Source organism: Bartonella sp. CL71SXKL, assembly GCF_042194935.1.
Lineage (GTDB): Bacteria > Pseudomonadota > Alphaproteobacteria > Rhizobiales > Rhizobiaceae > Bartonella.
In genome coordinates this window covers 115,343-173,013 of the sequence record NZ_JBHINI010000003.1, presented here as the reverse complement: position 1 = coordinate 173,013, position 57,671 = coordinate 115,343, and the positions used below count along the sequence as shown (strand labels likewise).

Annotated in this window: 48 protein-coding genes and 4 tRNA genes (2 of these 52 running past the window's edge); 28 read left to right on the top strand and 24 right to left on the bottom strand. The window is 36.4% G+C overall.

Annotated elements, in window-relative coordinates; translation table 11 throughout:
- Positions 1-185, bottom strand: partial view of a phosphate acyltransferase PlsX gene (gene plsX, locus ACFILA_RS02860; protein ID WP_375660612.1) — the 5' portion only. 886 nt of this gene lie to the left of the window's left edge; 185 of the gene's 1,071 nt are visible here — the first part of the coding sequence; the start codon lies at positions 183-185; its stop codon lies beyond the left edge, outside the window.
- A 145-nt stretch (positions 186-330) separates the two neighbouring features.
- Positions 331-888: a DUF177 domain-containing protein gene (locus tag ACFILA_RS02855; RefSeq protein ID WP_273791380.1), complete on the bottom strand. Its 558-nt coding sequence runs from the start codon at positions 886-888 to the stop codon at positions 331-333.
- A gap of 221 nt (positions 889-1,109) precedes the next feature.
- Here ACFILA_RS02855 and ACFILA_RS02850 point away from each other — a divergent pair, with 221 nt between their 5' ends.
- A complete protein-coding gene (locus tag ACFILA_RS02850; RefSeq protein ID WP_273791401.1) occupies positions 1,110-1,589 on the top strand; it encodes an outer membrane protein assembly factor BamE in 480 nt (159 codons plus the stop codon).
- 76 nt (positions 1,590-1,665) lie between these two features.
- Here ACFILA_RS02850 and nusB read toward each other — a convergent pair whose 3' ends face one another.
- The 6 genes from nusB to glyA all read right to left on the bottom strand — a co-directional run bounded on the left by nusB (position 1,666) and on the right by glyA (position 6,202).
- A complete protein-coding gene (gene nusB, locus ACFILA_RS02845; RefSeq protein ID WP_273791381.1) occupies positions 1,666-2,136 on the bottom strand; it encodes a transcription antitermination factor NusB in 471 nt (156 codons plus the stop codon).
- 2 nt (positions 2,137-2,138) lie between these two features.
- A complete protein-coding gene (locus ACFILA_RS02840; protein WP_273791382.1) occupies positions 2,139-2,594 on the bottom strand; it encodes a 6,7-dimethyl-8-ribityllumazine synthase in 456 nt (151 codons plus the stop codon).
- A gap of 81 nt (positions 2,595-2,675) precedes the next feature.
- The gene (locus ACFILA_RS02835) at positions 2,676-3,293 is read right to left on the bottom strand and encodes a riboflavin synthase (RefSeq protein ID WP_375660611.1); all 618 of its coding nucleotides are present in this window, start codon (positions 3,291-3,293) and stop codon (positions 2,676-2,678) included.
- Positions 3,275-4,402, bottom strand: a complete 1,128-nt coding sequence (gene ribD / locus ACFILA_RS02830) for a bifunctional diaminohydroxyphosphoribosylaminopyrimidine deaminase/5-amino-6-(5-phosphoribosylamino)uracil reductase RibD (RefSeq protein WP_273791384.1) — start codon at positions 4,400-4,402, stop codon at positions 3,275-3,277. The genes ACFILA_RS02835 and ribD overlap by 19 nt, the downstream gene beginning before the upstream one ends.
- Positions 4,395-4,877 carry a transcriptional regulator NrdR gene (nrdR, locus tag ACFILA_RS02825; RefSeq protein ID WP_273791385.1) on the bottom strand — a complete coding sequence of 161 codons (483 nt, stop codon included), beginning with the start codon at positions 4,875-4,877 and terminating at the stop codon, positions 4,395-4,397. The genes ribD and nrdR overlap by 8 nt, the downstream gene beginning before the upstream one ends.
- A gap of 11 nt (positions 4,878-4,888) precedes the next feature.
- Positions 4,889-6,202, bottom strand: coding sequence for a serine hydroxymethyltransferase (glyA, locus tag ACFILA_RS02820; protein WP_375660610.1), 1,314 nt, complete (start codon positions 6,200-6,202; stop codon positions 4,889-4,891).
- Between the two features lie 324 nt (positions 6,203-6,526).
- Between glyA and argC the strand changes: the two genes are divergently transcribed.
- The gene (gene argC / locus ACFILA_RS02815) at positions 6,527-7,459 is read left to right on the top strand and encodes an N-acetyl-gamma-glutamyl-phosphate reductase (RefSeq protein ID WP_273791387.1); all 933 of its coding nucleotides are present in this window, start codon (positions 6,527-6,529) and stop codon (positions 7,457-7,459) included.
- A 28-nt stretch (positions 7,460-7,487) separates the two neighbouring features.
- Here the strand turns inward: argC and ACFILA_RS02810 are convergent, their stop codons facing one another.
- From ACFILA_RS02810 to hfq, 4 genes are all read right to left on the bottom strand, one after another.
- A complete protein-coding gene (locus ACFILA_RS02810; RefSeq protein ID WP_375660609.1) occupies positions 7,488-8,564 on the bottom strand; it encodes a COX15/CtaA family protein in 1,077 nt (358 codons plus the stop codon).
- Between the two features lie 147 nt (positions 8,565-8,711).
- Entirely contained in the window at positions 8,712-10,538 is a 1,827-nt protein-coding gene (locus ACFILA_RS02805; protein ID WP_375660608.1) for a hypothetical protein, read from the bottom strand.
- 144 nt (positions 10,539-10,682) lie between these two features.
- Positions 10,683-12,026 carry a GTPase HflX gene (hflX, locus tag ACFILA_RS02800; protein ID WP_273791390.1) on the bottom strand — a complete coding sequence of 448 codons (1,344 nt, stop codon included), beginning with the start codon at positions 12,024-12,026 and terminating at the stop codon, positions 10,683-10,685.
- A gap of 54 nt (positions 12,027-12,080) precedes the next feature.
- The gene (hfq, locus tag ACFILA_RS02795; RefSeq protein WP_005773461.1) at positions 12,081-12,320 is read right to left on the bottom strand and encodes an RNA chaperone Hfq; all 240 of its coding nucleotides are present in this window, start codon (positions 12,318-12,320) and stop codon (positions 12,081-12,083) included.
- 654 nt (positions 12,321-12,974) lie between these two features.
- Between hfq and ACFILA_RS02790 the strand changes: the two genes are divergently transcribed.
- The 8 genes from ACFILA_RS02790 to mazG all read left to right on the top strand — a co-directional run bounded on the left by ACFILA_RS02790 (position 12,975) and on the right by mazG (position 26,798).
- Positions 12,975-17,534, top strand: coding sequence for a hypothetical protein (locus ACFILA_RS02790; RefSeq protein WP_273791391.1), 4,560 nt, complete (start codon positions 12,975-12,977; stop codon positions 17,532-17,534).
- A 1,123-nt stretch (positions 17,535-18,657) separates the two neighbouring features.
- Positions 18,658-20,976 carry an NADP-dependent malic enzyme gene (locus ACFILA_RS02785; RefSeq protein WP_273791392.1) on the top strand — a complete coding sequence of 773 codons (2,319 nt, stop codon included), beginning with the start codon at positions 18,658-18,660 and terminating at the stop codon, positions 20,974-20,976.
- Positions 20,977-21,165: 189 nt separating this feature from the next.
- Positions 21,166-21,450, top strand: coding sequence for an acyl carrier protein (locus ACFILA_RS02780; protein ID WP_005773457.1), 285 nt, complete (start codon positions 21,166-21,168; stop codon positions 21,448-21,450).
- A gap of 10 nt (positions 21,451-21,460) precedes the next feature.
- A complete protein-coding gene (locus ACFILA_RS02775; RefSeq protein WP_375660607.1) occupies positions 21,461-22,636 on the top strand; it encodes a beta-ketoacyl-ACP synthase in 1,176 nt (391 codons plus the stop codon).
- Between the two features lie 15 nt (positions 22,637-22,651).
- Positions 22,652-23,926 carry a beta-ketoacyl-ACP synthase gene (locus tag ACFILA_RS02770; RefSeq protein WP_375637476.1) on the top strand — a complete coding sequence of 425 codons (1,275 nt, stop codon included), beginning with the start codon at positions 22,652-22,654 and terminating at the stop codon, positions 23,924-23,926.
- Positions 23,927-23,984: 58 nt separating this feature from the next.
- Complete coding sequence (locus ACFILA_RS02765; RefSeq protein ID WP_375654570.1) at positions 23,985-25,013, top strand: zinc-binding dehydrogenase; 1,029 nt, start codon at positions 23,985-23,987, stop codon at positions 25,011-25,013.
- A gap of 6 nt (positions 25,014-25,019) precedes the next feature.
- On the top strand, positions 25,020-25,949 hold the full coding sequence (locus tag ACFILA_RS02760; protein ID WP_375660617.1) for a lipid A biosynthesis lauroyl acyltransferase: 930 nt from the start codon (positions 25,020-25,022) through the stop codon (positions 25,947-25,949).
- Positions 25,950-25,982: 33 nt separating this feature from the next.
- Complete coding sequence (gene mazG, locus ACFILA_RS02755) at positions 25,983-26,798, top strand: nucleoside triphosphate pyrophosphohydrolase (protein WP_375660606.1); 816 nt, start codon at positions 25,983-25,985, stop codon at positions 26,796-26,798.
- Between the two features lie 70 nt (positions 26,799-26,868).
- On the opposite strand, the gene ACFILA_RS02750 is transcribed toward mazG, so the two are convergent.
- Positions 26,869-27,234: an iron-sulfur cluster assembly accessory protein gene (locus ACFILA_RS02750; protein ID WP_273791397.1), complete on the bottom strand. Its 366-nt coding sequence runs from the start codon at positions 27,232-27,234 to the stop codon at positions 26,869-26,871.
- Positions 27,235-27,837: 603 nt separating this feature from the next.
- Here ACFILA_RS02750 and ACFILA_RS02745 point away from each other — a divergent pair.
- Positions 27,838-27,914 (top strand) — tRNA-Pro (locus tag ACFILA_RS02745).
- Between the two features lie 252 nt (positions 27,915-28,166).
- Here ACFILA_RS02745 and ACFILA_RS02740 read toward each other — a convergent pair.
- Positions 28,167-28,634 carry an Hsp20 family protein gene (locus ACFILA_RS02740; RefSeq protein ID WP_375660605.1) on the bottom strand — a complete coding sequence of 156 codons (468 nt, stop codon included), beginning with the start codon at positions 28,632-28,634 and terminating at the stop codon, positions 28,167-28,169.
- Positions 28,635-28,892: 258 nt separating this feature from the next.
- Between ACFILA_RS02740 and ACFILA_RS02735 the strand changes: the two genes are divergently transcribed.
- From ACFILA_RS02735 to ACFILA_RS02725, 3 genes are all read left to right on the top strand, one after another.
- Positions 28,893-29,810: an alpha/beta hydrolase gene (locus ACFILA_RS02735; protein WP_375660604.1), complete on the top strand. Its 918-nt coding sequence runs from the start codon at positions 28,893-28,895 to the stop codon at positions 29,808-29,810.
- Between the two features lie 843 nt (positions 29,811-30,653).
- Entirely contained in the window at positions 30,654-31,016 is a 363-nt protein-coding gene (gene cpdR / locus ACFILA_RS02730) for a cell cycle two-component system response regulator CpdR (RefSeq protein WP_005773448.1), read from the top strand.
- 96 nt (positions 31,017-31,112) lie between these two features.
- Positions 31,113-31,187 (top strand) — tRNA-Val (locus tag ACFILA_RS02725).
- Positions 31,188-33,026: 1,839 nt separating this feature from the next.
- Here ACFILA_RS02725 and ACFILA_RS02720 read toward each other — a convergent pair.
- From ACFILA_RS02720 to ACFILA_RS02700, 5 genes are all read right to left on the bottom strand, one after another.
- Positions 33,027-33,103: transfer RNA gene (locus ACFILA_RS02720), tRNA-Arg, on the bottom strand.
- A gap of 39 nt (positions 33,104-33,142) precedes the next feature.
- Positions 33,143-33,448 carry an ETC complex I subunit gene (locus ACFILA_RS02715; protein WP_273791168.1) on the bottom strand — a complete coding sequence of 102 codons (306 nt, stop codon included), beginning with the start codon at positions 33,446-33,448 and terminating at the stop codon, positions 33,143-33,145.
- Between the two features lie 89 nt (positions 33,449-33,537).
- Positions 33,538-33,614: transfer RNA gene (locus tag ACFILA_RS02710), tRNA-Pro, on the bottom strand.
- Positions 33,615-34,323: 709 nt separating this feature from the next.
- Entirely contained in the window at positions 34,324-35,013 is a 690-nt protein-coding gene (gene hdaA, locus ACFILA_RS02705) for a DnaA regulatory inactivator HdaA (protein ID WP_375660603.1), read from the bottom strand.
- Positions 35,010-36,221: an AI-2E family transporter gene (locus tag ACFILA_RS02700; protein ID WP_273791170.1), complete on the bottom strand. Its 1,212-nt coding sequence runs from the start codon at positions 36,219-36,221 to the stop codon at positions 35,010-35,012. The genes hdaA and ACFILA_RS02700 overlap by 4 nt, the downstream gene beginning before the upstream one ends.
- A gap of 158 nt (positions 36,222-36,379) precedes the next feature.
- On the opposite strand from ACFILA_RS02700, the gene purM reads away from it, so the two are divergent.
- Positions 36,380-37,489: a phosphoribosylformylglycinamidine cyclo-ligase gene (gene purM / locus ACFILA_RS02695; protein ID WP_375660602.1), complete on the top strand. Its 1,110-nt coding sequence runs from the start codon at positions 36,380-36,382 to the stop codon at positions 37,487-37,489.
- Positions 37,486-38,097, top strand: a complete 612-nt coding sequence (gene purN, locus ACFILA_RS02690) for a phosphoribosylglycinamide formyltransferase (protein ID WP_375613082.1) — start codon at positions 37,486-37,488, stop codon at positions 38,095-38,097. Before purM ends, purN begins: the two co-directional genes overlap by 4 nt.
- Positions 38,098-38,378: 281 nt before the next feature.
- Here the strand turns inward: purN and ACFILA_RS02685 are convergent, their stop codons facing one another.
- Positions 38,379-40,913: a response regulator gene (locus ACFILA_RS02685; protein ID WP_375660601.1), complete on the bottom strand. Its 2,535-nt coding sequence runs from the start codon at positions 40,911-40,913 to the stop codon at positions 38,379-38,381.
- A 212-nt stretch (positions 40,914-41,125) separates the two neighbouring features.
- On the opposite strand from ACFILA_RS02685, the gene ACFILA_RS02680 reads away from it, so the two are divergent.
- On the top strand, positions 41,126-41,602 hold the full coding sequence (locus ACFILA_RS02680; RefSeq protein ID WP_273791174.1) for a flagellar biosynthetic protein FliO: 477 nt from the start codon (positions 41,126-41,128) through the stop codon (positions 41,600-41,602).
- 51 nt (positions 41,603-41,653) lie between these two features.
- Here ACFILA_RS02680 and dksA read toward each other — a convergent pair whose 3' ends face one another.
- Positions 41,654-42,070, bottom strand: a complete 417-nt coding sequence (gene dksA, locus ACFILA_RS02675) for an RNA polymerase-binding protein DksA (protein ID WP_015856486.1) — start codon at positions 42,068-42,070, stop codon at positions 41,654-41,656.
- Positions 42,071-42,387: 317 nt separating this feature from the next.
- Positions 42,388-42,927 (bottom strand): flavin reductase, encoded by a 540-nt coding sequence (locus tag ACFILA_RS02670; RefSeq protein WP_273791175.1) that lies wholly within the window; start codon positions 42,925-42,927, stop codon positions 42,388-42,390.
- A gap of 145 nt (positions 42,928-43,072) precedes the next feature.
- Between ACFILA_RS02670 and rpe the strand changes: the two genes are divergently transcribed.
- From rpe to ACFILA_RS02620, 10 genes are all read left to right on the top strand, one after another.
- Positions 43,073-43,759, top strand: a complete 687-nt coding sequence (rpe, locus tag ACFILA_RS02665) for a ribulose-phosphate 3-epimerase (protein WP_375637471.1) — start codon at positions 43,073-43,075, stop codon at positions 43,757-43,759.
- On the top strand, positions 43,759-45,066 hold the full coding sequence (purB, locus tag ACFILA_RS02660) for an adenylosuccinate lyase (protein WP_375660600.1): 1,308 nt from the start codon (positions 43,759-43,761) through the stop codon (positions 45,064-45,066). The genes rpe and purB overlap by 1 nt, the downstream gene beginning before the upstream one ends.
- Before the next feature lie 68 nt (positions 45,067-45,134).
- Positions 45,135-45,683, top strand: coding sequence for an alpha/beta hydrolase (locus ACFILA_RS02655; protein ID WP_273791178.1), 549 nt, complete (start codon positions 45,135-45,137; stop codon positions 45,681-45,683).
- Positions 45,684-45,856: 173 nt separating this feature from the next.
- A complete protein-coding gene (gene purC, locus ACFILA_RS02650) occupies positions 45,857-46,621 on the top strand; it encodes a phosphoribosylaminoimidazolesuccinocarboxamide synthase (RefSeq protein ID WP_273791179.1) in 765 nt (254 codons plus the stop codon).
- Positions 46,622-46,701: 80 nt separating this feature from the next.
- The gene (gene purS, locus ACFILA_RS02645) at positions 46,702-46,941 is read left to right on the top strand and encodes a phosphoribosylformylglycinamidine synthase subunit PurS (RefSeq protein WP_273791180.1); all 240 of its coding nucleotides are present in this window, start codon (positions 46,702-46,704) and stop codon (positions 46,939-46,941) included.
- 11 nt (positions 46,942-46,952) lie between these two features.
- On the top strand, positions 46,953-47,624 hold the full coding sequence (gene purQ, locus ACFILA_RS02640; protein ID WP_273791181.1) for a phosphoribosylformylglycinamidine synthase subunit PurQ: 672 nt from the start codon (positions 46,953-46,955) through the stop codon (positions 47,622-47,624).
- Positions 47,625-47,916: 292 nt separating this feature from the next.
- A complete protein-coding gene (gene purL / locus ACFILA_RS02635) occupies positions 47,917-50,127 on the top strand; it encodes a phosphoribosylformylglycinamidine synthase subunit PurL (RefSeq protein WP_375660599.1) in 2,211 nt (736 codons plus the stop codon).
- A gap of 59 nt (positions 50,128-50,186) precedes the next feature.
- Positions 50,187-50,420, top strand: coding sequence for a BolA/IbaG family iron-sulfur metabolism protein (locus tag ACFILA_RS02630; RefSeq protein ID WP_375643225.1), 234 nt, complete (start codon positions 50,187-50,189; stop codon positions 50,418-50,420).
- Between the two features lie 98 nt (positions 50,421-50,518).
- Positions 50,519-50,851, top strand: coding sequence for a Grx4 family monothiol glutaredoxin (gene grxD / locus ACFILA_RS02625; protein WP_273791184.1), 333 nt, complete (start codon positions 50,519-50,521; stop codon positions 50,849-50,851).
- Between the two features lie 71 nt (positions 50,852-50,922).
- Positions 50,923-52,179, top strand: a complete 1,257-nt coding sequence (locus tag ACFILA_RS02620) for a multidrug effflux MFS transporter (RefSeq protein WP_375660598.1) — start codon at positions 50,923-50,925, stop codon at positions 52,177-52,179.
- A 466-nt stretch (positions 52,180-52,645) separates the two neighbouring features.
- Here ACFILA_RS02620 and parC read toward each other — a convergent pair whose 3' ends face one another.
- Both parC and aspS read right to left on the bottom strand, forming a co-directional pair.
- The gene (parC, locus tag ACFILA_RS02615; protein WP_273791186.1) at positions 52,646-54,895 is read right to left on the bottom strand and encodes a DNA topoisomerase IV subunit A; all 2,250 of its coding nucleotides are present in this window, start codon (positions 54,893-54,895) and stop codon (positions 52,646-52,648) included.
- Between the two features lie 773 nt (positions 54,896-55,668).
- Positions 55,669-57,462, bottom strand: a complete 1,794-nt coding sequence (aspS, locus tag ACFILA_RS02610) for an aspartate--tRNA ligase (protein ID WP_273791187.1) — start codon at positions 57,460-57,462, stop codon at positions 55,669-55,671.
- A gap of 132 nt (positions 57,463-57,594) precedes the next feature.
- On the opposite strand from aspS, the gene rnd reads away from it, so the two are divergent.
- A protein-coding gene (rnd, locus tag ACFILA_RS02605) for a ribonuclease D (RefSeq protein ID WP_375660597.1) crosses the window boundary here: on the top strand, positions 57,595-57,671 show its 5' portion. The gene runs 1,078 nt beyond the window's last position; 77 of the gene's 1,155 nt are visible here — the first part of the coding sequence; the start codon lies at positions 57,595-57,597; its stop codon lies off the right edge, out of view.

Genomic DNA, 57,671 nt, shown 5'->3' with positions numbered 1-57,671 from the left:
GTAGGGCAAAAGCGCGATACAGAATCCAAACAGGGATATTTTTTTAAAACCGGACGAACAGCCTCCTCTACTCCATAAAACAGAAAATAAATATTTGATAAATATTTTTGTACAATTGCTGCTCCTGCAATAGCTGCTTCTGGACCGTAATCACCGCCCATGACATCCACAGAAATTCTAATCACGCTTGCATATCCCACATCTTTTCATTTTTAAATACATATTATGATTTTTGGCTCCTGAACACTCACACAGCACATCTTGCGAAAATATCGCTCCGCAGAAATGCCGTTTAGCATACAAATAGATATTTTTTGTATGTTTTTACAATCACTTCCAATTTTTCAAAACAGAAAATGGAGAGAATTTTTGCTCTGCTTCTTCTAAATTTTCAACCATATTCATCTGTATCCCCTCTTTACGTGGATAATGATTAATAGACAACTCAAAAAACTCTTCCATGATTGCACCAATATCAATTTTATCATCATAAAACACTTCAGGAGTATCAAGCCCCTCCACATCTAAAAACAATTCTCCTGTATCCTCTGATATTTTAGGCTTCATCAAATTTGAATCTTCAGGAACAAAAACAACCTCAATATTTTCACAAAGGATATTTTCTAATGGTTCTAATGTAACAACACATAACTGCAGTATACGCGCTTGCAATAGACCTTTTATACGCACTCCGCGTTTTTTCCACGGGAAAATATGGAATTTTCCCTCACAAGATTTTACTTCAATTAAATTATGGTTCTGGGCTAAATGTGTACATTCTTTTTTATTTGCACAAAGATGAACCCTTATACCTTTAGCAGGTAGAGAACGTACGGATATTGGATAAGCCAAAGCAAATGTCATTTGAGGAACATTTTGAACATTCATTGACAACTCCCAAACATAAAAACGCATAAAGCACTGTGTTTTTATTTATCTCAAGTATTTATGCATTTTTTTCTTTTCTAAAGAAATTCTATATGGCATAATTTGCTTTATAACAGGGAAACTCAGTGTAAGCTACGGTAGATTAAGTTAAAATTAGAAAAAACTTGAGGTTGCCTTCTTGTCCTACATCTCAGTATAAAAAGGAGATATCATTGTTTCAAATGCCTCACATAATAGCCTTAATCAAACGTAAATTATTAATTGGTCTATCAATAGCAAGCATAGGAATGCTTGCTGGGTGTAGTCTTCTTGATTCTTCAGGTTCGAGCCAAATTTATAGAGAGGGCTATGTTCTTGATAAAAATGCTTTAAGTTCTATCTCTATTGGCTCAAGTCAAGAGCAAGTTCTTTTAACTTTAGGGACCCCTTCATTAAAAACAAAATATGATAATGAAGTTTTTTATTACATCTCACAGACACGTTATCGTGGGATGCAGTTTATGAAAACAAAGATTATTGATCGCAAAGTTTTAGCCATTTACTTCAATAAAAATAATCAGGTTGCAAAAGTTGCAAATTACGGATTACAAGACGGTCAAGTGTTTGATTTTATTACACAAACAACGCCAACTGTAACAAAAGAACATCCTTTCTTAATTCAAATTATAAAAGGCCCTGCGAATTTGCCACGCCATAACTAAATCATATAGTCTACATACCGTTTCAATATTATAGGTCTGATACTATCAGACCTAATAATAGGGGAATTTGTAGCTCTTAGAGGCGAACTTTTTTTGCCATACTGTCGAGAACTGCATTAACAAGTTTTGGTTCATCACCTTCAAAAAACGCCTTTGCTATGTCAACATATTCATTCATGACAACCGCAACGGGGACATCTTTACGGTTGATCAACTCCCATAAACCTGCTCGTAAAATTGCTCGCAATATAGAATCAAGACGTGAAAGAGACCACTCTGCTGAAAGCTGTTGATGAAGCAGAGGATCAAGCTGCTTTTGATCTTTTACAACACCCGTTATAATCGCCAAAAACCATTGAAAATCAGCTTCAAGATACTGCTCTCCATCAATATCTTTTCCCAAGCGATAAGCCTCATACTCAGCTGCCGTTTCCAACACCCCCGAACCCACGATATCCATTTGATAGAGTGCTTGAACTGCAGCGAGTCTTGCTGCTCCACGTTTATTGGCTGAACGCGGAAAATGTCTGCTTTTTATATCAGCCATATTTAACGATTATCTCCAAATCTCTTTTTTAGAGCGATCATACATAAAGCAGCTTCAGCCGCAAAACCACCTTTATTTTTATCATCTAGTTTTGCACGCACCCATGCTTGTTCTTCATTTTCAACAGTCAAAATACCATTTCCAATAGCCAAGTGCTGATGAACAGTTAAATCCATCAATGCACGACAAGAATCATTAGCAACAATTTCAAAGTGATATGTTTCACCCCGAATAACACAACCAAGAGCAACATAACCATCATACGATATCTTATTTTTTTCAGCAAAAGCTATTGCACTTGGTATTTCTAATGCTCCAGGAACCGTTACAACATCATAACTTGCTTCAGCTTTTTGCAAAGTATTCACTGCACCTCTCAAAAGCGCATCAGAAATCCCCTCATAAAAACGTGCTTCAACAATCAATACGTGAGGCTTTTTACGTATCTCTTTCATCATAATGGAATTCCACAAAAAACGAATCAAAAAAATCAGGGTTATAAAGCATAAAATTCTGAAAACGATCAAGAAAGTTTTGGCTTATTCATCTTCTCTTTTTAAAGCTAAAATTTTTGCAGCATAACGAGCAAGTTGATCAATTTCCAAATTGACCCGATCTCCAATTTTAGCTTGTCCCCACGTTGTCATTTCGAGTGTATGGCGAATAATAAGAACATCAAAAACACAGTCCTCAACACCATTAACAGTTAAAGATGTCCCATTAAGAGCAATAGATCCCTTATTAACAATGAAAGGCATAAATTGTCTTGAAACTTTTAAATAAAAACGAATTGCATCCCCTTCATTTTTTTGATCAATGATTTCAGCCAAACCATCAATATGACCAGAAACCAAATGTCCTCCCATTTCATCACCCAATCGAAGCGAACGTTCCAAATTAACAAAAGTTCCTTTTATCCATTGTGCAAGATTCGTTAAACGTAATGTTTCTTCCCACGCCTCGACAACAAACCAATTGGAATCTTCTTGTTTTAATCCTCGTTCTACAATTGTCAGACAAATTCCTGAACAAGCAATTGACGCGCCAATTGCTAAGCTTTCTATAGCATAGCCGGTAGAAATCTTTAAACGCATCCCCTGCTTTAAAGGTTGAACATCTTCAACACAACCAATATCCGTTATAATTCCTGTGAACATAATGTCTTACGTCTCCACTTATAAAAACGGTCATTTCCAAACATTCTTGTCTCAATCTCATGAAACTGCGAGAGATAATTTCCAAAATGAGGGGCTTCAATACGATTTTTGCCTAAAACAATGGGGGTATGAAAACATATCAAATGATCAACACAACCAGCATTCAAAAATTTTTCCCCTGTCTTGACGCCCCCTTCCAATAAAACACTATTAATCCCATGTTTATAAAGCATCTGTAAAAGAGCAAAGGGTTCTACACAACCATTGTTCATCTCGACCGAATAAACAGACACACCATATTGCTCCAATGCATTTTTTTTGCTTTTCTTTGAAAGATCCACATCACAAATAACCCATGTAGGAATTTTTATGGCTGTTTGGACAACTTTTGCATCAAGGGGGATAGATAAATCTGCATCCAAAATAATACGAATTGGTGAGCGCATCTCCATCCCTGGCAAGCGGCAATTGAGTTGTGGATCATCTGCTAATATAGTACCAATACCAACGAGGATAGCATTATTTTGAGCACGTAGAATATGCGTATGGGCATGAGAAAGTGTTCCACTAATTTTTACGCTGCCCTTCTCTCTTTTTCCAACACCATTATCGGCAGAAATTGCCATTTTAAAAGTAACCGCACAGCGTTGTATCTTCCTTATGCACCAATGCGTCCATAAGGATTCAAAAGCCTCTTCAGCTAAAATGCCCTCAACCACTTCAATACCCGCCGCTCGTAAAAGAGCAATACCATGACCATCAACACGCTTGTCACAATCAGTCAGCGCAACAACAACTCGAGAAACACCTGAATCAATAAGTGCATTCACACATGGCGAAGTTTTTCCATAATGCGCACAAGGTTCTAAAGTAACGTAAGCAGTCGCTCCTTGAGCCAAAGAACCTGCCATGTGTAAAGCTTGCACTTCCGCATGAGGACTCCCATGAATAGCTGTTACGCCATAGCCAACAATAAAAGCTCCCGCACCATTATCGTTTTGCACAATTAACGTACCAACAGAAGGATTCCCACCTGTAAGACCGACATGACGTTCTGCTAAACGAATAGCTGCAGCCATAAACCGTTCATCTTGCACTTTTTTATTCATCAAAACGAGATTCTGTATCCGCGATACCCTTTGACAATTCATCTATAACATCGTGAAAATCGCTTGCATTACGAAAATCTCGATACACAGAAGCAAAACGAATATAAGCAATATCATCAATTCTTTTCAATGCTTCCATCACAAGACGTCCAATTTTTTCTGAAGAAATCTCTGGTTCTCCCAAACTTTCAAGCTGACGTACAATGCCAGAAATTGCTCGTTCAATATGATCAGGATCAATATTGCGCTTACGTACAGCCACATCAACTGATCGCATTAACTTATCACGATCGAAGGGTTCACATCGTCCACTTTTTTTAGCAACCAAGAGCTCGCGCAACTGAACACGTTCAAAAGTTGTAAAACGACCACCACAAACGGAACACACACGGCGGCGGCGAATCACTGCCCCCTCTTCTGCTGGACGTGAGTCTTTAACCTGTGTATCCTCATATTGGCAGTAAGGACAGCGCATCCTTTGTATCCTTAACGAGTGCTAAGATAAGAGTAAAGAGGAAATTGATTCGTTATATCTTTTACCTTTTTCTCAACAGCCATTTCAACAGCATGATTATCTTCATCACTTTTTGCGCTCCGAAGACCATCAAGAACTTCTGAAATCAGATGACCAACTTGAATAAACTCTTTTTCTAAAAAACCACGCGTTGTGGTAGCAGGTGATCCCAAACGAATTCCCGATGTTATAGATGGCGTTTCAGAATCAAAAGGAATACTATTTTTATTGCAGGTAATATGAGCGCGTCCCAAAGCCAATTCAGCACGTTTACCTGTTAGATTTTTGGAACGTAAATCAACCAACAACAAATGATTATCTGTACCACCAGAAACAATATTAAAACCATTACTCTGTAATGTTTTTGCTAAAGTTTTCGCATTAGCGACAACATTGGCACTGTAACTCTTGAAAGAGGGACGCAAAGCCTCCTCAAACGCAACAGCCTTTGCGGCAATCACATGCATTAAAGGACCACCCTGAAGACCAGGAAAAATTGCAGAATTAATTTTTTTGGATAAAGCCTCATCATTTGTCAATATTAAACCACCACGAGGACCTCGAAGCGACTTATGTGTTGTTGTTGTTACAATATGCGCATGTGGAACAGGTGAAGGATGCACGCCACCAGCAACAAGACCAGCAATATGAGACATATCAACGAGTAGATGAGCACCAATCTCATCTGCAATTTCACGGAATCGCTTCCAGTCCCATAGCCGTGGATAAGATGAACCACCCGCTATAATAAGTTTGGGCTTACGCTCTTTTGCCAGCTGCTCAACTTCATCCATATCAATAATCTGATCTTCTCTACGTACACCATAGGAAACAACATCAAACCATTTTCCTGACATATTAACAGATGAACCATGCGTAAGGTGACCACCAGCATTTAAATCTAATCCCATAAATGTGTCATTAGGCTTCAGTAAAGCTAAAAAGACAGCTTGATTCATTTGGCTACCAGAATTAGGCTGTACATTTGCAAAAGCAGCACCGAAAAGCTGTTTTGCCCTTTCAATGGCTAAATCTTCAACGACATCAACAAATTGACATCCACCATAGTAGCGGTTTCTTGGATAACCTTCTGCATACTTATTAGTTAAAACAGACCCCTGCGCTTCAAGAACCGCTCTTGAAACAATGTTCTCTGAAGCAATCAGTTCAATTTCATGTTGTTGACGCTCAAACTCCCCTCTAATTGCATCAAAAATTGCACCATCAACAGTTTGTAAACTATCATTAAAAAAGCGCTTTTGTGCGTCATTTTCTTGCTGAGTCATAAAACACATTCCTAACATAAAAAAATAAAGTCAAGAAACGATAACACAGCAAACCATGCAAACCAAACATTTTAAACCACTTACACTCAAAAATAATGAAGCAAATATTTATCTTATTCTTTGTTATAAAAACAGCGAAAAACTTCCCTCTCAAGAATGGTAAAAAATGAGATTACATTTCTTTTTTTTACACTCTTAATTTGTTTACACCTTTTACAAAAAATATCTATAATCTAAAGAAATTCAATAATTTAATGATTAGAAATAATTTATAATGTGAAAAGCTGAATATAATAGGCAAAGTTAATACGAAGGCAAATAAGAATGCTAACCAAAGTTTTTATTGATGGTGAACATGGCACAACCGGACTACAAATACAAAAACGCTTAGAAAGGCGTACAGATTTAAAACTACTCTCTCTTGCTCATAAAGATCGCCATAATGTTCATCTGCGACAAGACTATCTTAATCAAGCCGATATTGCTATTTTGTGTCTTCCAGATGATGCTGCACGCGAAACAGTTCATTGGCTTAAAAAAAATAAAAACATTAGGATTATTGATAGCTCGACAGCCCACCGTGTTGCACCAGACTGGGTTTACGGTTTTCCTGAAATGACAGCAGGACAAAGAAAGCGCATCCAAGCTGCACATTATGTAACCAATCCCGGATGCTACCCTACCGGGGCCATTAGTTTGATTCGCCCCCTCCGTGAAGCAGGACTACTAGACGCCTATTATCCCATCTCGATTAATGCAATCTCCGGCTATACCGGTGGTGGGAAACAGTTGATTTTACAAATGGAAAATCAATCTCAACAAAATATTCAGGACAATTATTTTATCTATGGTCTTAATCTTGAACACAAACATGTGCCAGAAATCAAAATCTATGGACAAATCAATCAAACCCCACTTTTTATACCAAGTGTGGGTCGTTTTTCTCAGGGAATGATTGTGAATCTTCCTCTGCATCGCCATTTATTCACAAAATCAGCAAACTGTTCTGATTTGCGCGAAATTCTCGCAAACCATTACGATGGACAAAATACCATTTTAGTTGCATCACAAGAAGAAACTGCTTCACTTCAAAGACTTAATCCAGAGTGTTTAGCCAATAAAGATGATATGAAACTGTTCGTATTTGGAAATGATCGTGAAGGTATTTTTAATCTCAGCGCCATATTCGATAATTTAGGAAAAGGCGCATCAGCTGCGGCTATACAAAACCTCGATTTAATGCTTTCAAGCGACTAAACCTCCTTAAACACAAACTTTTATTCAACTATTCAACAACGCGATATGCCCCTTTTGTTGCTCGCCAGTGCGCAACCGCAAAACATAACACTGCTAGTGCCATACTTTGATGAATGAGCCCTAAACTTATCGGAACCTCATGTAACAGTGTTAAGATACCCAAGAGTGCTTGGATAATAATCATAACACAGATAAGAAATGCACGACGAGAATGGGTTGAATGTGGAACATTTTTTTGTACATAGAAAGCATGAACAACTGAGATAATAAATAAAAAATAAGAAAAAAACCGATGAATAAATTGAACCATTAAGGAATTTTCGAATAAATTGAGCCAAACAGGACGATGCTGCAACAATCCATCAGGAATAATCTGCCCATCCATAAGCGGCCATGTATTATAGACTTTTCCAGCATGAAGCCCTGCAACCAAAGCTCCGAAATAAATCTCTATCAAGACGAGAATAACAAGCCAAGCCGCAAAATATTGCACCTTTTGATTTGCTGGCTTTTCTGAGTATTCTGCAAGTCCTCGAGATAAATAAGTAACAAAAACAATAACAAAACATGCCGTTATAAGATGAAATGCCAAACGATATTGGCTCACACTTGTTAAATTACTTTGCCCAATCCCTGAAGCAACCATCCACCAACCAATAAAGCCTTGAAAGGCGATAAGAATAGGCACGACAATAAGCGGAAGTAAGATATTTTTTTCAACACGCTTAGTCGCCCAAAACCAAATGAGCCCCAATAAAGCAACAAGACCAACAAGACGCCCAAGAAAACGATGCGCCCATTCCCACCAAAAAATGACCTTAAAAGCACTTAAAGTCATATCAGGATTAAGCAGCTTATACTGTGCTATCTGTTGATATTTTAAAAATTCCTCTTGCCATTGATCCGCACCAATCGGTGGAATAACGCCATGTATTGGCTTCCATTCCGTTATAGATAATCCTGATCCCGTCAAACGAGTAGCGCCACCCACTAAGACAATTGCCAAACAAAGCAATAAAATAGAGTAAAGCCACACCTGTATTTGTTTTCTATTTTTCTTTTGCACAGGTGTTAAAATGCTATTGTTTAATCTCTTTACTGCCATCTCTGATTGCCCCACGCTTCTCTCCAACTAAAATGCATTTTAAAATTTAAACATTAACTCTTTGTCTATTTTAGTATGTACTACAACTTTAGCAAAAAACAAGCATACCACTATAACATGCGATACATATTTCTTTTTTTACGAAGCTTATGATGCAACAATGCGATAAACAGTCTTTGGAAAGCTGTCTACCATCCGCATCATCCATTCTTGTTCATTAAGAACAATATTACAAATATAATAGTCTGTTAGCTCTGCAAATTGCTCAAATCCATATTTTGGTTCACTTGCCATCTCTAGGATGATAAAATCATATTCTTTTTTAAATTCTTGTAATATATGAGAAATGTCATTTGAAAAATCTTGTGCAGAAATAGCACTTGTTAACCCCTGAGGAAGAATATCAACCCCCGTATCATAATCACGGTAAATAACATCATGCAACTTGGCATTGCCTGTTAAAATATCACTCAGTCCGCGATGTGGGCCAATGACTTTCTCTATTTGTTGACCAGAAATATCGACCAACAAAATTGTTTTATTCTCTTTTGTGAGATGAAGTGAAAGCTTTGCCGCTGTCCGTGCAGCCTCTGGTCCAATGATTGAAACAATGGTTGAAGCACGCCATTTCAAAACATCAGATAATCCCTCTATCGTAATAAAAGCTTCAAAATTTTTCATTTCTTGAGAGACTAAAATACTCTCATTCTTCTTAAGAGCATTTTCTTTTGATCTCAAATCCTCTTCTGAGAGTTGGTCTTTTTTGCTTTTAAAGCACGGATAAAATAACAATATTCCTAGCAAAAGAGTAAGGAAGCTGGCCAATGCACTCACAAGAATATTTTTTCCATAAAGAGCCATAAAAGAAATTGGTGCTAACGTTGTTGGCATAACCACGTGGATATTTGTATTTTGTAAGAGAAGAGGATCATCACTCAATCTCCGATATGAATCAATAATTTTTTCTCTTCGTTGAGCAGACTTGCTCATCGCTTCATTTTGTGCATCGACTGCTGCTTTTATTTTATTTTCAAACTCGTTAAATATTTCATTCAAAGATTGGGATTGATCTTTTACAAAAAAGTTCATTCTTTTTTTGAGCTGTTTTTCTAACTCCGTTGCAATAGCCTCATCTGAATGAACTTGATAAACGATTTGTAAAATTTTATTTTTTAATTGATGAGAAACTGTCTCTAATTCTGCAGTCATCGCTTTAATTTGAGGATGTGTCCACCCCAGTTGCGCAGCCATATGTGCTCTTTGTGTTTCCAAGAGGTCACGTTTAGATTCCAGAGAAACAATTGCTGAATTGCCTGCAATAAACGATAAAGACAGTAAAGACTGCCCATTTTCACGCATCATATTAATTGTTGAATTCAAACTTGTTAAATGAATACGCTTTAAAGTTGCTTGCGTTAATTGCATCGAAAGATCATGAAGCTCTGTTTGTTTTACACCATGCTGAATAAAAGAATCAACAGATTTACGAAATTCCTGCACGATATTAACGATTGCAGTATTATCATATTGTTTGTCTTCTAATTTATCATTTAACAAAAATTGTTTCTGTTTTATGATTGCTTGTGAAAATGCGGAAAACCAAATTTCCAACCCACGTTGAGCTGCTTCAAGTGTCTCGGCTTCAAAAGTAAGATCGATAAAATCACCATGACGCGATAAATGGATATTTTCATGATTTTTTTTCTTATAAGAAGCACTTAAAGAAAAATTCGAATCATTGAAGAACATAGGCTGTGAAAACAAAAAAGCGATAACATCGTCTTGCTTTTTAATTGGTAATGGTTTTCCTACAGAATCAGATAATGAAAATACTAAAGTTGCTTGGTAACCACGGAGCTGGACAAAATAATACAACCAAATCAAAGATACACATAGCATTTGTAATAGCAAAACAATCAAAATGCTTCGCCATACGGTACGTACGAATAGTCTTTTATTACACTTAAGACTCATCTTTATTTTAACCAGCAAAATACTTCTTCATATTGTTTTATTAAGAGAAAGTAGTAACTATCCTCTTAATTTGCTGTCATATTATTTTGAGATAAGAAAAACATAAAATTTAAGCATAAATGTTCGACAATAGCTTTAAAGAACTTAATTCATATTTTTTTTGATATTCTCTAATTGCTTTTTTGCTTCAGAAGTAATAACGGCTCTAATGGTAATAGACCCATCATCATGTCCTTCTTGCACTATTTCCGCAGAGTTTTCATAAAACCAATCGATAAGCGACATTTCATGAGGCTGTAAAAGATATTCAATGCTTTGCACCTCTCCAAAAATTCGCATTTCAATAGCTCTTAATAATTGATCAAGTCCATCCCCTTTAAGTGCTGATACCATGAGAGCAGGATTTAATCGTGTTTTTGCGCTTGTTTGTAAAACACTCAATGCTTGCCCATCCAACATATCAATCTTGTTCCAAACTTCTATGATATGCTCCATATCATCAATATCGATATCAAGACTTGAAAGCACTTCTAAAACATCTTGAGCATGTGCTCGATGATCAAGATCTGACATATCTCTTACATGAAGAATGAGATCCGCTTCAACCACTTCTTCAAGGGTTGCTCTAAAAGCTGCAATCAAATTTGTTGGCAAATTAGAAATAAACCCTACAGTATCAGACAAAAGAATAGTTTTTCCATGGGGAAGAACAACTTTGCGCAAAGTCGGATCAAGCGTTGCAAATAACATATTCTTTGCTAAAACATCTGCACCGCTTAAACGGTTAAAGAGAGTTGACTTTCCTGTATTCGTATATCCTACCAGTGCCACAACAGGATAAGATGTTTTTTTCCTTTTTGCTCTATGAAGTGCACGTGTTTTAATAACCGTTTCTAATTCGCGGCGAATACGAATAATTTTCTCTTGTAAAAGACGCCTATCTGCTTCAATTTGCGTCTCACCAGGTCCACCTAGGAAGCCACGCCCCCCCCGTTGCCTTTCCAAGTGTGTCCAACTACGCACAAGCCTCCCTTTTTGATAGGACAAACGCGCTAACTCTACTTGCAAAACTCCTTCTTTTGTTCGTGCACGATCCCCAAAAATTTCAAGAATCAAAGCCGTTCTATCGATAACTTTACAATTCCATAATTTTTCTAAATTACGCTGCTGTACTGGCGTTAAAAAGTGATCTACAATCGCAAGCTCAATAGAATATTCATCTATATAACAGGTTAACGCATCTACTTTACCTTTTCCAAAGAGAGTCGCAGAGCGAGGCGTTGCAATATTAATCGTTTCATAATTAACAACTTCTAACCCTATAGCACGCGCTAACCCTAATGACTCTTTAACACGAGAAGATACAGAACACTCTCTCAAAGAGCTTTCACTTCTATTTTCTTGAAAAAACGGTATCAAAACAAGTGCGCGCACCTGTCCTGTGTTCTGCGCAAATACCCCTCCTAATCTCTCATTTTCATTTATCATAGCAATCTAAGTACTTTTAAAATGGGATAAGAGGTCTATCTTAAAATGATATGTTTACTCAGGACTTTCACCCTCAAACATCTGTACAGGCTGCCCAGGCATAATCGTAGAAATAGCATGCTTATAAACCAATTGCGCGTGTCCATCTCGGCGTAAAAGAACACAAAAATTATCAAATGAAGTTACAATACCCGTGAGTTTAACGCCATTGACAAGAAAAATTGTAAGGGAAATTTTTTGCTTACGCACCGTATTTAAAAACACATCTTGTAGGTGTTGTGATCGCTCTGCCATTATTCTTACACCTTTATCTAGATTGCATAAAATATTCGTGCATGCATATCGACTGAAAAATATCCAATTGTCAACGTAGAAGCTTCAAAATTCAGCAACAAACAACTGAAATTAGAGAAAAAACGGCTCTTTAAGGCAATAATAAAGTACAGCTTACGAAAAGCTATACTAAATTAAAAATTTTTCCACGTTTACTTTTTTATGAGCTTACAATTCAAAGGCATACTTTTATACGTCCTAAGCTATTACAGACTATATGTGATGATGAAACTGCTTCGTTTAGAATCAATAAAAGTAAGCGGACAACAACATTTATTAACGATTATCGGTATTAAAGAGAGGCGTTCGCACCTTACTGTATATATAACTGCTATTAAATTGTCCTTATTTCAAAGACTGCCGGCTTATAAAGCTTTTTATAAACCCAAGTTGTAAACAGTATTTTTGTTTTTGTTAGATTTAAATAATAAATTGTTTTTACTATATTTTATAACATTTTTAAACAGGGTATAAGAAACTGCGTTAACTTTATCTTGATAAGTTTTTAAAATTTTTCCCTAAGCATATTCCTTTCTAAATAATTAACAGCTAGTATATAGAAATTATGTGGAAGAGGACGTATCCCTTTTCCGGCTGTAAGAGTACGAGGCGAGTATGGCACGCAGAACCAAATTGCAAACATTTGAAGTTGAAGTTGAAGAAGCCCTCACAAAAGCTATGAACTTTGATTTCGATGACACAGGATTTGAAACGATATCATCCAATAATTCTGAAAATGTTGTTAATGTTGATGATCTGATTCAAAAAATTGCAATGGCAGAAGAAGAATTTTTTGCTGAAAACGGTACGTCAACTTTTGTTTCTAATATTCATGATGAAGCTGTTATTGATAAATCCGTTGTTGAACAGCTTTTTGCTCCAAAACCTTCACCTGATATTTCAGGTGGAACTGTTCATAATACATTATTGCCTACAAAACTTCTTCCTGCAAATGATGATATAACAACCCCTGTAAATTTTGGACCATTCAAGCAGCGTTCTTCCTCTCGAGTCTACTGGTATACAACAGCGCTTAGTGCTTTATGGGCAACGGGAGGAGCTTTTATTGCGCATAAGCTCGCACCTACCGGACTCAGCTCTTTATCCAATATCAGCACTTTTGTTACATCCCCAACAGGACTTGCTGTAGCAGCCGGAACAGCAATTCCTATCCTTATATCTTGGGGCGTTGCTCAATTAACAAAACGTTCAAACGACTTGCATAATATTGCGCTTCTTATGACCAATGCTGCACAGCGCCTTAGTGAACCACAACATCTATCTGAAAAACAAGCTATTGCTATAGGGCAAACCATTCGTGAAGAAGTAGCGGCAATGAACGAAGGTATTGAACGTACCCTCGGACGTGCTGTTGAACTTGAGGCAATCATACAAGGTGAAGTTCACAATCTAGAACAAGCCTATGCTGAGAATGAATCACGCATTCACACATTAATCAAAGAATTGAGTAATGAACGCATAGCCATTTTGAATCACGCAGATCGCGTACAATCAACAATTAAAGGAACCCAAGAACAACTGAGTGATGAATTTGGTTTGGTTACCTCTAACATTGTGACCAATGTTGAAAAGCTTGCACAAACCCTTTCTCAAACTTTACAAAAACAAGGTGAAGACCTTGTTGAAAAACTTTCCTATGCCGGTGATGGCGTAACAAATCAACTTGTTGAAAAATTTAACAAAACAACAACACAAATTCAGCAGAAAAACACGGAATTTTTTCATGAATTAGGAAAAAACTTTGATGGTTTTGCAAAACGATTTGATCATAATGAAAAACAAATAGAAAAAACCTTTAATGAAACAGCTGAAAAAGCGGAAGTACATGTTGCTAAAATTGCAACACATATACAAGCAGTAACAGATCAAACTTTGCACGCTGTCGATGAAAAGTTTAAAGCCTTGGATAAAGCTCTTATTGATCGTAATAATCAATCTCTACAGAATTTTGATGAGAAGATCTTAAAGCTCGACGACCAAGCACATAAACTCTCTTCTAAATTTGATAACGTAACCTCGCAAGCAATTGGAGCCTTTGAACAACGTTTAGCAACTGTTGATCTTTCTCTTAAAGAACATAGTGATTCCATCATTGATTCCTTTATAGAACGCAGTCAGGCTTTAGAGGATAATGCTGAAAAGCTTGGTAACTTCTTGGAAGCTCATGTCTTGAAAATAAATGAGAACCTCCAAGAAAAAACAGCAGACATTACCCATGCATTTACAAATGGACGTGAAGCCATTCTTTCTGCAATTGATAAAAGTAAAGAAAGTCTGAGAGAAGAAATTCAATATGTCGACAATGCCATTGTTGATATCATACAAGAACGTTCACAAGATTTTAAAGTACAACTTTCTGATCAACGAGCTCTTATGGCAGACATGCTCGATAACGAGAAAAATAAAATTGCGGATACATTAAGAAATCAAATTGATGTTTTGTCCCAAAATACTTCTCATATTGAAAAAGTTTTGGCTGATAATGTTCAAGTCGTTGATAAACAAGCTGAAAATCATATTACAAACATCATTCAATGCACTGAAAAGCTACAAGATGTCATTGTACAAAGCTGCAATACAACCCAAGATGCTTTAGAAGCACAGGCGAGAAATATTGATATCCGTGCCGATGCTCTGCGCGACTCTTTAGCAATTAATAGTTTTTCTCTCAATGAAGTTCTTGCCGATCAAGCACGCACACTTGAACAACGCATGGAAACAATCCATAACCTCATTGCAAAAAGTGATATACGTGTCGATGTTGCATTGAAACAACAAATAGATTTAGTTGAGAGTGCAATTGTCGCCAATAATAAAAACATTACTGAAACGGTTCAAGATCATATCAGAAACCTTGAAAACCATGCCGAAATTTTAAAGAATACTCTTTCTCAATCGAGTGGTGTTTTCTTTGAAACCCTTGAAACACGTATGGAATCATTTGATACAGATCTAGAAGATCGTGCACACAAAATTTTTGAAAGAACAACAACGCTAGAGGAAACATTATCTGAAAAATTCAGCCAAATCTGTGAAGCCATTGATATGCAAACATCTGTTATTGAGGAACGTTCTGACACGTTAAAAACGTCTCTCATTCTTAATAATGAGCAAAGTCAGATAATTCAACAAGCGCTGGAAAGCAGTGTTGACAATATGCGTGTAACCTTAGAAGACTCTGTTAATACAGTTACAGATAACCTGCATAATAAGATTATAAAAGCTTCTGATATTCTTTCTTCTACGAGTGAACAAATTCTTTCATCTGTTACAAATGTTACTGCACAAGCAGAAAATATTCTCTCAGAATCAGGCAATCGCATTGTATCAAATGTCAAAAAAACTGTTTATGATACCAGTGAAAAAGTTCTGTCCGTTCTGTCTGAACAAACAGCGCATACTGTTGAAGCTTTCGCAACAGCCAGTCATAATGCACAAGCATTATTGAATGAAACTATTCACACATCAACAACAGCAATAGAGCAAGTCCTTAATGAACGCTGTGATGTTCTTCATCACTCTATGCAAAATCTTAAAAATAATTTAGGATATCAGCTCTCTGATGTCACGAGCCGTCTGGAAGATGCTGGAAATCAAACAACAACACAAATTTCACAACATGTTGGAAAAATAACAGAGCTTACAAATCACTTAAATCAAGCAGCGCAAAATACGACAGAATCAATTGATTCTTTAACACAGCATATCGGTGAACAACTCTCTCTTTCCACACAAGATGCTGAACAAAGAATTTATGCACATAATGAATCTTTAGTGAATAGCTTAACCAAAGCCAACTCTGAAACACTTCAAACAATAACGATTATGAAGGAAGAACTTGTTAATAATGTCTCATCCATCTTAACACAGTTGAATCAATCAATTCACAATTTTCACGAAAATAGTAATGTTTTATTATCGGCTGTTCAAAATATTGATGGGCAGTTTAATGAGAGTACGAATAATTTTTTCCGCAACACGGACCAAGTAGCAGAGCGTTTGTCAGCCTCAAATCAAGCGCTCAATACTAATGTTGAAATTCTGCAAGGACTTTCAAAGAGTACCTTTGAACAAATTAATCATATAACGAGCAGTTTTGGTGAACATGCAAAGACACTTTCCCAAACTATTCATGTTCTTGAACAGTCTGAAAATTCACTTAGTGCAACACTTGAAGAAAAACATAATACGCTTTCTGTATTAAGCGATGCTCTTGTTTCAAAGTCTCATGAAATTAATCAAATGATTGGGCATTATGAAAAAATCTTCAACTTAGCACTTGAACGCTCTGATAAGAATGCGCGTAATTCTACAAATTCATTCCAACAATCACTTAATAAGCTTGTTAGTGAAGCATCAACGCGTTTTTCAGAAGCAGCAGAAGATATACGTCGCTCCGCTGATGAAGTTCGTTTAGAGCTTTCAAAGATTAATAATGATATCAATGAAAATGTAAAAAAACTTCCAGAAAAAACAAAAGAAACAACGCAAACAATTCGCACAGCTTTGAATGAACAGATTACAGCGTTACAAGATTTAGTCAGTGTTATACAAAATGATCAAAAGAGCGTACAAAAACAGCTAATATCAGCATTTCCTACATCATCAATATTTAATCAAAAAAGTGACAGTTCCACTGAGTCTGTTAAAAAGATTGTGCCACCTAAGCCTATCTTGCAACAAGATCAAAGCAAAAAAAGACCAAATAAATGGGTATCAAATCTCTTAGAAAGAGCTTCACGTGAAGAAACATTTTATGATGCTCCCCCTAGTGATGATGTTTTAACATCAGTGCAAACAAAACCATCTCCTGCAAACTGCTCTCTTAATTCATTAGCTTCTGGTATAGTGCAAGCTATTAATCACAATGCCATTGTTGAGCTATGGGATCATTATCAACGTGGACAAAAAAACATCGTAACAGAACGCCTTTATACCTTAAATGGACAAAAAATATTTGAAATGATTAAGAAAAAATATATGAGCGATTTTGGGTTTAAACGTTCAGTGAATCAATATGTTACAGATTTCGAAAAGCTCTTACGTGATATATCGCGCAGTTCTGGCTCTTCCAACTCAGTTCGCAAGTACTTGATATCAGATACCGGAAAAGTTTACACTATGCTTGCTCATGCAAGTGGTCGAATCCAATAACAAATAAGAAAAGTGGAAAAAATATTTTTTCCACTTTCTCTCTCTCTCCAGTTGTTTTAATGGCTTATCATAGAGTACTTTTCTTTCAACTGTAGCTTTGTACTTCAAAGGTTGGGATAATTGGCATGCGAGTTTTCTTTGATATCCTAAGCAATAACCTTAAAGAAGCGTAATGGCTTATCAAACAACATATCATTCTAAGAATGATAAAGCATGTTTTCTATTTCCTTATCTTTTTCTTAACTTCTTTATTTTTCATAGTTTCATAAAGGTACAAAATCGGTAATAATTATTTTTATTAATTGTGAAAAAAATTCATGCTTTTGTATTAAAATAGCTTATAGAAACACTTCTATTTATTTTTTTAATGTTTTTATCCACATATTACTCTCGTTTGAATTATGTAAGTAAATGTTTTTTTATTATATTAGGTGAATTTGAAATAAAAGAAGCTTATTGTATTCAAATTTTCTATTCAATATACGAGATGATTCATTATAAATTATAAAGTAACGCATTATACGGAATATATGAACTTTAGGTATAAAACATGCAATTACAGCTGTTTCGGATATACTTTTCGTTTATTAAAACACAGATTTGTAAGTATATTAAAAATATACAGCTCGCATTATTAAGAGTTCAATTGAATAATAAACAAAATGACTTCCATTTTTAAAGTTCCAGTTTCCTTTTAAATAGCTGCAAAAACAATTTATAAATTGCAAATTGTTATTTAAAATTTCTTCTATCTCCCTATAGAAATTTAAATAAAGAAGATGACGTTAATAGAAAACACTCTTCTTTTTTTTCCTTAATTTGTAAGCATTGCAAAAAAAATAATGGCTTGGTAATGTAATCATTAGTAATATTTTATTTGTTTGTAGACTAATCAATTTTTACGCGTTTTATTAAGGAAAGAAAAAGCTAATCGTGCTGCTATCAATGAAATTATTCATTGTGCACAAACAAAAAGAATCATCAAACTGGTTTTACGATCCAGAAGAGTTTTCTCATACTCATGCATTTTGATATTCAGAGAAATGAGGATCTATTAGTGGACAAAACCTTATCGTAGATGGAACATCTCATATACACATACGCTAACTTGGATATCATAAAAATGTCTAGAGAACGAAATAGTGATTTCAGTTCACCAAAAGCTGAACTTGACAGTGCCGCACTTTTTTATCACCAACACCCAAAACCTGGAAAATTGGAAATACAAGCAACAAAACCTCTTGATAATCAACGTGATTTAGCTCTTGCTTATTCTCCAGGCGTTGCAGCACCATGTCTTGCGATTCATGAAGATCCCAATCTTGCTGCTCAATATACCTCCCGTGCTAATTTAGTCGCTGTTATATCCAATGGAACTGCTGTTCTTGGTTTAGGAAACATTGGTCCACTCGCTTCCAAGCCAGTTATGGAAGGCAAGGCCGTTTTATTTAAAAAATTTGCGAATATTGATGTTTTTGATATTGAAATTGATGCATCCGATATAGAACAAATGGTACAAACAATATCGACCTTAGAACCTACATTTGGTGGTATTAATCTTGAAGACATTAAGGCTCCTGAATGTTTTGAAATCGAAGAAAAGCTTCGTGCTAAAATGAAAATTCCAGTTTTTCATGATGACCAACATGGAACTGCCATTATTGTTTCTGCTGCTGTATTAAATGCCTTAAATCTTTCAGGAAAAAAAATTGAAAATGCAAAAATAGTTACCTCAGGTGCAGGTGCTGCTGCCCTCGCTTGCCTTAATCTTTTGGTTCGTCTTGGGGCAAAAGTTGAAAATATTTGGCTTAGTGACTTAGAGGGAGTTGTTTATGAAGGTCGCAAGACCCTTATGGATCGTTGGAAAATCAATTACGCACAAAAAACGGACGCACGAACTTTATCTGATATTATTGATGATGCGGATATTTTTCTAGGCCTATCTGCGGGTGGTGTTTTAAAGCCTGAATATCTTAAAAGAATGGCTCAAAATCCACTCATTTTAGCGCTAGCTAATCCAGTACCAGAAATTATGCCTGAAGAAGCACGCTCTATACGACCAGATGCAATGATCTGCACAGGACGCTCTGATTATCCCAATCAAGTTAATAATGTCCTTTGTTTTCCCTATATCTTCCGTGGTGCATTAGACGTAGGTGCTAGTGCAATTAATGAAGAAATGAAAATGGCCGCTGTTCATGCGATTGCTGCCCTTGCACGTGAAGAAACTTCAGATGTTGTAGCACGTGCATACTCAAAAGAACCACCCAATTTTGGACCAGACTATCTGATCCCCTCTCCTTTTGATCCGCGTTTAATACTGCGTATTGCCCCCGCTGTTGCTAAAGCAGCAATGACAACTGGTGTCGCCATTCGTCCCATTGAAGATATGGAGGCCTACTATGATATCCTCAATCGATTTGTCTTTCTTTCTGGTTTAACAATGAAACCTGTTTTTGCTGCAGCAAAAACAGCAAAACGTAAACGCGTCATCTATGCCAATGGTGAAGATGAACGCGTCCTTCGTGCAGCACAAGTTGTCATTGAAGAACAAACAGCAACGCCCCTCCTTATCGGCCGTCCACATGTCGTAGAAGCAAGATTAAAACGCTTTGGTTTAAGAATTCGTCCCGGTATAGATTTTGAATTAACAAACCCTGAAGATGATCCACGTTTTCGTGATTATGTTAATTTATTTTTTCATTATACAGGAAGGCGTGGTGTTACGCCTGAAATGGCAAAAACAGTAGTGAGAACATCAACAACGGCTATTGCTGCCCTTGCCGTTATGCGTGAAGAAGCAGATGCAATGATTTGCGGCTTAGAAGGACGCTTTGAACGCCAACTTGAATTGATTGAACAAATTATCGGTCTTGATCCTAATGTTCACCGTTTTTCTGCTATGAGTTTGCTTATCTCTCAACAACGTACTCTTTTCCTTACAGATACTTACGTCAATGAAAATCCTTCTGCAGAAGAAATCGCTGAAATGACTGTGTTGGCAGCTCAAGAAGTTGAAGCATTTGGAATAACACCAAAAGCAGCCTTATTATCACACTCAAACTTTGGTTCTAAAAACACAGAAAGTGCGCGTAAAATGCGACGTGCAACAGAAATTCTTGCCAAATTACACCCTGATTTAGAAGCAGATGGTGAAATGCATGCTGATGCTGCCCTTTCCAAAGTTTTTCGTGATCGTGTTTTTCCTAATTCTCGTCTTAAAAGTGAAGCTAATTTGCTTGTCTTTCCAACACTTGATTCAGCCAATATCACGCTCAACACTGTTAAAAGCCTCACAAATGCACTCCATGTTGGTCCTATTCTAATCGGGGCAGCACGTCCCGCCCATATCTTAACACCTTCAGTAACTTCCCGGGGAGTTGTTAATATAACAGCCCTTGCTGTCCTTGCTGCCAATAGAAAAAATAGTCTCGTAAAATAAATGCGTAATAAAATTTCAAAGTTTTTTAAATATTGAGATATAGTATTTCATGTACTGTAAACCTCTTTTCTCTATAGATAAAGACAGCTATATTCTGGATTAAGTCTTTTTTTAAAAGAGAAAAAAGGCTAGAAGAACAATATTAAATGTATTTTTAATTTACTAACTCTATAATAAGGAATCCGTACATTGCCTTCCACGTTTGATAAAGTTGCTGATATCATTGCAGAAATCAGTGAAATTGATCGCAATACAATTACACCTGAAAGTCATACAATTGACGATCTAGGAATCGACAGTCTTGATTTTCTTGATATTGTTTTCGCTATTGATAAAGCTTTCGGAATAAAAGTCCCTCTAGAACAATGGACACAAGAAGTCAACGAAGGTACCGTTGCAACAGAAGAATACTTTGTTCTTAAAAACCTTTGTGCAAAAATTGATGATCTCGTTGCCTTAAAACAGGCGGAGTAGTTTTTTCGCCATGCATGATCAATCTGTATTCATCACTGGTATAGGTCTCATAAGCTCTCTGGGGGAAGGAACTGATCAACATTGGAATCTCTTAAATGATCCAATCCGTACACCAAACCTAGATTATACAACTTTTTCACCCTACACGGTTCATAAATTGCCCGAAATTGATTGGAGTTTACAAATTCCTAAAAAAAGTGATCAACGGCAAATGGGAACATGGCAGCGTCTTGGTACCTATGCGGCTGGTCTTGCTCTTGATGATGCCGGCATGAAAAATAATGAACAACTCACTTCAACAATGGATATGATCGTAGCTGCAAGTGGGGGAGAACGTGATATTACTGTTGATACACAGATTCTTTCTAAAGCGCGCACAGTTGCCGATCATACCTCTATGTTAAATGTTGCTCTTTCAACTGAACTTCGCCCAACATTATTTTTGGCACAACTTTCAAACCTTTTGGCAGGAAACATTTCAATTGTTCATAAAGTCACTGGATCATCTCGTACATTTATGGGAGAAGAAGGCAGTGGTCTTTCTGCACTTCAAATTGCTGTAGCTCGTATTAAATCAGGTCAAAGCACCCATGCTCTTGTAGGAAGTTCCTATAATGCACAAAGTTATGATATGTTGTTGGCGCATGAGCTTGGTGGTCTTTTAACCCATAATGGATGGAGCCCAGTGTGGGATCGTGAAATCCACCCCGGCGGCGGTATCATAGCCGGTTCTGGTGGTATCTTCCTAGTTATTGAAAGTGGAGAACATGCCAAAAAACGCAACGCACGTGCTTATGCTGAAATTAACCAAATTATTACCGACCAAACAGATAGAACCAAAATTCCACTTAGAGAGTCAATTGCAACAATGTTAAAAACTGCTGGCGCTAAATCTGCCTTAGCCATTTCAGCAGCCTCAGGAGCTCACGAAGCAACAAAAGCAGAACAAAATGCTCTTGATAATGCTGATCTATCTTATCGTGGCATTACAACATTATTTGGTTATATGAGGGAAGCACAATTTCCTCTAGCTCTAGCTCTTGCAGCACTTTCAATTGAAAAAAAACATTGTTTTCCAGCGTTAAGTCCTCATGAAAAACCTTTTTCTAAAGAAGTACGTGAAATATTTGTTACAACTATTGGTATAAAAAGAGCTGAAGGTATTGTGCGTCTTACAGCTGTTTGAAGGGGAATTTCTATAGTGAAATATCATGATCATTTTGGGCGTCCACTTGTAGCAATAACTGGTGCAGGCATTGTCACATCACTGGGACAAGGGAAACATGAAAATTGGCAAAAATTAACAAGTGGTGTAAGTGGTATCCACAAAATAACACGTTTTCCCGTTGAGGGATTAAATACATATATTGCTGGAACAATTGATTTTCTTAAAGAAAGTACACTTGGTGCTTCAGCTCTCTCTGAGAAGCTTGCACATCTTTCTGCTGAAGAAGCTTTAGAAGAAGCTGCTATTGATAAAAAAAAATTTAATGGACCACTCTTTCTAGCTGCTCCTCCTGTTGAACTTGAATGGAAAGCACGTTTTAGTCTTGATCAAGAGGAAGAATTCAATAATGAGCCTTCTTATGCACATCTTCTTAAAGTCTGTAAGGATAAACTCCATGAGACGCTTTTTGAAGCCACACAATTTGGTGCAATTGCAGAAAAACTTCAAAAAACATTTGGCACAAAAGGACTTCCTGTTACACTTTCCACTGCCTGTGCATCTGGTGCAACAGCAATTCAATTAGGTGTTGAGTCTATTAGACGGGGAGAAACAAATCGAGCTCTTATAATTGCGACAGATGGATCAGTTTCAGCAGAATCTCTCATCCGTTTTTCGTTACTATCTGCTCTTTCAACTCAGAATGAGCCTCCAGAAAAAGCAGCAAAACCCTTTAGCCGTGATCGAGATGGTTTTGTTATGGCAGAAGGCTCAGGCGCTCTTGTTCTTGAATCTCTTCAAAGCGCATTAAACCGTAATGCTACAGTTTTAGGAATTTTAGCTGGCTGTGGAGAAACCGCCGATGACTTTCACCGTACACGTTCAAAACCCGATGCATCACCAGCAATTGAATCCGTTCGCAAAGCTTTAGACGATGCAAAAATAACCATCAATGAAATTGACTATATTAATGCCCACGGAACTTCAACACCTGAAAATGAGAAAATGGAATATCTTGCATTATCAACAGTATTCGGTGATCTTTTAAAGCATATTCCAGTCTCTTCTAATAAATCAATGATTGGGCATACATTAACTGCTGCTGGTGCAATAGAAGCGGTTTTTTCGCTTTTAACCATTCAATCGGGGATACTTCCACCGACAATAAATTATGATAATCCTGACCCTGCGATCCCTTTAGATGTTGTTCCTCATCATAGCCGTAAGGCCTGTGTCAATGCGGTTTTGTCAAACTCATTTGGATTTGGTGGTCAAAATATGAGTCTTGTTATCACTGCATATAAAGGATAATCCTTTAATAATAAAATTTTATAACGCTAACCTAATAATATATTTAAGGGGGATGATAATGCGTGCACTGCAACTCTTCGATGATCGTCGGCTTGAAATCACCAATATTTCCCCGCCATCTTCACCTAGTATAGGTGAAGTAACTGTGCGGATAAAAGCCGTTGCTCTTAATCATATTGATGTATGGGGATGGCGTGGCATGGCTTTTGCGAAAAGAAAAATGCCACTCATCATTGGTGCAGAAGCCTCTGGTGAGGTTATACAAATAGGAGATGGCGTTGAACATCTCCAACTTGGACAGATTGTCTCAATTTATGGTGCACAAACCTGCGGAGTATGCCAAGCTTGTCATGAAGGACGGGATAATCTTTGCAGTCAGGTAAAGGGAGTCTACGGTTTTCACCTTGATGGATTTGCGTGTGAGCTTGTCAATTTGCCAGCACGTTTATTAGTTCCATCACCACCCCAATGTGATGAATTGCAGGCAGCAGTTGCTCCAATTACTTTTGGTACCGTAGAACATATGCTTTTCGATAACGCAAAACTACAAGCAGGAGAAACAATCCTGATACAGGCTGGTGGTTCAGGTATTGGTTCTGCAGCCATTCAACTTGCAAAACACATGGGCTGTACAGTTATCACAACTGTAGGTTCAGATGAAAAAATTGCAAAAGCGCACGCTCTTGGGGCAGATCATGTGATTAATTATCGTAAAGATCGTTTTGAAGGTGTAGTGCGTAAATTAACCCAAAAAAAAGGTGTTGACGTTGTTTTTGAGCATGTTGGTGTAGATACATGGAACGGTTCTCTGTTATGTATGAAAAAAGGAGCACGTTTAGTGACTTGCGGTTCTACCTCTGGTGTTTCAGCACCAATAAATCTCATGCAATTATTCCAGCAACAGCTTAAGATATTCGGTTCATTTGGCTGCCGTATGGAAAATATGAAAAATGCCATGCAAAAAATGGCACAAAAAGCCGTACACCCTGTCATTGATACAATTGTTGGGCTGGATGAAATTGATACAGCTTTAAAACGAATGGAGAGCCGTGATGTTTTTGGTAAAATTATCCTTAAAATCGATTAAATCATGATGAAGCTTTCTCTTAAAAATCTCATATATCGTATTAAAATTATAGCTAAAAAAATATCCTACTTGTTATGGGCATATCTGCTCTTTGGTTCTTTATTTATTCTAAAATGTTTTCCAGCCAAAATGGGAATTTCTTTTTTTGCTTGGTTAGCAAAAAAAATTGGTCCCCTTGTACATCGTCATCAAATCACACTTGCAAACCTTAGGAGTGCATATCCAGAAAAAACAGAGCAAGAACTCCGTGCGATTGCAATAGAAATGTGGGAAAATATAGGATGTTTCCTAGCCGAATATATTTTTCTTGATAAAATTTTTGATTTTGATCCTCATGCAGACGAGCCAGGTTTCATTGAGGTTAAAGGTATTGAAATATTTGAGCGATTAAAAAATGAAAAAAAACCACATATTTTTTTCACCGCACATACTGGAAATTTTGAACTTCTGCCTATTTGTGCACAAAGTTTTGATCTTAATGTTACGGTATTATTTAGACCACCCAATAATCCCTATGTTGCCAAACGAATCCTTAAAGCACGACAAACTTCTATGGGACACCTTGTTCCCTCCAAGGCCGGAGCAGCATGGGCATTAGCAGCCAAATTAGAAGAAGGTGAAAATGTTGGTATGCTCGTTGATCAAAAATTTCGCCGCGGTATCACGGGAACATTTTTTAACAGACCTCTTAAAACAAACCCCTTAATTATAAAACTTGCTCGACAATATGACTGTGATATTTATCCAGCACGTTGTATTCGTTTGCCTAGTGGACGTCATCGTTTAGAGTTATATGAACATGTAGAACTTCCACGTGATGAAAAAAATGATATCGATATAGCTGCTTCTACGCAAAAATTAAATGATATTGTTGAATCTTGGGTCCGTGAATATCCTGGACAATGGATGTGGTTACATAGGCGTTGGGACATCTAACATAAGCTCTATTGCTTACAAAGGAAGTGCAAAATGTTAGCCTCAAAAGATATCAAAGATCTCACAGCAATTATCACTGCATTACGAAACTCTGATAATGGTTGTATCTGGCATAAAAAACAAACTTTTGAATCCCTCATACCCTATATGCTCGAAGAAGTTTACGAATTCATCGATGCCATTGAACAAAAGAATCGAAAGGATCTCTGTGAAGAACTTGGGGATCTTCTTTTACAAGTTGTCTATCATGCTACCATAGCACAAGAAGAAGGCAGCTTTACTTTTGAAGATGTTGTTTATGCAATCACGGAAAAAATGATTCGACGCCATCCTCATGTTTTTGGAAATGCCGAGCAAAAAAAACGAGGATTTATAAAAGAGGAGTGGGAATATATAAAAAAAAGAGAACAGGTTGAACAAAAAAGAATGTGCGAAGAAAAAAACAACAATTCCTCCACAAGCATACTCGCAAAAGTAAAACAAATCCAGCCAGCAAACCAAGAGGCACTTGCTTTACAAGAAGCAGCAGCTAAAGTAGGTTTTGATTGGCAAAAAAGTGATAAAGTTTTTGAAAAAATAGAAGAAGAACTCGAAGAGCTCAAAGAAGCCATCAAAAATAAACAAAACTCAGAGATAGAAGCAGAGTTTGGAGATCTCTACTTTATACTCCTTAACCTCGCGCGCCACTTAGCGATTGATTCACAAAAAGCATTAAAAAAAACGAATATAAAATTTCGAAATCGTTTCGCCTATATTGAAGAAAAGCTATCCACTCAATCTAAAACACTCACTGACGCATCCTTGAATGAAATGGAAGCACTTTGGAAGCAAGCTAAAAATGAACAATAAAAAATAGTAGATTTCTTCTACCTAAAAGAACAAGCCCCTCTAAAATTACTAAATTATAATTTAGCTCAGCTCAATTTGTTTTATATTGATCCTGCGTAGCAGGACGAAGTTCCACCGATTCTCCACACCCGCATGCTGAAACTTGATTAGGATTTTTAAAGATAAAACCAGACCGCAGCGTTGTCACTTCATAATCCATCTGCGTCCCTAATAAAAATAATACCGCATCATGTGCTACAAAAACACGGGCACCATTCACTTCAACAACATCCGCATCTATCCCCTTTTCTTTGACAAGAGTAATTGTATACTCCATCCCTGCACAACCACCTTTTTTGATACCAACAAGAATACCCTGTGCATCTTTTGCATCCATAATCGCTTTAACACGATCCACTGCTGCTTGCGTCAAATTTATTACCGAAAAACGGCTCATAGTTTACTCTTTTCTTAGTTCAATAGACACTTTGAAAGTTATTCCTCTATAATATTTTATCTGATATTTCAGAAAAAAAACAAAACATAAATTAAAGCATTCTGACCTTGTTTATTTGGATAAAAATACATACCCGTAAAATGAGATTTGTGATTATATAATCCAGCACTTACAATTTTTTGTCCACATAAAATGCAAAATACCTCATCTATAAAAACTCTAAAAAAACGAAAACTTTTCAAAACCATACATTCACTCCTCTTCTTTTGAAAATCTTTATCTTTTTAGAAAAGTAACGATTAGGTAAGAAAAAAATATACCTTCCGCACTCATTTGCTCCAATTCATACCCCTAAAGTCACCAATCTTACCCCCTCACAATCTCAAAAGTAATTAAATGCATACATCTATTAACTATAGTGCTAAAAATTTAATGATCACAAAGAATTTTACAAATTCGTTATTTATCTTGAATTAACAACAAAATATTGATGTCCAAAATTTTTACTTTCAAAAGCTCTAAGTGCAAGAGCATTTTAGATTATTCTGTTTATTTTTTCTCTTGCCTTTAAAGAAACAGTCATTTAATCGTTTTACACAAACTCGGAGCGTAGCGCAGCTTGGTAGCGCACTTGACTGGGGGTCAAGGGGTCGTGGGTTCAAATCCCGCCGCTCCGACCATTTTTAAAATGCTATAAAATAAGCTTACTTAAAAAGTGAATTATTATGCATTTCAATTGCACACACATGAAATTTTTCTTCAACATAGAATAATGTGCAATGATATTTTATCATAAATTCGAGATAAGCTGTTTTATTTAAATGCGCTTCGTTCTTAGGAAAACACATACGAAACGCGAGACCTTTTGTCTCGCGTTTTTTATTCTTCAGAAAAATTTATAATTATTCGATCTCATATTTTCTAAATTTTCTTTACACAATAATGTCGCTGTTATCATTTTTTGTAGTGGATAGTGACATCTGTACGGTTATCTTTTTAGGTTTTAATTCAGCTGGCATTTCCCTTTTAAGCTGAATATGAAGAAGTCCATCTCCAAGTTCTGCCCCAATAACCTTAACATGATCAGCTAAATGAAAACGCCGTTCAAAAGCACGCGAAGCAATACCTCGATAAAGGAATTCTCGCTCTTCATCATCATTTTTAGACTTTCTGTCTCCCTTAACGATCAGCTGGTTACAATGCGTTTCAATATCAATTTCATCTTGAGAAAAACCAGCAACAGCCATAGAAATTCTATAAGAATCTTCAGTTAAACGCTCGATATTATAAGGGGGATAAGAAGAAACTTCGTCTGGTTGTGTTCTAGAATCAAACCAGTTAAAAAGATGATCAAAACCTACTGTGGAACGATAAAATGGTGAAAAATCTACTTGACGCATAATATTGCCCTCCTCTAGAGCGACTATAATTTATAACTAATTCACAAAGTTCCCACATGGCAAACTTACTTGTGAACCTGCGGCCCCATCATGGCAACCGCACTATATTATCTAGTAATCGTTTTTCTTTATTTCAACTCTTTGAGACCTAAATTGATAAAAACTATCTAAAAAGCAATATACCCCTTTTTAAATCCTTTTTCTTCATTACATAAATGTCAAAGCACTAAGCAGCAAATACACTGTAAAGGATTTCAATTGGAAACACCTCTTTATCCCATAGACTGGGGGGCCACTCCTCTTAATGTCCATCATGGTACTCTTAAAATAGCAATAGATCATGAAATTCGTTTTGCTATAACATATCCTGAGGTGGAAAAATCTAAGGGAACAATTGTTATTCTCAAAAGCTACGCAAATGCTTTAGAAAAATATTTTTTATTAATAAATGAAATTTCTAAACGCGGTTTTCATACAGCAATATTTGACTGGTTTGATCAAGAAAAAACATCCCTCAAGATAAGAAAACAAAACAGACATCATTATTTTGATATAAATAACGATATTAATGACTTATATAAATTTCTTAAAAATATTGTTTATCCTAATTGTCCGCCACCTTACTCTATGCTTGCCTACGACATAGGTGGATTGATAGCACTTAGCGGATTAGATCTCATTAATCATCAGTTTAATAGATTGCTCTGTGTTTCTCCCCTTTTTGCTCCATTCGGCAATAAAACAAATGGTTTTCAACATAAATTAACACAATTTCTTTCTGATATAGGTCTTGGCTTTATACCAGCGAAAGATGGTAAAAAATTAAACAAAACAAAACAAAAAAATATACAATTGGGACACATACATAAAGTGCCGCTCTCTTCCATTAAGCCCCCAACATACCAATGGATAGCATCAGTATTTAATGCGATTGATTCTGTGAAGAGAAATGTACTTCATGGAGATTTACGAATCCCAACACTCTTTATTCTTGCCAATCAAAATAATATTGCAAACAACATTGAAGTGCAGCAATTATGCCAACACACACGTCTGACAGAAAGTATTACTATTACAGGCGCTGAACTGGATACAATTATGGTTAACGAAGATTATAAAAAGCAATTTTGGGCTGCATTTGATGCATTTATTCCCGATAATGTATCTGTAAAATAACACTAAACCTTAATTTCCGCTCCGCCCCATCAAAAAAGAATTTTTCTACGAGCATTGGATCTACAGACACTTTTTAATATAATGGGTTTTACTTTCCAACCACTCATATGATTCGTTTTCTAGCCTCTACAAACAAGCCATGACCTAAATATTCACCACGCATTCTAATAAAAAAACTAATATACAAAGTATATCATTACATTAAACAATATTATTTTATATCATAAAAAATAACTTAATAAAAAACTACTTATATAAATAAAAATAATAAATCTATCTTAATATAACATGATACATATTTATAAATAAAGCATCAAAATACTATTTTTGATTTGTTATAAAATGCTCATTTAATATTATATCTAGAAAAATAATATTTTTCATCTATTTAAGGAAAAAAACTGGAAATAAAGCGCATTTATAATATTTATTACAAATCTCTATAAAAACAAATAACTATAAAATTTCTATTTCTTAGGAGAACTTTTTAAAAACAATAAATTAACATAATATTCTTTTAATTTCTCGATATAGAAAGTCCCTACAATAATGGTTTTCATAAGTTTTTTAATGGAATTCTGATAATAATCAGCAAATTTAAAAGAAAAGATAGCAATGAATCATCTTAGAAGTTTTAGAGCCCCCCTTCTTTTTTCAAAATCACATATATTTCGAATTTAACCAACTCACAACGAATATGCTGTATTCTGAATAAGAATGTAAGAATTAACCATTTTGCCATTCATTTCAATTATGAGCATTTTACCATCTTTTTTCTAAATACTCTATATTGTATAATTGATGCAGCAAAACTCTGACAAATGGAGCCATTGGAACATAATCATGAAACGAATCCTGCTCGCAGAAGATGATAACGATATGCGTCGCTTTCTCGTAAAGGCCTTAGAACGTGCAGGCTACGAAGTCGCCGATTTCGATAATGGTATTAGCGCATATGAACGTTTACAAGAAGAGCCATTTTCCCTTCTCCTGACTGATATTGTGATGCCAGAGATGGACGGAATCGAACTTGCACGACGTGCTACTGAGATTGACCCTGATTTACGAGTAATGTTCATTACAGGTTTTGCAGCAGTAGCACTCAATTCAAATAGTGATGCCCCTCCTGATGCAAAGGTTCTCTCTAAGCCATTTCACTTACGTGAACTCGTCAATGAAGTTGAAAAGATCCTTATCGCTGCTTAAAAAGTATTTTTAAAGTTATTTGCATCTGTTGAAAGAGAAAATGAAATTAGGCATTGACGTTTGGCATTCTATATGGTGTATGCAACATCAATGAATGGGCGTGTAGCTCAGCGGGAGAGCACTACGTTGACATCGTAGGGGTCACAGGTTCAATCCCTGTCACGCCCACCATTCAACTTTATAGTATAAATAAATTATTGAATTATCGTATTCTTCCAAGGTGCGGGATGCGTAAATAAAGGTTCGGAAATAAGATTTTGCAACATGCCTCTACAAAGGGCATGCCTTAGGGAGTGTTCTAATATTTTTTACGTTCTGATAGCGCCTCTTGGGGGAAGCCATCTAAAAGTATCACAAACGTAATAACAACATCATTTTGCAACAGATTAGAAGTTGGATTTTAAAATTCTTTCGACAAGCATAGGCTTCTGTTCTAAAAAATATTGTTTATTTCCTGATCTATCCCCTGTTTTTCTTAATTCTTTCATGTCTATTGGTAACACTTGTTGTCCAAACAGTTAGATATAACCACAGTCACTTCGATAGATATAAAACACTTAACCTTAGAGCTGTATTTTGAGTTTACCAATTACATATTATAATAAAATATTAAAAATAGTAAAAAAAACACGATAAAAGCAAATTTTTTCATTCTAAAAATACATTGATTTATAATCATGTTTTATTGTTTGCCATGTTGAATGAGAAATCCGAATATCGTAATGTTTTCTCATTTCAAACCTAATTTATATTGAATCAAACAAAACCGTCTCTCTTACACGTCATAAGAGGAATTAGTATTAAGTAAAAATTGTATAAAAAAGCACAAAAATGCCGATAAATGCCTCAAGTGCTAAAATCTATTGCAACATCGGAGGCTGACAAATAGGCAAAGTATATGATAGCGTCAGCTTATTTCTTCATAAGTGTAAAGATGATGGAGCTCAATGGATTTATCATTGTACCATTCACGAGCGCCAGCGTAAAGTGAGCTTTAAGAGATATCTCTTAAAACAAAGCCTGTAAAATGGCATTCTCCTCACACTATATTCTTATTGAAATAATGATCACCTTGAACCGTGTGAGTTTAGATCTTCAGATCTCATCTGTATAACATTTTAATGTGATTGTTATCCAATATTAAAATACTTCTAACATGATGTACAAACTATAAAGAAATAAGAAAAAACATTTGAAAATGTAAATATGAAATCTAAAAATTTAACTCTAAGATACAATCTATCTTCATTCATATAAATACACAGTATACATTCTTAAACCTATAAGACTAAGAAAACCTAAACATTGATGCAACCTATAACCCTACCTGAGAAAAAGTGACAATCATGTTAAATCAAATTGTCCGCAAGTGTCTCTCATTGAAAAAAACAATATCTTATCTGGACGGCACATATAACAACTTTTTATACGAAAAAACTATAAAGAAGTAATTCGTTATGAATCACAGCTTCCAAGACAAGAAGATATTCCCTACCTCTTGTGCCGTCTGTAAATTCTCATCATAAACAGTTCTAAATCGAATCCATCATGCCTTGTATCTAATCAAAATCGATCTTACCAAAGATCATGCTGAAAAACGTAATAATATTATTCATAAAAAATAAAAAAAATCACAATAGATGTTTTTTGGCAATTTCACCAGCATTAGCCGCAATGCTTAAATCTAATCTAAGAAATAAAATATTCATTTTCAGAAAGATGAAAAGAAGCTCGTAAAAAAGAGTTTTTGCAATCTGTTTCCTAAAGCATGTGATATAGTAGCAACACGCGGCAAGAATATGCAATGCTAAAGTTTCAGCAATCAAAAGCAATTTTTACTGAAAAAAGAGAAAACAGCATCATTTTATACTAAAACAGTCAACAGAAAACGTTTAGCAACAAAATCAACCAAAAAACATCAAAAAGGTTCGGGAGTTTACAGAAAAATAAGCTAATAGAATAAAAGGAAAACTCTCTAACTTTTTATAGCCTATTAATATCATTTAAACATGGTGATCCCGACAGGATTCGAACCTGTGACCCACGGCTTAGAAGGCCGTTGCTCTATCCAGCTGAGCTACGGGACCCAACTGATTATCTTCTCAATTCAAAATAGCATCTTTAATTCAATGTGTCCAAGAATGCTGCCGATCACTGCGAAAATTATCAGAATAAGAAATAGCACGTCGAATCGACGTATGTTTCTTTTCTACACGGTAAGAGATAGCATTCTTACGCGCAAAAGCAATCGCTTCTTCCTTCCTATTAAATCGGATTCTCACCTGATTATTCATATCAGACGTTGCCGTGTACCCCATAAGAGGTTCAAGCATTTTCGCTTTCACCGGCTCATACTCTAGAATCCAAAAACCTGTATTCCCCTTACCTGACTGCATAGCTGTCTTAGCAGGACTATAAATACGTGCGATCATGCCTTTTTCCTTCAGATTACACAACGCTTGAATGATAGTTTCTCACCACACGTACCCAATTGGGTCATTCTCACACACTCAATCAAATATGGTCGGAGCGATAGGATTCGAACCTACGACCCCCTGATCCCAAATCAGGTGCGCTACCAGGCTGCGCTACGCTCCGCCATTTACATTTACTTGATGCACATTTCCTAAAATTTTCACAACAGAAGTGCAAGAGAAAAACACACTTTTTTTTAATTTTGTTGCATTTCTTTACAAAAAAGCACATTTTTAAATCTTTTTCCCTATTCAATAACAGATTTATTAACAAGTAGTAGAAAATAACCTCCGTAGAAAATCCAATCTATATTAAAAAAGAATGAATTTCTCTATAAGGACTTCATAATTTTTGTCCTGTTTTAAGCAAGCTCTCACTGTATCAAAACGCATTCCACAGATACAATTTTAGAAAAAAACGACTTAAATATCATAGAAAAACTTTCCCAAAGAGCACATAAGCCAAAAAATTAAGCTGTATTAAGCTTTTTCCTCTCTTTTTCTATCTTCCCAAAGACGCTTTTATTAAAAATTCTAGAATCTTCTACAATCCAAATCCATAAACAACAAACATTTTTTCAAAGCACAAAGATTTTATTATAAATAAAATAAAGCGCTCTTTTTAGAAAAATTTTCAAATGCAAAGATGGAAAGAATTCAACATCATACAATAAAATCTCAAAGCTATTTAAAATAAACACATGATAAAAGTAAAAAATATTATTTTTACTTTTATATAGATATCCAAAAAGGAGAAAATTTAAATGACTTGTCTTTCCACGTATTGAAACGATAGTAGAAGGACAGAATAAGTAAGCCATGATAAGGAGTATTTACGGATTTCTTCTATTCAAAACTTCAGCAATAACAGAACGTGTTATTTTTCTTTTTCTTTGTAATGCCAACAGATCAACAGAATCAATAACACGCTTCAATGAAAATAAAGAACGTTCACAACGACTTACAAGATAATAAACCGTATCTGGATGTACAATAAGTTGCCTATCTGAAAAAAGCTTAAATGCAACAGCTGTTAACAATGCATCATCAGGCTGATTAATTTCAACGAACATCACCGAATTAAGACGACTTTTTAGATCATTTAACATTAAATTCCAAGCGGAAGGAAGTGTTCGTGCCGTCATCAATAAAGTAGCTTGTCGTGCATCAAGATTTGCTTGCTTAATACTGTTAATTAAATGAAAAAGTTCTGTCTCATTGATTTCACCTGCATCAATATCCTCTATTAAAAATGATCTGCCTAAAGAAGCCATAGTAATAGCCTGATCAATTTCATTGTGCTGAATCCTGAAAGCATCTGCTTTTTGGAGCCATATATTAGAAAAGTGCGTTTTTCCAGAGCCTTCTTTACCAACCAAAACTGCAATAGGTAAGCTCCAATTGGGCCAGTGATCAATAAGCTGAAAAGCCATACGATTGCTTTCCGTTACCACTAAATCCTCAAATTGAAAAATCGGATCATAGGGAAAATTTAAAGATAATTGCGTTTCACGCCCATTCATTTTAGCGGCTCCGAATTTCCGCTTCTCGAATACATCTGAGAACTCAGATAAGTATGAAGAGCAAAACGAACTAAAACGCCAACAGCCGCTGCCGCAGGAATAGCAACAAGCATACCAGTAAAACCAAAGAGTGAAGAAAAAGCAAAAAGTGAAAACATCAACCATACGGGATGTAATCCCACTGATGAACCTACAAGCTTGGGTTGAAGGATATAACCTTCAATAAACTGACCAATTAAAAAAAGTGCCATCACAACGATGATTCCCCCCCAATTATTGGGATAAAACTGAACCCATGCAATACCAACAGAAAGGACCAAGCCACTCATTGTGCCGATATAAGGAACAAAGCTAATAAGACCAATAAACATACCAATCAAAAGACTAAAATTGAGTCCTGCAATCGTTAAACCAATAGCATAATAGCCTCCCAATATGAGACAAACTGTTCCTTGTCCACGAACAAAGCCTGCAATAGCTCTATCCATTTCATGAAAAATACTACGAACAGTTTCAAGATGATCACGCGGTATTAACGAATCGATTGCTGTTACCATACGTGGCCAATCTAATAACATATAAAATGCCACCACAGGTGCCACAACAAATAGGCTAACGATATTAACGATTGATTTTCCTGACTTTAAAAGTGAATTCAAAAGAGACGTAATAAAATCCGAACCTTCTCCCAAAAATCCTTTAATATTATTCCGTAATTCATTTGGATCACTTCCAAAATAGCGCCTTAACCAATCAAAATCATGCTCAACAAAAAAGGTTTGAATACGATTAATGTAAACAGGTAAACCATCACTCATAAATTGCTGTATTTGCCAACTAATAACAGGAATCAAAATAATTAAAGCAGCAACAAAGGTAATAACAATAAATAGGGTGATAAGGACAGTCCCAAACACACGACGAATACCAAATTTTTCAAGTAATTGAACAATGGGATTGAGAAAATAAGCCAACACAATCCCTGCCACAAAAGGAAGCAAAATTGATCCAAAAACAAACATAAAAAAAATGAAAAAAATCAGCGTACCAAGCCAAAAAAAGATTTGCCTTTTCATATTATTCGGCAAAGGTAATTGAGTATACGCTGGCACATAAGTCTTATAACGATCACGAGATGTATTCTCACTCACTTTCTTTCTCATAAGCTGCCAAGAGGACTGTCCGTGATTATCTGATATCTTGCTCATAAAATATCCTAAAAAATTCTTCACAAAAAATTATAAACAACTTCAAAATAAGGTACAAGAAAAGTTGCTTATTTTCTTATCAATATCTCTTGCAGAGAGAACTCTATCATGGCATTGCATAATATCAAAACCTGATTTTCCATTAAAGGAAGGCTCCAATGAGCAATCAAGATCTTACAAATAATAAATCCAAGGCTGGGGATAAATCCAAAGCTGGTCTTACCTACGCAAAAGCCGGTGTAAACATCGATATGGGTAATGCCATGGTAGAAAAAATTAAACCCTTTATACGCGCAACAAAACGAGCCGGAACAGATGCAGAAATTGGCGGTTTTGGTGGACTTTTTGATTTAAAAGCAGCAGGCTTTACGGATCCTATCCTAGTAGCAGCCAATGATGGTGTGGGAACAAAATTAAAAATTGCCATTGAAGTAGGTCACCATAACACTGTAGGTATTGATCTTGTAGCTATGTGTGTCAATGATTTACTCGTACAAGGGGCTGAACCTCTCTTTTTTCTGGATTATTTTGCAACTGGAAAGCTTGACCCTGAACAAGGAGTTGCGATTGTTTCCGGTATTGCAGAAGGATGTAAACAAGCCGGTGCTGCCCTTATTGGAGGAGAAACTGCAGAAATGCCAGGAATGTATGCAGAGGGAGATTATGATCTAGCTGGTTTTGCTGTTGGAGCATGCGAACGTAGCAAGTTACTCCCTTCAAAAGATTTGACAGAAGGTGATATTATATTAGGTCTAAGCGCCTCTGGAATTCATTCCAATGGCTTTTCGCTTGTTCGACGAATCATCCAGCAAAATTATCTCAAATGGAATGACCCTGCCCCTTTTTCCCCCGAAAGCAGCCTTGGTATAGCACTTCTTACACCAACACGCATTTATGTAAAATCGCTTCTTCCCATCATGCAAAAATATGAAGGGATTAAAGCTCTTGCTCATATTACGGGTGGAGGTTTTCCTGAAAATATTCCACGTGTCCTTCCATCCTCTCTCTGCGCTGAAGTTAATCTTTCTAACATCAATGTTCCAGCAGTATTTTCATGGATTGCCAAACAAGGTAAAATAGAAGAAACAGAAATGTTAAGAACATTTAACTGTGGTATTGGCATGATCATTATCGTAGCACAGCATGCAGCTGAAACAATTACACAAGCTCTTGAAAGAAAAGGAGAGACTGTAACTCCCCTTGGCATTTTAACAAAATGCCAAGATCAAAATAAAGGAATACTTTATAAAGGGGTACTGCATTTATGAAAAAACAAATCGTCGTTTTCATTTCTGGTAATGGATCCAATATGGTCGCCCTTGCTCAAGCTAGTCAACAAACGGCATATCCTGCTGAAATCGTTGCGGTTATTTGCGATAATCCGCGTGCCAACGGTATTGAAAAAGCGCAAAACCATAACTTACCTATTCATATTGTTGATCGTAAAATTTACAAAACAAAAGAAGAGCATGAAGAAAATATTTTTACAATTTTAAATCAATATAAACCGGATTTTCTCTGCTTTGCAGGGTATATGCGCCTTATCTCACCACGTTTTGTAAAACTTTATGAAGGACGAATTTTAAACATTCATCCTTCTCTTTTGCCTTCATTTAAAGGCTTAAACACACATGAAAAAGCTTTACAAGCAGGTGTAAAAATCACGGGTTGCACTGTTCACCTTGTTACAGAAGACATGGATGCAGGAAAAATCCTTGCCCAAGCAGCCGTTCCAGTCTATCCCCATGATACTGCTGAGTGCTTAGCACAAAGAGTTCTTAAAGCAGAGCATAAACTCTATCCCGAAGCCTTAAAAGCATTTATTGAAGGGAAGAGCAAAATGGTCGATACGCAACAACAGCTTTTATCTTTTTGAGTGTATCAACAATCTATTAATCAGCATATTTCAATGCTTTACACATAGTTTTTGCTCAGTATCTACAATTGAAAATCTCTATGAAATATTGACATAATAGAGTCCATCTCTTCATAAATTTTTGCACAAAATATGTAATTTTTTGAATTTTAGTTCATTTTTAAAATTTTTCTTCTTTATTCAATTCTATGACATTATCATAAGCTCTATTTATCAAAATACTCTCGTATTTCGCCTAAAAAATCTTAAAATACGCAATTTTCTATTGCATAAATTTTTGTTTATGACGAAAGTGTTTCTTTAACTGTTACAGCTAACTGTTTGAGTGTAAAAGGCTTAGATAAAAAACCAAAAACAGCATCTTGTGGAAGATTTTTAGCAAAGGCATCTTTTGCATATCCAGAAACGAAAAGAAATTTGATATCAGGATAGTTTTTACGGACTTCCTTCAATAAAGTGGGCCCATCCATTTCTGGCATCACCACATCGGAAACAATAATATCAACTTCTCCTTTTTGTTCCTCAAGAATAGAGAGTGCTTCCACCCCACTTGCTGCCTCTAAAACCGTATATCCTCTCATTTGAAGAGCTCTTACTCCCCCCATTCTGACCGCATCTTCATCTTCAACCAATAAAACAGTCGCAGATCCTGTTAAGTCTATATTTTTATCTTTCTCTTCATCTTTTTCAATCTTTTGAGAAATTTCTCCTTTTATATTGGGGATATAACGGGGAAGAAAAATATGAAATGTTGCTCCTTCACCTTCTTTACTTTCACAATAAATGTACCCACCGCTCTGCTTGATAATTCCATAAACCATTGATAAACCAAGTCCTGTTCCTTTTCCAACTTCTTTTGTTGTAAAAAATGGCTCAAACATTTTTTCTTGTATAGCAGCAGATATACCAGCCCCTGTATCTGAAATAGTCAATTGCACATACTCGCCAATTGCTAAACCAAGATGATTAAATTCAGCACTTTGTTGCTTTGTAATATTGTTTGTCGCAATCGTAACAATACCTCCATCTAACATGGCATCACGCGCATTAATAACCAAATTCATAATAACACGCTGGAAAGATGCTTGATCAACTTCAACGCTCCACAAATCTCTTCCATGGATAATTTTTAACTGAATATTATTCCCCAAAAGTGGTAAAATAAGATTGCGGATATCTGATAAAAATTCAGTAAAATCAACTTCTTCAGGTCGAAGTGTTTGCTTTCTAGAAAAAGCTAATAATTGCTGTACAAGAGCAGCTGCTCGATTAGCATTATTTTTAATATTGATCAGATCAGCATGAGCAGGATCAGAACTACGATGCGTATTTAAAAGAAGATCACACGACATTAAAATTGCTGTTAAAACATTATTAAAATCATGAGCAATACCGCCAGCCAATTGTCCTACAGCTTGCATCTTCTGACTTTGCATCATTTTGTCTTCAAGTGTTTTTTGTTCGGTTGTTTCAATGACAGAGATAATAAGCAAATCTTGCAATGCATCACCATGATAAGGCGGTACAGACATAATATGGAGTCGTAAATGGCATTCTTCATTTTTTTCTAAAACAGTTTCTAGAGAAACAAAATAATTTTTATTTATCGCAATTCTCTGAAAAGAACGCTCTAACTGCACACAATCACGACGAGAAATAACATCATAAAAATTGACAGCTTTGTCCATACATCCCGTGAGTGATGAAAAAGCTTTATTCATATGAATCAATTGCCCTGCATGATCCACCACGGCTATTGCAAAAGGACTCGCATCAAAATATTCTCCTAATATACTGGGTAATTTTAATTGATCGTCCTCTTCTTTTTGTATTTGTTGTGGAATGATCACAATACGATAAATGGCCTCCTCTTCTAAGAGAGAAGAAACAGATATAAGACAATGGAATATTTTCTCACAAGTCGTGTGTGAATTTAAATATAACGAAAACCTATAAGGTAAAGAGTAACCTGAACTTTGATATTTGTTGGTTTGCAAACAGATATCACTCCATGAGCTCTTAGCGCCAACGCTATCAAATAACGAATCAAAATTATATTGACCAATTGAGAAATTCGCTAAATCAATTGAAAACCATTCGGCAAAAATCGCATTGGCATAAAGAATAGTTCCTTGTCTATTAACGGATACAAAACCAATAGGGGCTTGATCCAAGTGATTGATAGCCTCTTGAAGGTTCGAGAAAAAAACTTCTCGCGTTTGTTGTAAATGCGAAATATCAGTAATACGCCAAAATAAAAGCTTTTTTTTCTGTTTTGTGATAGGCTGCACGGAAATATTATACCAAACAGATTTTTTTGGTGTAGAATCGGTAAAAATTGGTTGTTCTACTCTCAATTCCTCTTGCGCTGCAAGATTATTACAGGCAGCAACCTTTAAGCGATACGAGAGTGCACCTGCTCCTGGAAGATCAGCAATAACCATATAACAAGACACTTCAGGCTTATAGGTCAGAATTTTTTGATAGTTTTGATTAGAATAATAAACAAAACCAGAAAGATCAGAGATTACAATTGCATCATCGCTCCTATTAAAGATGCTAAAATCAAAATCTTCATGCGACCACACATGATATCTTAAAATGCCCATTCCACACAAAACGAGTGTTGCAACACCGATAATTGCTAGAATCAAAAAAGATATTGATATCGCCTTTTGCAAATAGCTTTGTGGATAAAAAAAACCTAAAATACCCACAATGAAAAGAAAAACTAATATAAAAACAACACCCAAAATCACAACTCTTCGATGAACAGAAGACGCTGATCTTTTATTATTATCAAAACCTTTATCCATCTCTCATTGCCTTAGATTTAGCTGTTTCTTATATCACAAAACTTCCTTTATATTCATTGTTATAAAGTATATACTATGATATTATCTTTCTAAGAAAGCTCACTTAATATTAAAAATTTTATTTCTTGTATTTAAGTGAGCCTTTTAAGGGTGTATTTATAAATTTATCTCGATAAAAAACGATATTTTCACACAAAAATGGGAGAAAATCTATGTATATCTGGTTATCAGAGCAAATAGGTGTATCTGCTGCGAAAATAACGATAAGCTCTTTGTTTTTTATAATAACAATCACAGCTATTACCATAATTATCTTGTTTTTACGTCGTTTAAGTACGAGAAGATTCAGCATTAATAGAAAAAAAAGTCTATCACGATTAGCATTATGTGAAGTAATTTCTATAGATCGAGCACGCCGCCTTGTTTTAGTCCGTTGCGATAATAAAGAACATTTACTCCTTATTGGCGGATTAACAGATGTGGTTGTAGAATCCGATATTACAGGTACATCTAAAATACAAAAGAGAGAAACACACACACATCTAAATTCCGCCCCTACAGAAAGAAACAACATATCGGATAAAAATCCCTCTCCTTTTACGAATCAAGCGGTAAAAGATTCAGCAATCACCGCCGAAATTGAGGGGCGGCAAGAACCATCTTTATTCATTCCTACTCCTCAAAAATAAAAATACACAATTTTATCACCACGAATTTCGTTTTTTATCATTTCAATGACTTTAATCATCGCGATAAACTCTTTCACGTCGTTCGTGACGTTCTTGCGCTTCCAATGACAAAACGGCTATCGGCCGAGCCTCAAGACGCTTTATACTAATGGGCTCGCCGGTTTCTTCACAAAAACCGTATGTCCCATTATCAATGCGCTCTAAAGCAGCATCTATTTTTGAAATAAGTTTCCTCTGACGATCACGAGCACGTAATTCGATTGTACGATCAGTTTCACAAGAAGCCCGATCAGTCAAATCGGGTTGACCAACATTCTCTTCCTGCAAATTTTCCAAAGTCTCACGAGCTTCTTTTAATATATCATTCTTCCAAGAAACCAGTTTAGCACGAAAATACGCCTTTTGCCGCTCATTCATAAAAGGCTCATCTTCACTAGGGCGATATTGACCATCAATCTCTTCGCTCATGCAATAAAAAACCTCCACATATGCTATGTGCGGTCTATATATTGTGCAATACCCATCAACACAAGAGTAAAATGTCTTTTCATAACAATTGACGAATATGTCTAAATACACTGTTTAGGTTTAATCGCTTTTTATGTAGATTGGATTCTTGATCAAATCTCATCCAGAATCATTTTTCTCGCTTATTGAAAAACTTTAAAAAGAAGGAAATCTAATATCAGATATCAGAGCCATCCCTCCCCTACTCTCTCATTCATTGTTTAAAGTCTAAATGAAGCAACAATAAATCATTTCATCAATGCAAAAAAATAAAATCTTTATAAAGGCAAAGTGTGATATTCACGTTTCAAATACATCAAAGCATCTTTTTCTTGATTACAGTTAATTGCAACAACCTCACCAATCAAAACACAATGGGTTGCGTGCTCATGCCAACAAATCAAACGACAATCAAACGATGCTAGAGCGTCTGAAAGACTAGGCGCCCCCGTTTGCAAAGCTCCCCATTGAGCAACATCAAAACGCTCATTTTGTGTAGAATTGCAACGCCTCGAAAAAACATCCGCTAATGAACGATGCTTTCCTGCCAAGCTATTAACACAAAAATTTCCATTCTCCATAAACACCTGATTCTTTAAATTATGGCGCATGAGACAAACAAGAAGGGTTGGAGGATCATCAGATAAAGAACAACACGCCGAAACAGTCACCCCGCGTCTTCCCTTAATACCATTTGTTGTCACAATATGCACAGCGCCTGCAAAAAGACTCATGGCATCTCGATATTCTTGGGAAGAAACCGCGATAGTATGTTTATGTTGAAGTTCAGGCATCAAATATGTTTTATGATTCGACATATCTTTCACTTATAAAGCTTTAAAATTTCAAGCGATCTTTCCATAAAAAGATCTATAATACATATTTTTTCTTTTCCGTCATAACACAAAAGATATTTGTGTATACACAGCGATATGATAAAAACTGCCAATCAAGGAGATTTTAATGCCCCATTCTCATCTCATTTCGCCTTCTCTCTTGGCTTCTGATTTTTCTAAACTTGGACAAGAAATGTTAGATGTTGTTGATGCTGGTGCAGATTGGCTTCATCTTGATATTATGGATGGGCACTTTGTTCCTAACATCACCTTTGGTCCTGAAATCATCAAAGCTCTACGCCCATTAACAAAAGCAATATTTGATGTCCACCTGATGATTGCACCAGTAGACCCTTATTTGGAAGCTTTTGCAAAAGCGGGTTCAGATATTATAACCATTCATGCTGAAGCAAGTCCACATCTTCATCGTTCATTACAAACAATCAAAAAAATGGGAAAAAAAGCAGGAATCGCACTCAATCCAAGCACTCCTGAACATGTACTTGAATATTTGCTTGATCAATTAGATCTCATTCTCATCATGACAGTCAATCCCGGTTTTGGTGGACAAAGTTTTATTCCAGAAATAAAAGATAAAATTAAGCGCGTTAAAAGCATGATTGCAAACCGCCCTATTGATCTTGAAGTTGATGGTGGTATCACCGTTGATACAATTGGGATAGCTGCAAAAGCTGGTGCAAATGTATTTGTCGCAGGCTCTGCAATTTATAAAGATGGAAATAAAGAGCTTTACAGAACACGTATTAATGCATTGCGCCAAGCCGCAATCCTCTCACAACAAGGAAAAAAATGATGATCGCACGTTATTCCCGCCCTGCAATGGTAACAATTTGGTCTCCCGAAACAAAATATCGTATTTGGTTTGAAATTGAAGCCCATGCCTGTGATGCCCTTGCTCACTTAGGGATTATTCCGAAAGAAGCCGCCAAAGTCATTTGGGAAAAAGGGGCAGCAGCTACATTTGATGTCAATCGCATTGATGAAATTGAAGCAATTACCAAACATGATGTTATCGCATTTCTAACCCACCTAGCTGAATTCATTGGACCAGAGGCACGTTTTATCCACCAAGGCATGACATCATCTGATGTTCTCGATACAACGCTGAACATTCAATTGATGCGTGCGAGTGATATTTTGCTAGAGGATATAGATCAACTTCTTGAAGCATTAAAAAGACGTGCTTTTGAGCATAAAGAGACAATCACCATTGGGCGGAGTCATGGCATTCATGCTGAACCGACAACATTTGGAATCAAGTTTGCTCTTGCATACGCTGAATTTTCCCGTTGTCGCAAACGTCTTCTTGCAGCACGAGAAGAAATTTCTACTTGCGCGATTTCAGGAGCCGTAGGAACTTTTGCAAATATCGATCCACGCGTTGAAGAACATGTAGCAAAAGCCTTGAGGATGCGTGCTGAACCAGTTTCCACCCAAGTAATACCAAGAGATCGTCATGCTATGTTTTTTGCAACACTTGGTGTTATTGCTTCCTCTATTGAAAGGCTAGCGATAGAAATACGCCATTTACAACGAACAGAAGTTCTTGAAGCAGAGGAACATTTCTCACCTGGGCAAAAAGGTTCATCGGCAATGCCTCATAAACGTAATCCAGTTTTAACAGAAAATTTAACTGGATTAGCCCGTATGGTACGTGCATTTGCACTCCCAGCCATGGAAAATGTAGCACTTTGGCATGAACGTGATATTTCCCATTCATCTGTTGAGCGTTATATTGCTCCAGATGCGACTATTACACTTGATTTTGCTCTTTCTCGCCTCACATCTGTCATTGAAAATCTCATTGTCTATCCAGAAAATATGCAAAAAAATCTCAATAAATTCCGCGGTCTTGTTCACTCACAACGGGTTCTTTTAGCCCTCACACAAGCAGGGATTAGTCGTGAAGATTCTTATCGAATTGTACAACGAAATGCGATGAAAGTTTGGGAACAAGGAAAAGATTTTTTAGAAGAACTCCTCAACGACAAAGATGTTACTAAAGCTTTAAGTGAAGAAGAACTTCGCGAAAAATTTGATCTTTCTTACCACACCAAACATATCAATACGATTTTTAAACGTGTTTTTGAAGAACAATAAAGCGACATAGAAAACCAAAATCCATTCCACCTATGATCAAAAATCTGTTGTAACAAAGAAAACAATTCATGAAAGCAAATCAACTCGATATTCTTATTGTTCCTGGCTACAAGGGATCTGGTCCAGATCATTGGCAAACACGCTGGGAAAAAAAATTGTCGACAGCCCGCCGCATTGAACAACTCCATTGGTCAAAGCCTGTTTGTGAAGAGTGGGTTAACAAAGTTAAAACCGCCATCGCAAAAGCTCAAAGGCCTGTTATGCTTATTGCTCATTCATTAGGAGTTCCCAGTGTTATTCATGCAACTGTACAAAATACAGAAAAAATTTGTGGCGCATTCTTTGTTGCACCTCCAGATGTCGCCAATGAAAAAATACGTCCCAAACATTTAATGACATTTGGCCCCTATCATCGCCAAAAGCTTCCTTTTCCTTCTATTGTCATAGCCAGTCGCAACGATGAGTTTTGTCAATTTTCAGTAGCAGAAAAAATTGCCAATGATTGGGGATCACTCTTTGTTGATGCTGGGTATTCTGGCCATATTAACGCAGAATCCGGACACGGACCTTGGCCTGAAGGGCTTATGGTCCTCTCTCACTTTCTTGCAAAAATTTGATCCAAAAGAGGTGATCTTCTTTCTCATCGCTTATGTATCTTCACCTTTGGGTAAACGTGTAATGATAAAAATTATAAAAGTATCATAGCAATATCATTGAGAAATTCTATCAATTAGGATAGTATCATTTATCAATGTTATTAAAAACCTCTCAAGATAAATAGAGAATCATGATGAATCGTCGCCACCGTATTTATGAAGGCAAGGCTAAAATTTTATATGAAGGACCTGAACCAGGGACTTATATTCAATTTTTTAAAGATGATGCAACTGCCTTTAATGCAAAAAAACATGAAATTATCGACGGAAAGGGGGTTTTAAACAACCGAATTTCGGAACATATTTTTAGCCATCTTGGACGTTTGGGCATCCCAACACATTTTATCAAACGTATAAACATGCGCGAACAGCTTATTAAAGCGGTGGAAATCATTCCGTTGGAAGTTGTTGTGCGCAATGTTGCTGCTGGCTCTCTTGCTAAGCGTTTGGGACTGGAAGAAGGAACCCCGCTTCCGCAATCCATCATTGAATTCTACTATAAAAATGATTCTCTCGATGATCCTATGGTAACGGAAGAACATATCACAGCTTTTGGGTGGGCTGTCCCACAAGAGATAGAAGATATCATGCAACTTTCAATTCGTATTAATGATTTTCTTTCTGGGCTTTTTGCCGGTGTTAACATACAATTAATTGATTTTAAAATGGAATTTGGTCGCCTGTGGGAAGATGAAACGATGCGCATTGTTCTTGCTGATGAAATCTCTCCTGATTCTGCACGACTATGGGATATGCACACACAAGAAAAAATGGATAAAGACCGTTTTCGTCGTGATATGGGTGGGCTTATTAATGCCTATCAAGAAGTTGCCAAACGTCTTGGTATTATGAATGAAAATGAACCAACACGACCAAGTGGTCCCGTTCTCGTAAAGTAAAAACAAGGTAAAAAAACATCACCTTATATAAATACCCCTCTTTCAAAGGAGAGGTTCTTTAAAAAAGCAGGAAGCAAAAAATGAAAGCACGCATTACAGTTACTTTAAGAGAAAGCGTTCTTGATCCACAAGGAGAAGCAATTGTCGGTGCTTTAAAAAGTTTAGCTTTCGAAGGCATTCAATCCATTCGTCAAGGAAAGGTTTTTGATATTGTTCTTGATGAACTACCTTCTGAAACCGCAAAGAAAAAACTTGAACAAATGTGTGAAGAGTTACTCGCAAATACTGTCATTGAAAATTATACAATCGAACTTTTTTAAGTGAAACGCTCATGAAAACTGCCATCATTCAACTTCCTGGATTAAATCGTGATCGAGATATGGTTGCAGCATTACATCATATAACGGGAGTTGAGCCACTAAAAATTTGGCAAACAGAAACAACAATTCCAGATGTAGATGTTATTATTATTCCTGGTGGCTTTTCCTATGGCGACTACTTAAGATGTGGTGCGATTGGAGCGCGAACTCCCGTCTTAAAAGCCATTCGTGAAAAAGCACAAGAAGGTACGACAATTATAGGTATCTGTAATGGATTTCAAATTTTGTTGGAAGCAGGATTATTACCCGGTACTTTAATGCGTAACGCTTCTTTAAAGTTTGTTTGTCGTGAAATCAAACTTGAAGTCGTCAACGCCAAGACAAAATTTTCTCGATATTATTCTAAAGGACAAATTATTCGTTGTCCTGTTGCCCATCATGACGGAAATTATTTTATTGATAGTGAAACATTGAAACAAATGGAAGACAATGAACAAATTGTTTTTCGCTATGCAGAAAATACAAACCCGAACGGCTCAATGAAAGATATTGCTGGTATTGTTAATAAAGCTGGTAATATTCTTGGTATGATGCCCCATCCTGAAAACTTTATTGAACCCGCCCATGGAGGTACTGACGGTCGTTTACTTTTTCAAAGTGCTTTAGAGTTAGTAAATGGATAATGCTGCAAAAATACTCGCGCTCCATAATTTAAAAAACAAGGATTTATACCATTTCTCGCATCGTAAATCTATAAACAAAGCTCTTCACAAACAACAATGGATATTATTTTCTAAACACATAATTATTTAAGACCATTTGTAGTCTTAAATCCCACCAAACAAACGGACAAAATCTTCAGCTTACTGTCTATAAATATTTTTATTATTAAACAACATTATTGTTTATAATATAAGCTGCTAGGTTAAAAAAATAAAAATGCTAAATTTCGATTAATTTGACGGATAAATAATCATGAAGCCTTGCAATAACATCACTATTACACCAGAACTCATTGCACAACACGGGCTAAAAGAAGATGAATATCAACGTATCCTAACGTTAATTGGTAGAGAACCAACATTTACTGAACTAGGAATTTTTTCTGCAATGTGGAACGAACATTGTTCCTATAAATCATCTAAAAAATGGCTAAAAACTCTTCCAACAGAAGGAAAATGTGTCATCCAAGGACCTGGTGAAAATGCTGGTGTTGTCGATATTGGCGAAGGACAATGTGTTGTTTTCAAAATGGAAAGCCATAACCACCCTTCTTATATTGAACCTTATCAAGGTGCAGCGACAGGTGTTGGTGGTATTTTACGTGATGTATTTACAATGGGAGCCCGTCCTGTTGCTGCTATGAATGCATTGCGATTTGGTGCTCCTGATCACCCACGAACACGCCATCTTGTTTCTGGTGTTGTTTCTGGAATAGGTGGTTACAGCAATTCTTTTGGCGTTCCAACGGTTGGTGGAGAAGTAAATTTTGATGAGCGTTATAATGGCAATATCCTTGTTAACGCTTTTGTCGCCGGTATTGCAAAGACAAACGCCCTTTTTTATTCTAAAGCGCAAGGTATTGGACTCCCTGTTGTTTATCTTGGTGCAAAAACAGGACGTGATGGTGTCGGTGGAGCAACAATGGCCTCTGCTGAATTTGATGATTCAATCAGTGAAAAACGCCCAACTGTTCAAGTAGGTGATCCTTTTACAGAAAAATGTCTCCTTGAAGCATGTTTAGAGCTCATGGAACTTAGAGCCGTGGTTGCTATTCAAGATATGGGAGCCGCAGGACTCACCTCTTCTGCCGTTGAAATGGGGGCAAAAGGAAATTTAGGGATACAGCTTAATCTCGATACAGTTCCTGTTCGAGAAGAAAACATGACAGCCTATGAAATGATGCTTTCTGAAAGTCAAGAGCGTATGCTCATGGTCCTTAAACCAGAACTAGAAAAGCAAGCAGAAGCAATTTTTCATAAGTGGGGGCTACATTTTTCTATCATTGGGAAAACAACCGATGATTTACGTTTTCGTGTATTTCATCAAGGGGAAGAAGTTGTCAATCTTCCCATCAAAGAGCTTGGTGATGAAGCGCCTGTTTATGATCGTCCTTGGAGTGAGCCGGTAAAAAAAACACCCTTGAAAGCAGAAGACGTCAAAAAAGTTGAAAATCTTGGTGATGCGCTTCTGACCTTATTGAATTCTGCTAATCAAAGTTCACGGCGATGGGTTTATGAACAATATGATACCCTTATCCAAGGAAATAGCCTTGTTTGTCCAGGAGGTGATGCAGGCGTTATCCGTGTAGGAAACAACAGCAAACGTGCTCTTGCTTTTTCTTCTGATGTAACACCTCGCTATTGTGAAGCAGACCCTTATGAAGGAGGGAAACAAGCTGTCGCAGAATGCTGGCGAAACATTAGTACGACAGGTGCAACACCACTGGCTGCTACAGATAATCTCAATTTTGGTAACCCTGAAAAACCTGAAATTATGGGACAGCTGGTTTTTGCTATTAAAGGTATAGGAGAAGCTTGTAGAATCCTCGATTTTCCTATCGTTTCAGGCAATGTTTCTCTTTACAACGAAACAAATGGGGAAGCCATTCTTCCAACCCCCACCATTGCTGGGGTAGGTCTTCTTAATGATTGGTCTAAAATGGTAACAATAAGTGGTATGCAAAATGGAGATATTCTTGTTTTAGTAGGAAATTGCGGCTCCCATTTAGGACAATCAATCTATGCACGTAACATTTTAAATATTGATGCAGGCGCCCCCCCCCCTGTAGATTTACAACTTGAAAAAAAGCATGGTCAATTTGTTCGAGATGTCATACATCGTGGTTTTATTCACGCCGCCCATGACCTTTCTGACGGAGGATTAGCGATAGCACTTGCTGAAATGGTGATTAAAGCAGGTAAAGGAATCAAAGTAAAATTAAGCAATAAATCACCCCATCATGCAGAACTTTTTGGAGAAGACCAAGGACGTTATCTTTTAGCCGTCAAACCTCACTCTCTTAATAGTCTTAAAGAGCGTGCACAAATCAATACAGTTTCTTTAACAGAGCTAGGTCAAGTCGAGGGTACTTCCCTTAATATAGATGGGATATTAACACTTTCAGTAGACAAACTCACAAAAGCCTATGAAAACTGGTTTCCACAATTTATGGGTGAAGAATAAAAATTGTTTTTTCTCTAAAACAGCCTTTATAAAAAAATGAACAACATAGGAGAATAATGATGGCAATGAGTGCCCATGCAATTGAAACGCTTATTCGTGAAGGCATTCCTGATGCTACTGTAATAATTCGTGATCTTGCTGGAGATGGGGAACATTATGCTGCAGAAGTTATTTCTGAAAGTTTTCGTGGTAAAACCCGTGTTCAACAACATAAAATGGTCTATGATGCCCTTAAAGGCAATATGGGAAATGACCTTCACGCCTTAATGTTGCAAACAAATGTCCCAAAATAATCTAAAATTTTTTCTTGCATTCACACATTTAATACGATTAAAAGCAGTATGGATATAAATTACACACTGATAAAAATCTGAAATATCGAGGGATAAAAATGACCACTGTTCATGATTTTATTGACAACGAAATTAAAACAAACGACGTCATTTTATTCATGAAAGGAACACCTGACGCTCCGCAATGCGGGTTTTCAGGACAAGTGGTTCAAATCCTTGATTATTTAGGATTGAATTATAAAGGGATTAATATCTTAACTTCTAACGAATTGCGTCAAGGGATTAAAGATTACTCAAATTGGCCAACAATTCCACAGCTTTATATCAAAGGTGAATTTATCGGAGGCTGTGATATTGTTAAAGAGATGTTTCAAAACAATGAGTTACAGGAACTTTTGAACGAAAAAAATATTCCCTGTAATCAATCATAGGTATCTTTCATTTTATTCAGACTCTTAAAAAGAGCTGTTTTCAGACGAAATTTTTATTTCAAGGATGCCATATGTCATATTCAGTCGATGAACAAACGCATAGAGATGCGATTAGAAACAAAATTGGCTATAAAGAATTTGTTATTCTTATTGCTTCGCTTATGGCTATTAACGCTATAGCTGTTGATATTATGCTGCCAGCTATGCCCAATATTTTAGACGGCTTAAATGTTCTCAATGAAAATGATCAACATTATATCATTTCGAGTTATCTTATTAGCTATGGCATTGCTCAAATATTTTTCGGTCCAATAAGCGATAGGTATGGACGACGTAAACTTATTCTTCTCGGGCTTGCTTTTTATTCATTTACGGCGATTGGCTGTGCCTTTGTAACTGATTTTTCTCTCTTGCTTATTTTACGTATCTTGCAAGGTATTGGAGGGGCTGCTATGCGGGTTCTTACAGTTTCCGTCGTACGTGATCTTTACAGTGGTCGAAAAATGGCAGAAGTTATGTCTATTGTTATGATGGTTTTTCTTGTTGCACCAATGGTTGGTCCCGCAACAGGACAGATCATTTTACTGCTCGGACATTGGCAATATATTTTTATTTTCATGGCAATGATTGGTTTAGTACTGATGATTTGGATTCAACTGCGCTTGCCTGAAACTCTTTATACGCAACGCTCTCTTTCCTTTTTTTCAGTTAAACACAACTTATGGATTGTAATAACCAATCGCACAACACTTTGCTATACACTTGCAACTTCCATTATTTTAGGCTGTATCTTTACCGCCGTTAATACATCACAACAAACATATGAAGGGATCTATAATCTAGGACTTTGGTTCCCTATTGCTTTTGCAGTTGGTGCTGCATTTCAAGCTCTATCATCATTCTTTAACTCTCAACTCGTTGGACGCCTTGGAATGCGGCGTATTGCTCATACTATGCTTTTGCTCTTTTGTGCTGCTTCATGCATTTGGTTTATTGGGTCCATCTTAGCAGGTGGTGTTATCCCTTTTCCTTTTTATATGACGTTATATTGTATATTAATGTTTACCTGCGGTGGTATTATGGCCAATTTCAATACACTCGCTCTTGAACCTGTAGGAGAAATAGCTGGAACAGCTTCTTCTGTATCCGGCTTTCTTCAAACATCTATCGGTGCAGGACTTAGCTTTTTTATTGCCCAACAATTTGATGAAACAACCATCCCAAACTCAGCAGGATTTTTCTTTCTGAGTCTCACTGCCATACTTCTCGTCTTATGGGCTGAACGTGGTCATCTTTTTAGACAATATCATAGTAATCCTAACGAATAAATATTACTATGAAAGATTAATAACATCTCTCTTGAACAATAAGAAGATAAACCTATTAGACAAAATAAAACATCTCCAAATAGAACTCTCTTGTGTTAACATTCACATTGTTTGTTTAAAGGTACAGCTCTCGAAATATCAAATCATTTCACGACAGCACCCATAAATGGTATAATGTAAAAAAACAAACATACCTATTGTTGCAACAACTCTTGTATGTGAAACGGTTTATTAAAAAATATTTTTATTCTTTTCTTCAATAGTTTTTATGAAGACGGGCTGGTCTCTCATCTCATGATAGGCAAACAAACAGTTTTGATTGATTTAACCTGAACAAGATCGAAATAAGAGAAAAACTTACGCTTTAGGTCTTTCTTTCAATATAAAAATAATAAATTATCCTTATAAATTAATATCTTAAACAATCATAAAACTATAGGGAATTTTCCCCATTTATAAAATACATTTAATTAATAAATTTTCCTGATTTTGGAAATCCTTTTGGAACCAAACGCCCGACTCCCGCACGCGTTCCCATCCATTCAAAGAGATCGTCCGCCTGACGGTTAAAGATTCGTTCAGCTGTATCTTGCCAACTTAAGCCTTCTGATAAATTAAAAGTCTTGGCATCAACAACACCACCTTCTTTATAACGCTGTAAACGAACACCTTTACCGCGATTCATTTCTGGTATTTGTTCAATAGAAAAAATAAGCATTTTACGGTTTTCACCAACTACAGCCACATGATCACCATTTACCGGAACACAAAGTTTTACCTTATCAGGAGCTTTCACATTCATCACTTGCTTTCCTTTTCGTGTATTGGCGATCACTTCTGCAGAAGAAACAATAAAACCATTACCGTGAGATGAAACCAAGAGCAATTTTTCCTCGGCGCGATGCACAAAAGCTGTGAGAACATCGTGCTCATCATCCATATCAACTAAAAGACGAATAGGTTCACCATGTCCCCGCCCTCCAGGTAAACTATTTGCACCAATAGCAAAAAACTTTCCACCCGTACTGATCAGCACAATCTTGTCGGTTGTAAATGCCGGAAATGCTAACTTTAAACTGTCTCCTTCTTTAAAAGAAAGCGCTTTATAATCGGTCAAATGTCCCTTCAAAGCGCGCATCCACCCCTTTTCAGAAATAACAATAGTAATCGGTTCTTTTTCGATCATTGCTTGTTGAATATCATCAAGATCATGTCTTGGTGCCTCTTCAAACGTCGTACGTCTTTTCCCCAAGAGTGTTTCAGGACCAAAAGTGTTTCGAACTTTTTTGATTTCTTCTGAAATTATTTTCCACTGTTTTATAGGAGAAGCTAACAAATTCTGTAGTTTTTCTTTTTCAGCTTTCAAACTTTCAAATTCTTTACGAATTTCAAATTCCTCAAGTTTACGCAAAGAACGCAAGCGCATATTAAGAATAGCTTCAGCTTGATTTTCTGTTAATTCAAACCGATTAATCAGCTTCTTTTTCGGTTCATCCTCTTCACGAATAATCTGAATGACCTCATCGAGATTTAAATAGGCAATAAGATATCCATGAAGAATTTCCAATCGGCTATCAATTTGATCAAGCCGATAATGAGAGCGACGAATAAGCACTTCTTGACGATGTTCAAGCCATTGCTGCAAACTTTCTCGTAAAGAAAGAACATTGGGTATTTTTCCCAAAGACAAAACATTCAGATTGAGGGGAAATCTTACTTCAAAGTCAGTCAATTTAAAAAGAGACTCCATAAGGAGCTCCGGATCAACCGACCGATTTTTAGGAACCAGCACGATTCTGATATCTTCTGCTGATTCATCTTGGATATCCTCAAGCATTGGCAATCGGCGTGCAAGCAATAACTCTGCTGTTTTTTCAATAAGACGTGACTTTTGAATCTGATAGGGAATTTCAGTCACAACAATCACATAAGAACCACGGCTACCAGGTTCCTGATGCCAACGTGAACGCAAGCGAAAGAATCCACGCCCAACACGATAGGATTCCTCAATACTTTTTTTAGGTTCAACTAAAATTCCCCCCGTCGGAAAATCAGGACCAAGAACGAATTGATTTAATGCCTCATCATTTACATCGGGATGCGCAATCAAATGGAGTGCTGCATCACAAAGCTCAGCAACATTATGGGGTGGAATAGATGTTGCCATACCAACAGCAATACCAGAAGAACCATTTGCTAAAAGATTAGGGAAAGCTCCTGGTAAAACAACCGGCTCTTCATCTTCCTCATTATAGGTTAAACGAAAATCAATAGCATTCTCATTAATTCCTTCAAGTAACAATGCAGCCACTTCAGTCATACGTGCTTCCGTATAACGCATGGCAGCAGCATTATCACCATCAATATTACCAAAATTGCCTTGCCCATCAACCAACGGATAACGAACAGCAAAACTTTGAGCCAAGCGCACCAAGGCATCATAAATAGACGCATCCCCATGAGGATGAAATTTTCCCATGACATCACCAACAATCCGCGCACATTTCGCATAAGACTGTCCAGGATTTAGTTTGAGAAGACGCATCGCATGAACAATCCGCCGGTGGACCGGCTTCAATCCATCACGTACATCAGGCAATGCACGGTGTGTAATCGTAGAAAGTGCATAAGCCAAATAACGTTCCTGTAAAGCAGAGCGTAATTCTATTGGTTCAATATGTTCTTTATCAAAAGGTAAATTCATTTTATCAGACATAGTATTAAAACAACAATTCCCACAATAATAAGAAATTATCTTATAGGATTTATTTAGTGAAATCTTCTATGAGTCGACTTTTTTATTAAAAGTCAATTACATAAAAACAAACGCTGCAATTAGAACATGAACAGAAAATTATATCAATTTGAAAAATTTATACATGTCCGTCCCCCTTGTCCTAAGTAATTTATTGAAAGCTTTGTCAAATCCGACGATAATTTAACTGCCTACAAAGAGTTATTTCATCCTTTCTGGAATGACAAAAGCACCTTTCAAACATCATCTTTTATTATAAAGATAAATTGTATAACAATCCCCTTCAGTTTTTCTATGAAAAACTAAAAAATATTCAAAACTTATGAAATTTAAACTTTTTAGAGTAAGTCCATAGAATGGAAAATCACATTATTTTCATAAAAACGAAGAGACACAATTCTCTGCTACAACGTTGTAAAAACTTCAATAAAAAATAAATAATATATTAACACATAAAGATAATTCATTTTTTTCAACTAAAATGAGACTCCCGAATATTATAGAGTTCTTTCATTTCTAATTTATTCATGATCAAGCAATCATAATCATTTCCTCACCTATCACAAGTGGAAGAGCCACTATAGAAACAAGGAATAAAAATGCCTCGTAAAGAATCAACACAATAGCGTTTTTACCTATCTAAATTTCACAAACAGCCACACACACCGATGGCTCTTGAAAGGCATCAAAACTTCACTCTACGTAGAAAAGATGAAAACAATCCATTATCAACTTTATGAGCTATTTTTGTGAGTAGGAGCCATGCGGATTCCTAAATCACGTAATTGTGTAGGAGAAACATCAGACGGAGCACTCATCAAAAGATCAAGCGCCTGTTGATTCATAGGAAATAAAGCAACTTCACGCAAATTTTTAACACCTTGCAACAGCATAATGATGCGGTCAATTCCTGCAGCCATACCACCATGTGGTGGAGCCCCATAATGGAATGCACGATAAAGACCACCGAAACGATCTTTCACAACTTCCTTAGAAAGTCCTACAAGTTCAAAAACTTTAAGCATCATTTCTGGTAAGTGATTACGAATTCCACCTGATGCAATTTCATAACCATTGCAAACAAGATCATATTGAAAAGCTTTAATAGTAAGAGGATCTTGACAGGCAAGGGCATTTTCTCCCCCTTGAGGCATAGAAAAAGGATTATGTCCAAAATCAATCTTTTTTTCATCTTCATTCCATTCAAAAAATGGAAAATCAACAATCCACGCCAAAGAGAAACTATCTCTATCAAGAAGATCTAATTCTTCTCCTACCCTTGTGCGTGCGGCTCCGGCAAAAGATGAAAACTTTTTTGGATCGCCAGCTACAAAAAAACAGGCATCCCCACTTTCAAGCCCAAGCTGTATACGGATTGCTTCAGTCCTCTGTTCACCAATATTTTTGGCGATAGGCCCTGCTCCTTCAAATTTTCCTTCTTCTTCACGCCAAAAAATATAACCGAGCCCTGGTTGCCCCTCACCTTGTGCCCATACATTCATACGATCACAAAAAGCACGACTTCCACCCGTTTTAGCTGGAATAGCCCACACTTGAGCATTCTCATCATTCGCTAAAATTTGAGCAAAGACTTTGAAACCAGAATTATAAAAATGCTGAGAAACATCTTCCATAATGATCGGATTACGTAGATCAGGCTTATCAGAACCATATTTTTGCATTGCTTCATCATAGGAAATGCGAGGAAAGCTTTGTGTCACAGTCTTTCCATCTGCAAATTCTTCAAAAATAGAACGCATAATAGGTTCCATAGTTGCTAAAACATCTTCTTGCTCAACAAAACTCATTTCAACATCTAATTGATAAAATTCACCAGGAAGACGGTCGGCCCTTGGATCTTCATCTCTAAAACATGGAGCAATCTGAAAATAACGATCAAAACCTGACATCATCAACAATTGTTTATATTGCTGTGGCGCTTGCGGTAACGCATAAAATTTTCCCTGATGAACACGACTTGGAACCAAAAAATCACGCGCTCCTTCCGGCGATGAAGCTGTCAAAAGTGGCGTCGTAAATTCCGTAAAACCATTATTTTGCATAGCCCGTCTCATAGCCGCAATAATTTCAGTCCGACGCATGATATTTTTGTGCATAGTCTCCCGACGCAAATCAAGAAAACGATATTTTAATCGAATATCTTCTGGATAATCAGGCTCACCAAAAATCGGTAAAGGAAGCTCATCAGATTTCGAAAGAATTTCTACCTCTTGTGCAAAAATTTCAATCTCACCTGTTGGAAGCGTTGCATTAATAACCTCATCAGAACGTGCACACACCTCCCCATCCACACGAATAACCCATTCAGAACGCACTTTTTCAATAACTTTAAAAGCTGGTGAAGCAGGATCAGCAACAATTTGTGTGATTCCAAAATGATCACGTAAATCCACAAAAAGAATCCCTCCATGATCACGAACACGATGAACCCACCCCGAAAGACGAACTTGTGTTCCTACATCACATCTACGAAGAGCCGCACAATGATGACTGCGATAACGGTGCATGTTTTTTGCCTTTGATTATAATATTCACATGCGCTACAAACGCTTTTTAATAACCATTTGTCAAGATATGAGAATAAAAACTCAAAAATAAAGTCAATAAAGCACAAATTTAATTTATCGAATTATAATAAAATGATGAATCTTATTACACAAACAACAGATCTTGAAATTGCACTTAACGCTCTACGTACCTCTGATTTTGTAACAGT

Bases quoted from the DNA above. Each gene is read 5' to 3' on its own strand.
- hfq (WP_005773461.1), bottom strand. From the start codon at position 12,320: ATGGCAGAGCGATCACAACACCTACAAGATGTGTTTTTAAATACGGTG.
- purQ (WP_273791181.1), top strand. From the start codon at position 46,953: ATGAAAACTGCCATCATTCAACTTCCTGGATTAAATCGTGATCGAGAT.
- purC (WP_273791179.1), top strand. From the start codon at position 45,857: ATGAATCGTCGCCACCGTATTTATGAAGGCAAGGCTAAAATTTTATAT.
- ACFILA_RS02655 (WP_273791178.1), top strand. From the start codon at position 45,135: ATGAAAGCAAATCAACTCGATATTCTTATTGTTCCTGGCTACAAGGGA.
- purS (WP_273791180.1), top strand. From the start codon at position 46,702: ATGAAAGCACGCATTACAGTTACTTTAAGAGAAAGCGTTCTTGATCCA.
- mazG (WP_375660606.1), top strand. From the start codon at position 25,983: ATGTTAGCCTCAAAAGATATCAAAGATCTCACAGCAATTATCACTGCA.
- ACFILA_RS02715 (WP_273791168.1), bottom strand. From the start codon at position 33,448: ATGATCGCACGTATTTATAGTCCTGCTAAGACAGCTATGCAGTCAGGT.
- ACFILA_RS02685 (WP_375660601.1), bottom strand. From the start codon at position 40,913: ATGGATAAAGGTTTTGATAATAATAAAAGATCAGCGTCTTCTGTTCAT.
- hflX (WP_273791390.1), bottom strand. From the start codon at position 12,026: ATGATAAATGAAAATGAGAGATTAGGAGGGGTATTTGCGCAGAACACA.
- purM (WP_375660602.1), top strand. From the start codon at position 36,380: ATGAGCAATCAAGATCTTACAAATAATAAATCCAAGGCTGGGGATAAA.
- ACFILA_RS02750 (WP_273791397.1), bottom strand. From the start codon at position 27,234: ATGAGCCGTTTTTCGGTAATAAATTTGACGCAAGCAGCAGTGGATCGT.
- glyA (WP_375660610.1), bottom strand. From the start codon at position 6,202: ATGACTCAGCAAGAAAATGACGCACAAAAGCGCTTTTTTAATGATAGT.
- hdaA (WP_375660603.1), bottom strand. From the start codon at position 35,013: ATGAATGGGCGTGAAACGCAATTATCTTTAAATTTTCCCTATGATCCG.
- ACFILA_RS02835 (WP_375660611.1), bottom strand. From the start codon at position 3,293: ATGTTCACAGGAATTATAACGGATATTGGTTGTGTTGAAGATGTTCAA.
- ACFILA_RS02620 (WP_375660598.1), top strand. From the start codon at position 50,923: ATGTCATATTCAGTCGATGAACAAACGCATAGAGATGCGATTAGAAAC.
- purL (WP_375660599.1), top strand. From the start codon at position 47,917: ATGAAGCCTTGCAATAACATCACTATTACACCAGAACTCATTGCACAA.
- ACFILA_RS02810 (WP_375660609.1), bottom strand. From the start codon at position 8,564: ATGGCAGTAAAGAGATTAAACAATAGCATTTTAACACCTGTGCAAAAG.
- ACFILA_RS02850 (WP_273791401.1), top strand. From the start codon at position 1,110: ATGCCTCACATAATAGCCTTAATCAAACGTAAATTATTAATTGGTCTA.
- ACFILA_RS02740 (WP_375660605.1), bottom strand. From the start codon at position 28,634: ATGCGTCAAGTAGATTTTTCACCATTTTATCGTTCCACAGTAGGTTTT.
- rpe (WP_375637471.1), top strand. From the start codon at position 43,073: ATGCCCCATTCTCATCTCATTTCGCCTTCTCTCTTGGCTTCTGATTTT.
- purN (WP_375613082.1), top strand. From the start codon at position 37,486: ATGAAAAAACAAATCGTCGTTTTCATTTCTGGTAATGGATCCAATATG.
- ACFILA_RS02805 (WP_375660608.1), bottom strand. From the start codon at position 10,538: ATGAGTCTTAAGTGTAATAAAAGACTATTCGTACGTACCGTATGGCGA.
- ribD (WP_273791384.1), bottom strand. From the start codon at position 4,402: ATGAATAAAAAAGTGCAAGATGAACGGTTTATGGCTGCAGCTATTCGT.
- purB (WP_375660600.1), top strand. From the start codon at position 43,759: ATGATCGCACGTTATTCCCGCCCTGCAATGGTAACAATTTGGTCTCCC.
- ACFILA_RS02840 (WP_273791382.1), bottom strand. From the start codon at position 2,594: ATGATGAAAGAGATACGTAAAAAGCCTCACGTATTGATTGTTGAAGCA.
- grxD (WP_273791184.1), top strand. From the start codon at position 50,519: ATGACCACTGTTCATGATTTTATTGACAACGAAATTAAAACAAACGAC.
- ACFILA_RS02765 (WP_375654570.1), top strand. From the start codon at position 23,985: ATGCGTGCACTGCAACTCTTCGATGATCGTCGGCTTGAAATCACCAAT.
- ACFILA_RS02855 (WP_273791380.1), bottom strand. From the start codon at position 888: ATGAATGTTCAAAATGTTCCTCAAATGACATTTGCTTTGGCTTATCCA.
- ACFILA_RS02630 (WP_375643225.1), top strand. From the start codon at position 50,187: ATGGCAATGAGTGCCCATGCAATTGAAACGCTTATTCGTGAAGGCATT.
- ACFILA_RS02775 (WP_375660607.1), top strand. From the start codon at position 21,461: ATGCATGATCAATCTGTATTCATCACTGGTATAGGTCTCATAAGCTCT.
- argC (WP_273791387.1), top strand. From the start codon at position 6,527: ATGCTAACCAAAGTTTTTATTGATGGTGAACATGGCACAACCGGACTA.
- ACFILA_RS02680 (WP_273791174.1), top strand. From the start codon at position 41,126: ATGTATATCTGGTTATCAGAGCAAATAGGTGTATCTGCTGCGAAAATA.
- ACFILA_RS02790 (WP_273791391.1), top strand. From the start codon at position 12,975: ATGGCACGCAGAACCAAATTGCAAACATTTGAAGTTGAAGTTGAAGAA.
- nrdR (WP_273791385.1), bottom strand. From the start codon at position 4,877: ATGCGCTGTCCTTACTGCCAATATGAGGATACACAGGTTAAAGACTCA.
- nusB (WP_273791381.1), bottom strand. From the start codon at position 2,136: ATGGCTGATATAAAAAGCAGACATTTTCCGCGTTCAGCCAATAAACGT.
- parC (WP_273791186.1), bottom strand. From the start codon at position 54,895: ATGTCTGATAAAATGAATTTACCTTTTGATAAAGAACATATTGAACCA.
- ACFILA_RS02670 (WP_273791175.1), bottom strand. From the start codon at position 42,927: ATGTCGAATCATAAAACATATTTGATGCCTGAACTTCAACATAAACAT.
- ACFILA_RS02785 (WP_273791392.1), top strand. From the start codon at position 18,658: ATGTCTAGAGAACGAAATAGTGATTTCAGTTCACCAAAAGCTGAACTT.
- aspS (WP_273791187.1), bottom strand. From the start codon at position 57,462: ATGCACCGTTATCGCAGTCATCATTGTGCGGCTCTTCGTAGATGTGAT.
- dksA (WP_015856486.1), bottom strand. From the start codon at position 42,070: ATGAGCGAAGAGATTGATGGTCAATATCGCCCTAGTGAAGATGAGCCT.
- cpdR (WP_005773448.1), top strand. From the start codon at position 30,654: ATGAAACGAATCCTGCTCGCAGAAGATGATAACGATATGCGTCGCTTT.
- ACFILA_RS02760 (WP_375660617.1), top strand. From the start codon at position 25,020: ATGAAGCTTTCTCTTAAAAATCTCATATATCGTATTAAAATTATAGCT.
- ACFILA_RS02700 (WP_273791170.1), bottom strand. From the start codon at position 36,221: ATGAGCAAGATATCAGATAATCACGGACAGTCCTCTTGGCAGCTTATG.